The organism is Thioalkalivibrio thiocyanoxidans ARh2 (assembly GCF_000385215.1).
GTDB classification, from domain to species: Bacteria; Pseudomonadota; Gammaproteobacteria; order Ectothiorhodospirales; family Ectothiorhodospiraceae; genus Thioalkalivibrio; species Thioalkalivibrio thiocyanoxidans.
In genome coordinates, this window is the sequence record NZ_ARQK01000044.1 from 1 (window position 1) to 57,114 (window position 57,114).

Genomic DNA, 57,114 nt, shown 5'->3' on the forward strand with positions numbered 1-57,114 from the left:
GCGTTGCGCCGCTTGCGGGTAGAACCACTACCCGCTGCACGACGCGCCTTGTCTCGGAAAACCTGGGGTACCAACGCGAGTGTGTACATGAATCAGTGTTTCCCTAGGTGCGACCTCTCAATAGGTTGTCCACGGGACCGTCCGAATACTCGGGTGGTTCTGCATGCCCGCTTGCCCACCCGTCCAGCCCGGCGAGTATTCTGAGCTTCAGCCGTGCCGAGCGTGGATAAACGGGAGGATCTCCTGTCGCCGCTGAGCAGGGCGCGAACCCATGGGGGCGGTCAGGACCGGATACGACCGAAAAAGGCCCCGCGCCGGGCGGGGCCTTGTGAAGGTTGGGCCCTGGGGGACTGCCTAGTAGAGAAAGTCCGGCAGGTGATTGCGCAGGGCGGCCGGGTCCTGAACCTTGGACACGTTCTTGGCGATCTGGGCGGTGACGATCTGCGTGACCTGTGGGTCCAGCAGTTCGCGCAGTGCACCCAAAAACTGCGGCGCGGCCAGGATCACCAGCCGCTGGTAGGTGCCGGCGTGATAGGCCGACTTGAGATGATCGGCCACCTGGCGGGCAAAGCGGTTGCGTTCATTGACGCTCGGATCGGTAGTCTCCTGCATGGCGTGGCGGCCATCACCCCCAGCGCTGCTCCAGCTGCGGCCGGGCCGGTCGCTAACCAGCTCTCGAGGATGTACGCGGGATTCGGTGTGCGTCAGGGTCTCGGTCTCGTGCAGACCCTGGCAGGCGCGACCTTCACAACTGAGGATGCGCGCGCGGGCGGCATCGGCGACAACGATCCATACGGTATCCATACAGTGCCTCCTGTTGGACGGACGTGGATGCCCCGAAGGGCGAAACGGAACACAGCATCCGCAAGCGGGTCGGGCTCTGCACTCGCACCCGCGCGGGAATTCGGCAGCCTTCAACGTTTAGTGTAGATCGTTGTGGCCGAGTTTCCTGACCCCCTGCAGCGTCAACCTCACCCGCTCGATGCGCGTCACAGGATCGCAGGCAGCGCAGACACGAGTACGCGATGCCGTCGTGCCTGGGGGCGGTCTTGCAGGACGCCGGGAGGCCCTTGTCCGGAAGCATGGCGAGGGCCTTTCCGGGCGGGTCTGCCGGTGTGGGAGCGGGATCCATTGATCACTGCCTCCGTGGTTGTGATGGCAAGGGCTCCGGGCCCTCGCGTGGTGACCGATTCAGGCAGCCGCCTGGCAAGGGGCTACTTGGGGTCGTCCTTGCGTTTCAGCAGGTCGGCGAGCTCGGCGAAGGGGTTGTGGGTTGCCGACGTGCCCGCGCTTTGACCACTGCCGGGGGTCGCGTCGGTGTAGCGCTGGTGCTCGTTGTCGTGGCAGTACAGGCACAGCAGCTCCCAGTTGCTGCCATCGGACGGGTTGTTGTCGTGGTCGTGGTCGCGGTGGTGCACGGTCAGTTCGTGCAGGTTGGCTCGTGTGAACTCGCGCCCGCAGCGCCCACAAACCCAGGGATACATCTTCAGTGCCTGCTCGCGGTAGCCGCGTTCGCGTTCTGCGCGCGAGCGCTGCGTCTGCGCAACCAGTTGATCCAGCCGGTCACTCGAATGGTTCATGCTGCCCTCCACGCTACCCGGCGTTCTCCTGCGCGGTGACCCGCGTATCGATGATGCGATCACCGCCCTCTTTCTTGGCACGATACATCCGAAGGTCGGCTTCGTGCACCAGGGCCTCGGCGCCCGTGGCCAGTGTCTCTTCGGGGTAGCTGGCGATCCCGGTGCTGGCGGTCAGGGGGTCGCCGTCCGGGGTGTAGCACGCCGGTTCGCGCAACACCCGTTCCATGGCCTCGCGGGCGCCCGCGCGATCGGTTTCGGGCATCAGGACCAGGAACTCCTCGCCGCCCCAGCGAATCACGCTGTCGATACCGCGCAGGCGTTCGGTCAGGGCGGTGGCAACCGCACGCAGGGCCCGGTCGCCTTGCTCGTGTCCGAAGCGGTCGTTCAGTGCCTTGAAGTTGTCGAGGTCGACAAAGGCCACCGCGAGCGGGCGACTCTGACGCTGTGACCGTGCCATCTCGCGCTCCAGAAGCGACTCGCCGCTGCGGCGGGTGTAGCAGCCGGTCAGGGCATCGCGCGAGGATTCGCGCACGAGGGCGGCCAGGAACTGCAGCTGGCTCATGCTGGCCAGTGCAGCGACCGAGGCGATCAGCAGCAACAGCCAGAAGGCACCGGCGTGCGTGGTCCATTCCATGCCGTCCAGTTGCAGGGCGGCCGCTACCGCCTGTCCGGCCAGTACGGGGGCCGCGTACGCGACTGCCTCGGTGACGGTCAGCGGAAAGATCGCCAGCCCCGCGATCATCACGAAGGGCAGGAAGGCGTAGCCGGCCGCGATCGCGGCCTCGAGCCCGGCCATGTCGCGGAACGCCAGGAGCGGATGGGAGTAGAGGAAGAAGACGGTCGGGATCGCGAACAGCAGGGCCAGTGCGACCCAAGCACGGGGCATGCTCTCCGATGGCCGGAAGCGCAGGGCCATGGCCAGAAAGGCCGCACTGGTCAACAGCCGTGCCAGGGCAAGCTCGCCCCAGACCGGCCAGGGCAGAAACACGAGGTCCACCAGGATCCAGAGGGGGGTGAGGAGTGCAAACAGAAACGCAACCAGGCGCACTCGCGAGATGATCAGACGCGCTCGCTGATGCTCCAGCAAGGCGTGATGACGCCAGGGCAACAGCAACAGGTCACGGTTCGGGCTGCCCAGCTGCTGCTTCAGCCCCTCGATCAGGGTGGGCCGCCCACCGCTCATGCTGGTGGGTTGCCTAGTTGCGGGCCGGGATGGCCAACATGGAAGCCTTGGGCGTAGTGGATGCCGATCGACTGCACCGCCTCGAGGATCTCCTGGTCCTCGACGAACTCGGCGATGGTGCGCACGTCCAGGTCACGGGCCAGCGCAGCGATGGAGCGAACGAACGCCTGGTCGCGCAGGTCGTGGACCATGTTGCGTACGAAGTCGCCCTCGATTTTCACGAAGTCGATCGGGAACCGCTTGAGATAGTGGAATGACGAGAAGCCGGAGCCGAAGTCGTCGACGGCAAACTGGAAGCCCTGATGCTTGAGATCCAGGACGAATTTCTCCAGTACGGCCATGTTCTTCACCGTGTCGCGCTCGGTGATCTCGAATACGACCTTGGCCGGGTCGATGTCATGATCCTGCGCCAGCTGGCGGACCTTGCCGATGAACTCGCCGATGATCAGGGCGCGCGGTGACAGATTGATGAACAGGAGCCCGGTGTAGCCTGAACGCTGTACCTCGGCAAAGGCCTGTTCGATCAGCACGTAGTCGAGCTGATGCATCACGCCCATGGTCTCGGCCACCTCGACGAACTGTCCGGCCGGAATCAGTTCGTCGCCGACGCGGATGCGCATCAGCAGTTCGTGGATCCGCGCCTCGCCCGTGCGGACGTCCATGATGGGCTGGAAGAACGGTATGATGCGCCGGTCTTCCAGTGCCTCCATGATCATGATGCCGGTCTCGCCCGCTTCGCGGAATACCTCGGCCACTTCCTCGTCGCTGGGCACGCAGACCGCGTTTTTCCCCTCGCGCTTGGCCTTGTACATCATGTTGTCGGCCACCAGGAACAGATCACGCGTGTCCTTGCCGTGGCGCGGATAGGCCGCGATGCCGATGCAGGTGGTGGCCTTGACGCGCGAGCCATCCGGGGCCGGGAGCGACAGTCGATCGGTGGCCTCGGCCATGTGGGCGGCCAGCTGCCAGGCGGACTGCTGGTCGGTTTCGGGCAGGATCAGCGCGAACTCGTCCCCGCCGTAGCGGGCCAGGATGTCCTCGTTGCGGATCGCATCCTGGATGGTGTTCGCATAGGCCTGCAGGAAGCGGTCACCGAAGGCATGGCCATAGCGGTCGTTGATGGTCTTGAAGTTGTCGAGGTCCACGACCATGACCGCGAAGGGGTAGGCATGCCCCTCGGCGCGCTTGATCTCGTAGTTGAGTAGCTCCCAGAACACCCGCTGGTTGTACAGGTTCGTCAGCGGGTCGCGGGTGGCGTAGTACTCCAGGTCCTGGGTGTACTTGTAGATTGCTTTCACAGAGCCCACCAGGTTCAGCAGGGTCGACAGGATGCTCTCGATCACCACGTGCCGCACCGGATCGCGCACCAGCTCGGACTGCACCCCGATCCCGACTACACCGCCGATGCGCGGGGCCTCCAGGACCAGGGACTTGGTCGCCATCTCGATAGTGTGCGGGGATAGCTCCGGCAACGCGCGGCTGGTGTCCGCGACGTTGTGACGGATGGTCAGGTTGGCGTCCATCGCGAACTGCTCCGCGCCGCGGATGCGGTGGGCGGCCAGGTGCTCCACCGTGCGCCGGGTGGTCTCGGTCGGCTCGGCGCGCCAGAAGATCTCCAGTTCGTAGACCTCGTCGTTGGCCTTGAACAGGGTAAACAGCGTGTAGGCGTCGATGATCGTGTTGATCTCGGTGAGCAGCACGCCGATGTATTCGCGCCAGTCGCGCACCACGTCCGAGGTGATGATGAATTTGTCCAGGAGCTTCAGCTCGAACTCGAGGATGTCCTTGTCCACTGCGACCGAACGCAGCTTGCGCACCAGGTCATCCACTTGATCGACCACCTGGTTGAGTTCCACGAAGCCGGTGTCGATGGCCTGCGTCTCGACGTGATTGAGATCCTTGATTGCGTTGACCTGGGTCACCTGGTCCTGGAACCGGCGCACCGAGCGGGTGATTGGGGCCGTGGCCCAGGCGGCAATCAGGGAGCCCAGAAGCAGCGTGCCCAGCCCGGTCCCGAGGAAGGTCCAGACCTGCTGGTTGCGCGCCTCGCTGATGGCCGTGCCCAGGTCCTGACGCACTTCCATCACCCCGAGCACGTCGCCGCTGGACGCGTTGTCGTGACAGCTCAGGCACTCGTTGCGGGCGCGCAGGGGGAAGGTGTAGCGCAGCTCGCCGTTATCCTGGCGACTGTCGATGGCACCGGTCTTGAAGGCCTGCTCGATACGTTCGTGCCAGTTGGCCTGGTCCACGTCGCCGTACAGGGCCGAGACCTTCTCGCCGCGATAGAGATCCAGCTGCAACGGCGTATCCGCCAGCGATTCCTCGATCCCCGCCGAAAACGCCTCCAGCTGCTCGCGGGTCCAGCCCTCGCGCATGATCTGGAACATGGAGGCGAAGGTCTGGTGGGCGATGCCGCTGGCGGTCTGCTCCGCCTGGCGCGTCATCGTGCGCTCGTAGATCAGGGTGGAGGTGATGTGGACGGCCAGAAAGACGAGCAGGGCCACCCCCATGATGGCCGCGATGATGAACAGCCGCAGTCGCAAAGCCCGGCGAGGGGATGCGGGACGTTCCGCGGACATAGGCCAGCGCCTTTCTGGACGATAGAAAAGGGCCTCGAGTGTGAGACATCTAATACCTGTGTACCTTGATCTGGATCACACTCCCGGGCAGGCACGTCGTATCGCGTCGGGGCTCCGGGTGGCTATTGTGCGGCCAGCAAGGATCAGCGCGGCTAATCGAGTTCTTGCAGGTTCTTCACCATGGTGTCCGGTTCGCGTTCGTGGCCCGATGGCAGGCTGGCCTCGGGGTCCAGCATCCATGCGGCGAGGTCGCCGAAGGTGTCGGCGGACCGCGTATAGCGTGTGAGCATGTGATAGCCCTCGGGGTAGAGCACCATGCGGTGGCCCGTGTCGCCGGTTGCGGCCAGGCGTTCGGCCAGTATCGCCATCGGGCCGGGGGGCACGAGATCGTCCTTCGCGCCATACAGCAGCAGGCTTGGTGCGGGGAGGGCATCCCCGGCGCTCAATGCCCGGCCCATCAGAGTGGTCAGGCCGTCCAGGACGTCGATGCGGGCATCACGCAGGACCAGCGGGTCCTCGCGCATCTGATCCAGGACTGCGGGATCGTCGGTGGGGTGGATATCAAACTCCGCGGCCATCTCGCCCGACAGGCGCATCCCCGGGACCAGACGTGCACCCAGCCAGAGGCCGAAGCGCTGATACCAGGGCATTTGCTCGCGGCTCCAGACGGCGGGGCTGATCAGGATCGTCCCGCGCAGGGGTGGACGGTCGTGCCCGGTCGCAGCCAGCAGGGCCACGCCACCGCCCATGCTCTTGCCAACCAGATAGGGCGGCTGGTCCGGATAGCGATCTGCCAGCAGACGCAGCCCGTCGCGGGCATCCTCGGCCAGGGTCCCGTAGCCCGCCCAGCGACCGGCATCGCGGTTGGCGCCAAAGCCGCGCTGGTCATAGGCGTAGACGGCGATCTCGCGCTCGCCGAGGGCCTCGCCGAGCGCCGCCATGCTGCCGCCGTGGTCATTGAACCCGTGCAGGACGAGTGCCACCCGACGGGGGTTCTCCGGGCCCCAGCGGTGGAGTGGCAGGCGGGTCCCGTCGGCGGTCTCGAGGACCTTGGCGGGCGGGCGTTCGTCCGGGGGATCGTCCGCGGCCGGGTATGGCGGGCTGCCGGCACAGGAGGCCAGCCAAAGGGCTGCGAGCACCACCCCCCAAACGCGCATCACAGCGACCTCACCTGGGGGGAGTCTCGTCACCTTCCCGTGCCTCGCCATCCCGGGGCGGGAGCAGGAACTGCGTCGGGTGTCGACGCAGGTGCTGGCCGTATGCCTTCAGCACGCGGTCGAAGGCCCCGATCCGCACGCCGCGGGCACGCAGGGCGACGTACAGGGCCAGGCCGAAGCTGACCCACAGGTTCACCGCGCCGATCAGCAGCACGAACACCAGGAACAGCAGGAAGGTGAACACGCCGATGGGCTCGCTGGCGGTCACGTAGCCGAGGTTGGCGGAGGCGAAGGCCACGTGCTGGATGTCCAGCGGAAGGTTCAGCAGGTAGCCGACAAAGCCGGTCATGCCCAGCAGCATGCCGAACAGGAAGTTGCCCAGCACCGCGCCGTAGTTGTACCCGACCCAGTCCGCGAGGCGGTGGCGCGTCGGGGTCGGCAGCAGGCGCTGCAAGAGCGGGTGCTCGCGCAGGCGCCCGGGCAGGTCGAGATAGGCGCAGCGGTTGTCGAAGAAACCGGCTATCAGGCCGGAGACGAACAGCCAGACCCCGGCGATGGCTGCAAAGAACAGCGCCAGGCCCATGATCGGGCGCAGGCCGTCCAGCAGGTAATCCGTCTCGGTGCCCGACAGGATCGGAGTGCCGAAACCCCAGGCGGCGAGGACCCCGACCAGCAGTGCGGTGGGGAGTGCGACACCGACATTGCCCAGCACGGCGGCGAACTGGGAACGGCCCACCCGTACCAGAAGATCGGCGAGCTTCGAGGCGTCGGCCGTGCCGCGTTCGCTCTCCTCGATCGCGGCTGCCAGGCGCGCGGCGGTCATCGCCGGCTGCTTCGTCGCCACGGTAAAGTGCAGGATGTGGATCAGCACGAAACCCAGGCCATAGTTCAGGCTGACCCACAACGCGTTCCAGCCCTCGGACAGCCCCAGCGACTCCACCTGGATCTTGATCAGCGCCATGAAGGCGATGATCAGACCCGCCCCGGCCCCCGAACGCAGCATCTTCAGATATTCGCCGCGGTCGCGGGTGATGTAGTGCTCGCCGGTATCGGAGACGTGCTGCGTGATGCTGCGCGAGACCAGGCGGATGTTGTCCTGCCACAGGGCCCGCAGGCCATGGCGGCGGGCACTGGCCGTGACCAGCTCGCGAAACACGCCGACCGCGGTAGCGCGGGTGTGCGCCTCCTCGCGCGGTTCCAGCAGGTCCAGCAGCTTGTGGATGCGCGACAGCGTCTGGTCCAGGCGCTCCAGCAGGTGGGTCAGCGACAGGCTGCTGCCATGCGTGATCGCCCGCTGGCGCAGGCGCAGGATCTGCTCCGCGCACTGCTCCAGCAACACCCGCGCATGGGCGTCGTCCATGCGTTCGTGGGCGGGGTCCTGCAGCCAGGCACGGTAGTCGCGCACATAGGCGGAGATCTCGCGTTCCTGCGCGACGAACGCGGAGTTGCGCTCGGCAATCGACGGGTCCAGGCGCAGCAGTTCCGGCTCCAGTTCCTCGGCTGCAATCCAGATCGAGAGCATCTCCAGGGCATAGAGCGTCTCGCTGCGGGCGCGCTCCAGTACACCGGGGTGTTCGCCGGACAGGCAGCCCAGCGCCTCGAGCAGGCGGGACCAGGCATCATCCGGCAGGGCCGAGACCCAGATCGTGTCATCGGGGTCGTGGAATACGTGGTACAGCACGTCTCGGAGATCGGTGCGGTCCATCGGGTGCGGGTTGATGCGCTCGTACAGCAGTTCCGCCGCTTCGCGGAAGAATCCCTTGCGGGAGAACAGGCCCACACCGGTGTAGAGCGTCAGGTGGCGGGCGTCCTCCAGTCCGGCCTCGAGTCGCTCGCGCAGGCGTTCCCGCACCTCGGGGCGCTCGTGCAGGGCCAGGGTCAGGCTCTCGATCCGGGCAATGACCGGCGCGACGTTGCGCGGGTTGTCCGGGCGCAGCCAGTCCACGATACGGCGCAGGGTCCCGGCGAGATCGAACTGGCTGTCATCCTGCAGGGTGTCGAGCAGCTGTGCGGCATCGTCCGGGTTCTGCATAACGCTCCCTGCGTAATCGGATTGCGCCCATTATACGGACAGTGGATGCCGGTTCAGCTGCCACGGGCTCTACCGCATCCGTGGTCAGGCCGGGCACTGGCACAGCTGCAGGGCCCGGCGATACCACCGCGGCCTGGCCGCGAATCGCCGCATCGGGCTCAGGCTTGCGCGGATACTGGTGCGGATCAGGCGGGTGCTCCCGGGTGCCGGCGCAGCCACGCGGCGAACTGTTCGGCCGGCTGGGGGCGGGCGGCGAGATAGCCCTGGTACGTGTCACAGCCCATCCGGCGCAGGAGATCCAGGTGCCCCTCGGTTTCGACCCCTTCGGCCAGTACTTCAAGGCCCAGGCCGTGGCCCATCGTAATGATTGCGGCGGTCAGTTCGCGACTGTCCTGGCGGGCTAGCAGGTCACGGATAAAGCGGGCGTCGATCTTGAGCTTGTCGAGGGGAAACTGCTGGAGATAGGCCAGCGACGAATAGCCGGTGCCGAAGTCGTCAATCGACAGCCGCAGCCCCAGGGCCCGCAGAGTCTCCAGTGTGTTGCCGGAGGCCTGACCTTGCTGGAAGAACGTGGTTTCGGTGAGCTCCAGTTCCAGATGCTGTGCCGGCAGGCCTGTTTCTGCGAGTATGCCGCGGACGACTTCGGGAACGTCCTGCAGCAGGAATTGCTGGGCCGAGAGGTTGATGGCCAGCGCGTCCAGGTCGACCCCCTCGTCCCGCCAGGCCTTCATCTGGCGGCAGCCATCGCGCAGTACCTGCTCGCCGATGCCCGCGATCAGGCCGCTGTCCTCGGCCACATCGATGAACGCGGAGGGCGGGATCAGGCCCTGTTCGGGGTCCCGCCAGCGCAGCAGGGCCTCCGCACCGACGACCCGGCCGTCCGCGATGCGGATAAACGGCTGATAGTGCAGTTCGAACTCCTGCTCCGAGAGCGCGCGGCGCAATCGGTTTTCCAGGGACAATCGCTCGACTGCCCGGAGGGTAAGATCCTCGGTGTAGAAGTGGTAGTGGTTGCGTCCTCGGTCCTTAGCTTCGAACATCGCGCTGTCGGCATTGCGCATCATCTCTTCCATCGTGCTGCCGTCGTTCGGGAACACGCTGATGCCGATACTGGCGCCGATGAAGACTTCATGCCCGCTGGGCAGGGAGAAGGGGGCGGCCAGATGACTGATGATGTCATGCGCCACGGTGCCGGCGTCCTCGGGGTGCTCGATTCGGCCCAGCAGCAGTGCGAACTCGTCGCCCCCCAGGCGGGCAAAGGTGTCCTCGCCCCGTAGCCGCAGGGCAAGGCGTTTCGGGATCGCCGCCAGTAGCTCGTCGCCAACCGAGTGGCCGAGACTGTCGTTGATCGCCTTGAACCGGTCCAGGTCGATGATCAGCACCGCGATCCTTTCACCGTGGCGCTTGCTGTGCTCGATGGCCTTGTCCAGCTTGAATTCGAACAGGGTGCGGTTGGGGAGATCCGTCAGGGTATCGTAGTGAGCCAGGTATTCCAGACGTTCCTGGCTCTGCTTGATGTCGGTGATGTCCGTGAATATGCCGATATAGTGAGTGGTTTCGCCGTTGGCGTCCTGCACCGCATTGACCGTGAGCCACTCGGGGTACTCCTCGCCGTTCTTGCGGCGGTTCCAGATTTCGCCCTGCCAGTATCCGGAGGTGTTCAGGGCCTTCCACATGGCCCTGTAGAACGAAGGTGGGTGGCGGCTGCTCTGGATCAGGGAGGCCGGTTTCTGACCCAGGGCTTCCGCCCTGGTGTAGCCGGTGATCTCCGTAAACGCCCTGTTGACCGAGACGATGCAGGTGTCCGGATCGGTGACGATGATCCCGTCCTGGGTGTGGTCGAACACCATGGCGGCCTGGAGGAGAGCGGCCTCGTTGCGCTTTCTTGCGCTGATGTCCTGAAACGCCCCCTCGACTTTCCGCACGGTGCCCGTTTCGTCGAACACGGGTTCTCCGATGCTGCGCACCCAGACGCGGTGGCCTTGCGCATCGATGATCTGCAGTTCCTCGTCGAAAGGGATGCCGTCTTCGACACAGGCGGAGAAGACCGCACGGATGCGATCCCGGTATTCCGGTGCGTAGTGGTCGATGCCCTGGTCCACCGGTATGGATCTCGCCTGTGGCAGGCCATGGATGCGCGCCACCTGGTCGGACCAGTGCACCAGGCCTGCGTCCAGGTCCACCTCCCAGCCGCCGACGTTGCCGACGCGCTCGGCGATCTCGAGCAGCCGCTGGCTCGTGGCCAGACGCAGCTCGAATTGTTTGCGGTCGTGGATGTCCTGGAACGCACCACGCAAACGGACGACCTCTCCGTCGACCATCTCGGGCTGGCAGGTGGCCCGGGTCCAGATCTCGGTGCCATCCGTACGGGTCAGGCGCAGCTCCAGGTCATAGGGCGTGCCGTTCTCAATCGCCTCGTCGATCGCATGGCGGAGCAGGGGGCGATCATCGGGATGGAAGAGCCCGATGGCCTCTTCCAGTGGCGGTTCGATTCCGGGTGGCAGGCCGAGAATGCGTTGGGTTTCTCGCGTACAGGCCAACTCCTGAGTCCCCGGATCCAGCTCCCAGCCGCCGACGCTGGCCAGGCTGCTCGTGGCCTGCAGCAGCGCTTCGCTTTCGCCCAGGGCCTGCTCCGCTTGCCGATGCTGGGTGGCCAGGATCGCCAGTTCGTGCTGCGCGCGCTCGGCGGCCTCGGTGCGATTGCGTGACTGGTTCAGCTGATACAGGGCCGCAGACAGGGCCAATGCCAGGGCACCGCCAAACGCCAGTACAAGCGACTGAAGCTGCAGGTCCTCGACGCCCCTTTGTTGCAGGGCATGAGACAGCGCCTGCCACAGCAGCAGGGCGATGGTGAGGACCGCAATGCCCGCCGGAATCGGCAGCCAGGCAAACGGGTCCATCTGCAGTTCGATGGCCCTGCGCCAGGCCAGCGCCAGCAGCCCGACACCGAGGATCAATAGCCCGAGGGAGACCTGAATCGCCATCTGCGTGAGGGCACCCCACCCATAGGCGGCGGGAAGCCCGATCAGGTAGCCGGACAGCGCCACCAGGCCCAGCCCCAGGACGAGGGCGGCGAGAGCGGCCTTCGCCACGGGCACCCAGGTCTGTTCGCGCAGCCAACCGTTGAGGGCCAGGCCGGTGCCTGCCAGCAAGAAGCCAAGTGCGGTATTCGGTGGCATGCGCCAAGGCTGCGGCGCCTGCATGGCGAGGCCATGCTGAATGAACAGTTCATCGATGCCGGGGTCGACCGCCAGGAGGCGCTGCGACAGGCTGAACAGCCCCATCAGGGCTGTGATGGCCCCCAGTGCGGCGGCAGCGCGCAGCCGATGCACCAGCACCAGAAGCAGCGAGCCGCCAGCCAGCAGCAAGGCCAGTGCGGTCTTGTACCGTACTGGTACCCAGTCCGGATGGGCCTGGACCAGCGCGGTCCATCCTGTGTGCCAGCCAGCAAGGACCATGGCGCCCATCGCCACCAGCAACGCGCCGGTGGCCAGAATCAGGAGGCCAAGGGTATTCAGGGACGTTTTCATGGAGATTCTATCCAGAGTCTCCGATTGCCGCTGGTGCGGTGGTCAGTCGCAAGGTAGCAGAGAACAGGTACTTACGGGGATCAAGGGTCAGCCTGTGTCAGTTGTTGCTCCGTCGTTCAGGATTTTTTGCTCAGCAGGTCGGCGAAGCCGTGGTTGACGTCGCGATGACCGGCCTCGTCTTCGCGTACGGCGCGGATTACATCCATCAGGCGTGCGTCCTTCGGCAGGTCCCAGTACTGGATGGCGCGGTCGGGCGCGGGGATGTTCTCGATCGCGCCGGTTTCCACTTCCTCCAGGTATTCCGTGTAACTGACGATCGCCTCTTCCTCGAAGTAGCCGATGATGCGGTGCGCGGTACGCGGGGAGACGACATAGATCAGGAAATACAGGGTGTAGAAGAAACCCTGGGCGAGGATGATCAGAACCCGTTCAAACCAGCTCGGCGACGCGATCTCGATGAACGTGAGCAGGTGCATCCGCTCGTTCTCGGCCTCGTCCATCAGGGTGCTGATCCAGCCGTGGTCGTCCTCCATGCGCCGCAGCGAACGCAGGTGCCGTAACGTGGCGCCGACCATGCCGGGGACACCGGCGACCGTCTCCAGTACCACTGCGCGATGGCCGTAGCGGCGAGCAAAGAAAGTATCCGCGAAAAAGCGCATCAGGGCGGTAAATGCTCGCGCAACACGGTCGGAGACATCGCGTGGTTTGTGGTGGTGCGTCAGGTCCGTTTCCTGGTCGATGCTCATGCAGGCTCCAGGGGTTGGGCGTGAAAAGCGTGAACGCCTTCCCCCTGAGACTAGGGGCCGCCAGGCGGAATGTCGCGGGGGTATTTCACAGACTGGGGCCGGTGCCATGTGTCCGGACCGGTCGCCTGACATTGAGCTTCTTGGGCGGGGCGTTCACAATACGCCCCTTTATTCCCGTGTGCGCGAACAAGCCGGCGGTTTTCTGGCGGCTCAAATTCGTGTGTGCGGAGTCCCGCGCGGGCCCGGGCCGCACGGGGGTTAACGGGGTGTTTCCCTACGCAAATCGATGATCAAGCTGCGCACCTACGTCTACATGGATTCCCTCCAGCCCCAGCTGGCGGAATACATGGCCACCGTCTCCCAGGGCTTCCTGCCCGTGCCGGGGGATGCGTGCCTGTGGGTGGAGGTCTCGCCGGGCATGGCCGTGCACCGGCTGACCGATGTCGCGCTGAAGGCCACCCGGGTGCACCTCGCACAGCAGGTGGTGGAGCGCGAGTTCGGTTCCATGGTGATCCACCATCGCGACCAGAGCGATGTTCAGGAGGCCGGGCGCGTCCTGCTGCAGCGCCTGGGTGCGGATCAGTCCGAGCGCCAGGCCTGCCGCATCCCGTGGCAGGAAACCATCCGCGGCATGACCCCGGATCACACGGTACTGATCAACCGCCAGAACCGGCGCGGCAACATGATCCTGCCGGATCAGAGCATGTTCATCCTCGAGGCGGAGCCGGCCGGCTACATCATCTACGCGGCGAATCAGGCCCTGAAGGCCTCCCATGTCTCGCTGATCGACGTGCGCGCGGTGGGTGCGTTCGGTCGCCTGACGCTGGCGGGCTCCGAGGCGGACGTCGACGAGGCGGCGCGGGCGGCGATCCACGCGCTGCACAACCCCGCCGGGACGTAGCATGCATCGCGCGCAACTGCTGGAACTGCTGGCCGGTCATCAGACGCGGTTCATCGAGGAGGCGGGATTCGTGCGCCGTGCGCTGGACTTTGTCGGGGCGCATCCGGACTGCTTTCACTGCGACCTGCTGCCGGCGCATGTAACCGGATCGGCCTGGGTGGTGAGCCCTGACCGCGAGCGGGTACTGCTGTTGCTGCATGGCAAGCACCACCGCTGGTTTCAGCCGGGTGGCCATGCCGATGGCCAGGCCGACATCCTGCAGGTCGCCCTGCGCGAGATCCACGAAGAGACCGGCATTCCCTCGGAGCATATTCACCTGGTGGCCGAGGACATCTTCGACCTCGATATCCATACCATCGCGGCGAGCCCGCACTTCCCCATGCACGAGCACATCGACGTGCGCTTCCTGCTGGAGATCGACGACCGCCTGCCGGTGCCGGGCAGCCACGAATCGCACGATATCCTCTGGGTGCCGCTGCAGCACGTCTCGCGCTACAACAACAGCCGGTCGTTGTGGCGCATGGTGGAAAAGACCCGCCAACTCCGTACCTGGGTGCACACCCACCCGCGTCGTCGGTACTAGCCGGAGGGGTATGGGCGCTCGCCCGCCCGGCCGAGGGTCCCTGCCGCCCCGACCCCGAGCCTCCTTGCCACCCGCTACTGGTGGTTCTCCACTGCGCGCAACAGCCATTCCGACAGATCCGGCAGGCCCATGTCCGGCATCCAGCCTCCGGCCTCGGCCCAGGTCCACAGGCCAATCAGCAGGAACATGCCGGAAGCGATGTAGCGCATCGGGGCGGCCGGGATACGCTCGGCAAAGCGCTTGCCGAGGATCAGGGCGGGGGTAGTGATCAGCAGGATGCCCACCGTGGCCCCCAGCACAACCGGCAGCAGGGCCCCGGAGGCCCCGGCCAGCGTGATGACCGCCAGCTGGGTCTTGTCGAGCATCTCGAACACGAAGAAGGCAACGGCGGCCGCGAGGAAGGCGCTGCGCGCGCGGGTGTCTTTCTCGAACTCGTCGTCCTCGGGGATCAGCACCCACACGGCCATGACCAGGAAGGCCGTCCCGACCACCCACAGGTGCCAGTCGGTCGCGATCACCGCGAACAGCCAGATGCCGGCCACCGCAGACAGCAGCTGATTCAGGAACAGACCGGCGGCCATGCCCCAGAAGACGGCCCAGGTACTGCGGCAGCGCATGCCGAACAGGGCGGCCAGAAACATCGAACGATCACCGATCTCGGCGATGGCAACCGCCACAATGGAGAGCAGAAAGAGTTCCATGGATGCAATCCGGGGCGAGCGGCATGACACAACCGTGTGACACCGCCATCGCCGCCCGCCCACGGGCCAGGCTCGCCAGCAGGCGAACCGGATGTCGGTGCCACAGGTCTCGTCAGGCCGTCCGACGAAGGCGCGCCGAGGCGCCTTCGGGTGGGCTGCACACGCCATGGCCATGCGGCCAAGTCTGTTGACGTGTGCCTCCGGCACGGGTGGCCGGAGCGACTACTCCCCTGAGGGTGCGCGCAATATAGCCAGGCGGCGGCGGAAATGTCCAGGGATCATGTGACGGGGCGCCAGTCCTCGTGGCCGCAGCTCATGCAGTGATAGCGCCCCTCGAAGTGGCCCGGGTGCCCGGGCTGTTCGCGCAGGGTGTCCGGTTGATAGGCGAAGGCCCGCAGGGTACAGCGCGGGCATTTGACCGCTTCGGTGTCGGGTTCGCGCGGGGGCTTGCGGGCCGGCGCCGAGGGCGCAGGGGCAGCCGCCTCCGTTGACAGGTGGTCCAGCGTCTCCTCGATCCGGGCGATCAGGTGGCGGGCTGCCTCCTGCTGATCATCGCGAACGAGGGCGGCCAGCTGCTCCAGCTGCTGGCGGATGGTGGCACGGGCGGGCGTCGGTTCGGTCATGGCGTTATCCGGGATCTCCCTTGAGGACGGTTGGGGCCTGGCGTGGGCCGAAAGACTCAGGCCTCGGCCGGCACGCGGTCATCCATGGTGGCAATGCAGGCCCGGTCGCGGCCCTGGTTCTTGGCGCGGTACAGGGCCTGATCCGCGCGGGCGAGAAGCTGGTCCGGCGTTTCCGTCGCTTCGGCGCAGGCGAGGCCGGCGGACCCGGTCTGGTTGTCGGGTATGCGGTGGCGCAGGCGTTCGACCACGGTGACGGCCTGATCCAGATCGGTGTGGGGAAGCACCACGACGAATTCCTCGCCACCGTAACGCGCCAGCGTATCGCTGGGGCGTAACTCCTGGCGCCAGGCGGCGACCACGTCGCGCAACAATCGGTCACCCTGCGAATGGCCATAAGTATCGTTGTACTGCTTGAAGTGATCCAGGTCGAGGAAGGCGATGCTCAAAGGGGTCTCGAGACGGCGCATACGGGCCAGTTCGTCTGCCAGAATGGCCTCCAGGTGGCGTCGATTCGCCGCACCGGTCAGTGGGTCGGTTCGCGAGAGCGCTTGCAGTGCGCGTGCCTGGCGCTGGGTTTCCCGGATCAGGCCGCCCATCCGATGGAGCACCAGCAGAAAGATCAGAATCGAGGCGCCAGCGGCGATCCGCACGGTGTCGTGATCCACTCCGGCCGTGAACAGGATGATGGCCGGCACCAGGACGGCGGCGGAGCCCAGGGTGTAGAGCCGGCGCCGCGAGAGCTCTGGGCTGCGTGAGCGTTCATCCCGATCGATCGATGTCGAGGGGTGCCAGGCGGCGGCTGCAAATAGGGAATAGGCCACAAGCCAGCCGGCGTCAGTGACGCCCCCGGCCTGATACCAGCCGGTGGAGTTGCCATGCGCGTAGAACAGGTCCGCGGCGAGATAGGCCAGTACGCCGAGCAGCAGGAACAGCTGGCCGTCGATGCGCGTGCTGTGGCGGAACACCAGCCGCAGGACGAGCGGCAGCAGCATCAGGTCAAAGACCGGGTAGCCTGCCGAGACCAGCAGCTGCATGGAGCTCAGTTCGGGGTCATACAGGTAGGGCTGAATCAGGAGTGCCCAGGCGAGCACCGCGGCGGAGATGCCGACGATCAGTGCGTCACCCAGGGCCCCATCGTCCTTGCGTGCCGGACCGCCGAGGCGCCACAGGGCAATCATGAACAGCGGGTATACCGCGAGGTAGAAGAAGTCCGGTGCCGCCGGGAATGGATCGAGGCCGCGTAGATCCAGCACGTACCAGATCAGGTGGCCCGTACCGGCCAGCCCCAGCGCGACCGCAATCAGGGCCCAGGCCGATCGGCACTGCGGTGGGGTGCGGCGTAGCAGGGCCATGGCGATGAGGGCCGCTGCCCCGAAGGTTGCCAGCACATACAGGGCCGCCGCCGCGCGTCCGTAGGGCATCAGCACGTAGGCGATGGCCACGGCAGTACCGCCCCCCAGCCAGGCGAGCCAGGGGCGATGGCCGAAAGAGGGCCTGCCGTTGAGGGCATGCAGGGTGGTCGGATGGTTCATTGGCGGGTCTCCCTGAGCCAATGGTGGCAGAACGCCGCGTATTTCGCCCGTTTTTGGTGCGGGGTGACAACGCCCGATGATTCGGCATAAAGTAGAATGAACGTTCGTTCTGGTTTTGCTCATGTCGACGGTTGCGAACAAGAAGCTGCGCGGTGAGGGGTTGCGCCAGCGTGTGCTGGAAACGGCCCTGGGGCTGTTCAGTACGCGTGGCTACTTCAACACGTCGATCCACGACATCCGTCGAGAGGCGGATGTCTCGATCGGTTCCATCTACCACCACTTCGGCAACAAGGAGGCGCTGGCCAAGGCGCTCTACGACGATCTGCTGGAGCGCATGGATGCCGGGCTGCGCGAGGTCATGGAGCGCGAGCAGGATTGCCGGGCGCGCTGCGACGGCATTATCGCCTTCCTGTTTCAGGCGGCGACGGAGGAGCCTCGCACCATGCGCTTCGTGCTCGAGTCGCGCCATCGCGAGTTCCTGCCGGACGAGCCGCCGGTGTGCTCTTCGCAGCCCTTCATGCGCATGCGCGAGTGCATCGAGCAGGGCATCGCCTCGGGCGAGGTCCGCCCCATCGAGATTCCGGTCGCCGCCACCGCAGCGTTTGGCGGGGCGATTCGACTGGTCCACCTGCATCTGGACGGTGTCCTCGAACAGCCCCTGTTGCGCTACCTGACGTCGATGCAGGACACGGCCTGGCGGGCGGTTGCGACCGACTCGTCGAACCCCACAAGCAACACCATCAAGGAGACTGAAGAATGAAAATGCTGGCCGTCCTTTCCCTGATCCTCGCGCTGTCCGTCGCGTCGCTTTCCGCGCATGCGGAACCGACCGATGCCCGGGCACTGGAGGGCGTCGACCAGGGCCGGGTCGTGTTCGACCTGAACAACAACGACCCCGAACTGCTCGCGCTGTATCTGATGGTGATCCGCGAGACCTTCGAGGACCTGACCGAGCAGGGCGTGGAGCCCGACATGATCCTCGCCTTCCGGGGGCAGGCGGTGACCATGCTCAGCGAGGACCGCGAGCGCTTCGAGCTGACCGAGTTCGACCACCTGGACGCGATCGAGGCGCACATTGCCGCGTTGAAGGAGAAGGGGGTGCGGATGGAGTCCTGCTCCGTGGCCACCCGCCTGTTCGGGGTCGATCACGGCGAACTGCTGCCGGGCATCGAGCCGGTGCGCAACACCTTCGTGTCGCTGACCGGCTACCAGGCCCAGGGCTACGCGGTGATCCCGATCTACTGAGTCGCGTAATGCGGCCACACCGGGTCCGAAAACAAGACAACCGGGCCCCAACCCCAAAGGAGACATAGCTGATGCGAAACCGAATCATGATCCTGGTGCTGGCCCTGCTGCTCCCCCTCGGGTTGATCTCGAAGGCGAATGCAGAGGGTCTGGACAACCGCGAGGCCACCCAGGGCATCGAGACCATGCGCGCGGTCTACGACATGCGCAAGTCCGACCCCGACGTGATGCTCGCCTACCTCCGTGGCATCGCCACCAATCACGAGAATCTGGTGAAGGAAGGCGTGGAACCGGACCTGCGCATGGTGTTCATCGCCGAGGCGGTCAAGTTCATCACCACCGACCCGGAGCCCGAGATCGCGATGGACCATGGCGACACGCTGGAGGAGATCGCGAAGGCTGTCGAACGCCTGGACGAGCTGGGCGTGCGCATGGAGGTTTGTGCCGCGGCGACGCGTGCCTATGGCGTGGACAACGACAAGGTCCTCGATGCGATCAAGCCGGTGCGCAGCGGTTTCATCGCCGTGATGGGCTACCAGAACCAGGGCTACGCGCTGGTCCCGGTCTACTGAACACCTCCGAGACCCCGCACACGGGCCCGGTTTGCCGTCACAGGGAGGTGGCGGCCTTTGGGGCAGGGTCACCGGAGTCGCCTCCCGGCGCCGCCGCGGGCGCCCCTTACAGCCCGATCAGCTCCGCGGTTACCCCGTTTGCCGTCACCGTATCCAGCAACTGCCGACTGTTGACCCGTTCCGGGTCGTATTCCACCACCAGCAGGTGAGGCCGGTTGTCGTGGCTGGAAGCGGCCATGACGCCGTCCAGACCCCGTAACTCGTCCTGAATGCGCAGGCGGATTGCGCGTTCGATGTCCTCGTCAATGTGGATGGTGACATCCGCCATGTGCTGACTCATCAAGACCTCCTCCCGGTCATGCCGCTCTGGCTTATGCCTCGACTATAGACCCGCCATTGGCGATGGACCGTACGATTGGCTCCATAACGGGTTTCGAGCGTGCCCGAGCTCCGCCTCTGCAGGGCTTTGGGTCGCCGCTCACGGCCCGTTCCTTCCGGGAATACGGCCGGAAAACGGTATGGGTCGACGTGGAAGTGGGTGCAAAGCCTGTCTATGTTCTGGGAATGACCTCTTCCATCGGCAGGTGAACGATATGCGGGCACACTGGCTGGTCCTGACGCTGTTCGCGGTGGGTGGTGTCGCCCAGGGCGAAACCATCACTGCGGACGCGCTGGTCGACGATGCGCGCGCGGCGACCACGGAGGTTGACCGCGAAGGGCTGGAGGACATGATCGCGAACGAACCGGATCACGTGCTGATCGATGTCCGTTCGCACCAGGAGATCGAGCTGGGTGGTGGCCAGATCCGCTCGCACCTCACGCTGAATATCCCGCGCGGGGAGCTGGAGTTTCGAATCCCGGGCGAGGTCTCCGACCTGGACACGCCCATCGTCGTCTACAGCGACGAGAACCGCCGTTCGGCCCTCGCGGCCCAGACGCTGCAGCGCATGGGCTATACCAACGTGCACAACTACGCGGGCGGCTTCCCCGAATGGAAGGAGGCCGGTGGCCCCCTGTATGTGCTCGACAAGGCGCTGGATTCCTTCCTCTACGACATGCCGCAGGAGGTGACTGATGGCGTGTTGTCCGCGATCGGTGCCACTCAGCCATCGACTTACGAGAACTCGGGCCACAACAACAACCTGTCGTTCATCATCACTGACGATGGCGTGGTGGTGATGAACGCCGGCGACAACTACCTGCTGGCCCAGTCCCTGCACGAGGAGATCAAGAAGCGCACCGAGCAGCCGGTGAAGTACGTAGTGCTGGAAAACGCCCAGGGGCATGCGATGCTCGGCATGACCTACTGGCAGGAGCAGGGCGCCACCGTGATCGCGCACGAGGACGCCGCGCGCGAGATCGAGCAGAACGGCCAGCGCAGCCTGGAGAGCGCACCGAACCGTACCCGCGACAAGGCGTTCCTGACCGAGCTCGGCACGCCGGACAAGATCTTCGAGGATCGCGTCGACCTCGACATGGGTGGCGAGACCATTGAGGTGCTCTACCTCGGCCCCGCGCACGCCCCGGGGGATATCGCCCTGTGGGCCCCGGACCGCAAGACGCTGATCACCGGCGATCTCGCCTTCCACGAGCGCATGCTGCCGATCTTCGAGTACACCGACACCGCCGGCTGGATCGAGACCTGGGACAAGCTGGAGGCGATTGAGGCCGACTACATCATTCCGGGGCACGGTGGTCCGGTGACCGACTTCGAGCAACTGCGCAAGTACACCCTCGATTACCTCGTTTTCCTGCGCGCGGAGGTGCAGGAGATCCTCGATACCGGCGGCACGCTGAACGACGCCTACAACATCGACCAGTCGGCCTACCGCCACCTGGACACCTACGACGAGCTCAACCGGCAGAACGCCGGTCGCGTCTTCCGCGCCATGGAGTTCGAGGACTTCTGACCCGCTCGAATCCACTGGGGCAATCGCCTCTGGTGGGGACAATTTCGGCAAGCCGCGGATCGCCGCACTCTGAGGCTTGACTCGCGTGTCCTTCCGGCGTGACTCTGAATATAGATGTATGGGGAATCAATGTTTTTCGGGCCGGCGATCAGTCGATCCAACGGAGGTCGGGCAATGAAAAGGACGCAGACAGAAGCAGCAGCTTCGGCCATCGGCCGCAGCCATCCGGGCACACGCCTTGCGCTTTGGTGCTTGATCGGCCTGTTGTGGTGGGTGGCTTCCGCGGCCCAGGCCTCGACAGGACCGGACTTCAGCGAACTGTTCGGTGACAGCGACTTTATCGAGATCATCGAGCGCGACGAGGGGCTGGAGACGCGGCCGACCGGGTACGTCTCGCAGGATGTCGAGCCGGATCATGTGTTCCGGATCGACCTCAACGAGGGCCAGGTGCCGATCGGGCAGGGCGTGGTCTACGACGGCTTTCTGACCGACGGCAAGTTGCCGGGCCCGACCCTGCGCGTGACCGAGGGCGACATCGTGCGCATGGAGATCACCAACAGCGGGGCGGTGATGCACGGGGCATCCATCCATGCCGCCTATACCCAGACCTCGAAGCACGTCGGCTCGATCATGCCCGGCCAGACCAAGTCGGTCACCTTCCGCGCGACCACGCCAGGGGTCTTCATGTATCACTGTGCGCCGGGCGGCCATGCCATCCCGATGCATGTGATGTTCGGCCAGTACGGGATGATCGTCGTCGAGCCGCGCGACGAGCCCTACAAGCTGGAAGAGGACCTGGGCCAGGAACCCGATCTGAAGCTCTACATGCTGCAGCACGAGCTGTACGCCAGCGGCAAGGAGGCGGTGGAGGGCGATGTCAGCTACACCGCCTTCAATGGCGAGCTGTTCCGCTACGTGGAAAACCCGATCCCGGTGCGTCCCGGTGATTACGTGCGCATGTACTTCCTGAACGTGGGGCCCAACCTGCTTTCGACCTTCCATATCGTCGGCATCGTCTGGGACTACGTGTACTGGCAGGGCCACCCCGAGGCCATCTGGCCGGGCGGACAGACGGTTACCGCGGGTCCCTCGGACTCCTGGGTGATCGAGTTCCGGATACCGCCTGAGGAAGGCGTCTACACCATGCTGGATCATGGCGTGGGGGCCACCAGCCGTGGCGCTATCGGGTTGCTGGATGCCCGCGCGGATGCCGATACGCCTTCCGAGATCCTGGCCGAGGGCCCGTCCTACGAATCGGAGGAACTTGAAGAACGGATCGGTGAAGCGCAGCGGATCATTTCGCCGTTCGGCATCCCCGATGCGGATGCCAGTCCGGTACCCGCGCGGGCGGATCGGCCCGTTCGGTTCAGCTCCGACATCGAGGAAGTCGTGATCGAGATGAAGGGCAATGCCTTCTACCCGAAGGTCGTCGAGGTGGCACCGGGCACAAAGATCACCTGGGTCAACGAGGATGTCTTCACCTACGGACAAGGCGAGCCCTCGGGGGCGCACAACGCCGTAGCCATGAGCGGTCCGGAGTCGTTCGCGACCTCAATGCTGGCGCACGCCGAGAGCGACAGCGTCACCCTGACCGAGCCGGGCACCTACGACTACATCTGCGCCCCGCACCCCTACATGCAGGGCCGCATCATCGTGCGCGACAGCGACTGACTCCGGCCCGAGCGGGGCAGCGCCTAAAACAGGCGGCGGTGATCGTCGCGCCAGAACGACAGCGACAGCACCTTGCCCGGCTGGCTCAGGCTTCAGGGAGACACTGGTTTGTGTACTCGCTCGTGTGGGTGACCCATGTTTTCCGAGACAAGGCTTGTCGTGCTGTCGGTAGTGGTGCTACCGGCCAGCGGCGCAACGCAGGATCGGGGAACATGGGGCACCAACCCCTTGCGGACTCGGCCGAGCGCTGCCTGGACTTTCAGTGGCAGCAAACCAGGGCGCCAGACAGGGCGATGGTGGGTCGGACTGCGTTGCGGTGCCTCTGGCCAGAGCCCATGCCGGGGCACCCGGCAGGAACTTGTTAATTCCCCTCATGGTCGCAAGGGATCCAATGGTGATTCGAAACCGCGTATAGGGAGAAGCGCATGAAGAAAACACTGATGGCCCTTGCGGTCGCAGCCGCCTTCCCGGCTCTGGCGCTGGCCGAACCGCGTCTCGTGGACACGGATCGTAATGTCTTTATTCCCGCCGAAGAGGATGCCCGCGCCGTCCTGCGGGTTGCCGCGGTCTATAACGACGAAGACTTCCGCATCCACTACGAGTACGAGACCGATACCCCCAGCTGGTATCACCAGGTCTGGCGCTACGAGGATGGCGAGTGGGTGCGCTACGGCTCCGGCGGCCCGGGGCCGGACGAGCACGGCCTGTACGAGGACCGGATCTCCATGATGCTGGACGACGGCAAGGTGGAAGGCTTCGACCGCATGGGCGGGTGGATGACCGCGCACGACGGTATGCGCAGCTTGACCTCCGAGGTGGACGCGGATGCCGTTCGCGAGCATCCCAAGCTGGGCGGCGAACTCGGGCGCAGCGACGTACGCAAGTACCTCCCGCAGACCCGCGTCACGGACGACCCGGAAGAGACCTCTTGGGATCAGATTCTTGATGATGACGCCGTGGATCAGCTGCAGTCCGATGGCGTTTTCCTCGACCTGTGGCAGTGGCGCTCGCACCGCAGCCATCCGATGGGTTATGCGGACAACAATTACGTGCTGCATTACCGCCTGTCGTCCGAGGGCACCAGCATGTTCACGACCAACTGGGACGATGACGCGGATCAACCCGCCTGGATGTTCGATCCGGAGAAGGTCGGTGCCCCCGCCCTGGAGTGGGGGGCCCTGATCGCCCGCGAGTACGGGCAGGACGACGCCTATTACATCCACGAGGGCAACGCGGTCGCCTTTGATCCGGACCACGACTGGCAGGAAGGCGACGTGATCCCGCAGCGGTTCCTGCAAGAGCCGAGCGGCGCCCGCGGCGCGATCCGTGCCGAGGGTGGCTACGAAGACGGCGCCTGGCGGATTGCGCTGACCCGTTCGCTCGAGGCCCCCAACGCCCGGGACAGCAAGACCCTGGAACACGGAGAGTCCTACAACGTCGCCTTCGCGGTTCACAGTGCCGCGGGCGCGCGCTGGCACCTGGTCTCGCTGCCGATGACCCTGGGGCTGGAAGACGAGGAGGCCGACATCGTGGCCCGGCGCGTCGATGGGGATCTGGACGACGCCGATCTGGAATGGACCGAGGTCGAGGTGTTCTACCCCGGTCAGATCACCTATCAGTTCCTGCACAGCGACGACCACCCTGGCCGCGAGCTGGTGCTTGAGGGCGAGCAGGGTGTGCGTGACCAGCACGATCTCGACACCCTGCCGGGCTTCATTGTCGACATGGAGCAGCAGCTTCTGCGCGACGCGGACTGAGTCGGCGCTGACCGGCACCCGGCGCGCTCAGAACAGGGGCGCGCCCGACGCCCTTGCGCCACCAGGCGTGGAGGGTAAGGCACAAAGTCTGACGTCGCGTTTCCTGTCCTCCGTCGTCCCGGACACCGCGCAGCGGTGATCCAGGATCTCTGCAGCAGGGATGGAGCATGGTCGCCGGATAATGCCGGTGCGGGAGATCCCCGCTCTGCGCTTTGCTGCGGCCGGGGTGACGGCGCGGGTTGGACGGTGCCCGGTCGGTTGATCGGGCTTGGGTGGCTGCGGGTGCGTGTCAGGCCGTTTCTGGGTTGCTGGTGGGGGCGGTTTCGCGGCGGATCAGGTGGTCCACGTAGAGGAAGCCGAACGGGACCACTCCGAGGAACAGGACCAGCAACCATTTCCAGACCGGCCAGCCGCTCAGATGGCTGGCGATCAGCGAGCTCGCGCCATAGATGATGAACAGGATGCCGTGCACCCAGCCGGCATAGGTGACGGCCAGGGGCATGTCCGCATACGTGCGCAGCGGCATCGCGATAAACAGCAGGGTGATGAGCGACAGACCCTCGAGCACGCTGATGAGGCGGAAGAATTTCATGAAATGCGGACCGGTGGCGCGGGAAACGTGGCGCAGGGTAGCACAGACGACCCGCGGCGCTTGCCAGCGGGCTGGCGCAAGCGGTACCCGCCCAGGCAAAAGGGACGCGTATGAGCAACAAGCTGCACTGGGAACAGGTCTACCAGACTCGTGATACCGAGGCTGTGGGCTGGTACGAATCGGAGGCCCGCACATCCCGGGCGTTGATTCGGGATGTGGCACCGAATGCCAATGCCGAGATTGCCGATATTGGGGGTGGTGCCTCGGTCCTGGTGGATGAGCTCCTGGCGGAGGGCTATCGCCACCTGACGGTCTTCGATCTGTCCGGGGTGGCTCTCGAGAAGGCGCGCGAGCGGATCGGAGAGCGCGCCGAGGCCGTTACCTGGCAGGAGGCGGATGTGCTGGACTATGCGTTCCCGAAGGACGCGCTGGATGTCTGGCACGATCGCGCAGTGTTTCACTTCCTGACGGGCGCGGATCAGCGAGCGGCCTACGTGCGGCAGATGCAGCATGCCCTGCGCCCGGGCGGGCATGTGGTGATCGGTACCTTTGCACTGGATGGTCCGAAACAGTGTACCGGCCTGCCGGTCCAGCGACACTCGCCGGAGACCCTGCAGGAAGCGTTCGGCCCGGCGTTTGCGCTAGTGATGTCCCGGCGGGAGGTTCATGTGACCCCGGGCGGGACCGAGCAGCCGTATAACTGGTGCGTGTTCCGCCGGGAGCTCTGACCCGGGCCGCGACGAGCCGGTCAGCCGCCTTTGGCCTTGGTGGCATGCGCCTTGGCTCGCGCACGAATTTCCTCGAAGAACAGTGCCTCCCAGCGCGTATTGCGCTCGTCCGGGGACAGGGTCCCATCGGCCTGTTCGTTCTTCAGGCGGGTATCGGCCGCCGACTCGGCCTCGTCCAGGATCTTGTTGAACACCTCCTGGGCCGCGGCGGCCTTGGGGTCGATCCCGTTGCGCTCGAGCACCTCGGCCAGCAGCGAACCGCCTTTTTTCCACTTCGACCAGAGCCTCACGCATCCTCCTCGGGCAGGGCGCAAGAAATTTGTGGCAGCCCCGCTACTGCATGATTGTGCCCACAGCCTTGCGCGAAGTTGAAGAGGCAGGACACGGGTATGGTATTCCGGCCTGATGAAAAGCCTGCCGGGGCGCAAACCTCCGGCAGGCATGTATGGATCATTGGTCTGGATCCTGCCCCGGTGCCAGTATCTCGATCACCAGGAATCGCAGTCGGCTGCGGAGCAGCGTGATTTCGGCCAGCGCGTTCTTGCGCATCCCCAGCAGACGCGCGCCCAGAGGGGACAGGATTGATATCTTGCCGCGCTCCGGCTGGGCATGCTCCGGCTCGCAAAGCTCGACCCGATAGGTTTCCTCGGTTTGCAGGTCCAGCAGGCGGACGCAGCAGCCTGTCTGGATGACTTTTCCGCATCGGGGGGCGGTGTCTGTATGGGGTGTCTCGCTCTCGATCTTTTCGAGTAGCGAGGCCAGGTCGACTGGTGTGCCAATCGCGCCCCAGTAGTCCTGGCGGACCCAGCGATTGACCTGGGAATCGTAGGCTTGACGAAGGTAAGACGAATTCTTGCGCGCCACGGTCGCATCTCCTGTTCAGGTGTTAGAAGAAGGCATGGGCCGGGCGCGGAACATTCGGCGCCCGGCCTAAGTGAGGGTTCCCGTCATCGTGTACTCCATCGTTTGTTAAGTGTCTGTTAGAATTAAAGAAATAAGGATGCTACCCAGGCGCCCCAAAAAAGGCAAATCCATGTGAATCGTGGCATTTTTAGTGTGCCTAATCCCGATCTTTCCGACCCCGTAACTGCAAAGGAGCCTTCATGGCCAACGAGACGAACGACCCGCAACTGGAAATCAGCGCCAGCTCGGCGCGCGAACTGGTCGACATCGGCCTGGCCGTGTTGCTGGATATCCGCCAGCCCTTCGAGCTGGAGCTGGAGGGCGAGGTGGAAGGCGCGGTGTCGGTGCCGCTGTTCCGGCTGAAGCAGCTGCTGGGGCGGGAGATCTCGGAGGAGGAGCAGGAACTGCTGGACGCCGACGAGCCGGATGATCGCGACTTTCAGCACTTCCTCTCGCTGATCAATCGCTACCACGTGACGCAGGATCAGATCCTGCTGTGCCTGTGCAACAGCGGTCGCCGCAGCCTGCGCGCCGCCGAGCTGCTGCGGGAGCTGGGGTATGCGCGCTGCCTGTCCGTTCGGGAGGGCTTTCGCGGCTGGAAGGAATAGGCGCCTGTCGGGTGTGGGCGATTCGTTGACTGGCAGCCGTTTCCCGGCCTCGTCGGGAACCCGTGGGCGCTTGTGGCTGTCGCTGGTGCAGCATGTAACGGGAGACAGGTATGCAGTCCACGAGTGAGCGTTCGGCGAGTCACTGGATCACGAAGCTGCGCAGGCCGCCTGCGGCCATCGCGCTGAGCGTGTCGCTGGCGTTGTTCGCCGTACCGGCCGTTGGCGCTGCCGAGACCGAGGTCGAGGCTGAATTCGTGGAAGGTAATGAAGGCCCCTGGGCCGAGGGCGAGGCGCCCCCGCTGCCTGAACTGGAGCAGTTCTTCCGCGATCCGCAGCATGCCGCCGGGCGCATCTCGCCGGATGGCGACTACGTGGCACTGGTGAGCGCCCACGAGGGCGCGATGAACCTGCACCTGATGGAGCGGGGCGAGCCCCTGGAGTCGGCACGCCCGCTGACCGCGGAGCCGCGTTCCATCATGGGCTTTTTCTGGTCTCGTGACGGGCGCCACCTGATCTTCGTCCGCGATCGCGACGGCGACGAGAATCTGGAGCTGCGCGTAATCGCGCTGGAGGATGCGGTCGGGGAGGAGGGCATCCCCGAGTCGCGCCGGCTCGCCGGGGGCGATGGCGTGCAGGCGCGGGTGCAGCATGTCCCGCGCTCGACCCCGGAGTACATCTTCGTCGGGCTGAACGAACGCGACCCGCGGCTGCACGACGTCTATCGGGTATCGCTGGAGACCGGCGAGAAGACCCGCGTGGCGAAGAACACCGCCGAGATTGAGGGATGGGGCTTCCACGAAGGCGAGCTGCGCAAGGCGGTGCGCACCACGGACGACGCGGGCACCGAGATCCTGCGCGTGAAGTCGCAGGACGAATTCGAGTCCATCTACACCTGTGCATTCGGCGAGACCTGCTCGATCGCCAACTTCCACCCCGACGGCGAGCGGCTCTACCTGCGCACCAACGCGGGGGACGACCGCGACCTGATCGAGCTGGTCCTGTTCGACCCGGCCACCGGCGATGAAGAGCTGGTGCATCGCGATCCGGAAGGCGAAGTCGACCTCGGCGGCGCGAAGTTCTCGGATCAGGACCATCGCCTGCTGGCCACGGTCTACACCGGGGATCGCCAGCGCATCTACGCCCATGACGAGGACTTCGAGTCACATCTGGACTGGCTGCGCGACGAGCTGGGCGAGGGCGAGCTGGAGATTACCTCGCGCACCCGCGACGAGTCCCTGTGGACGGTCGGGGTCATCCGGGACACCGACCCGGGCAGCGTGTATCTCGCGAACGTCGAGGCGCGCGAGATCGAACGGCTGTACGAGGGGCGCCCGGACCTGCCGCGCGAGCACCTCGCGCCGATGGAGCCGATCCGCTACACCGCGCGCGACGGCCAGGAGATCCCCGGCTACCTCACCCTGCCGCACGGCGCCGAGCCGGAGGGCCTGCCGCTGGTGGTGATGCCGCACGGCGGCCCGTGGATTCGCGATACCTGGGGCTACAGCGGCACGGTGCAGTTCCTCGCCAACCGCGGCTATGCGGTGTTTCAGCCCAACTTCCGTGGTTCCTCCGGCTTCGGCAAGGAGTTCCTCAACGCCGGCAACCAGGAGTGGGGCACGGGCGTGATGCAGCACGACGTCACCGACGGCGTGAAATACCTGATCGACCAGGGCATCGCCGATCCCGACCGGGTCGCGATCTTCGGCGCCTCCTACGGGGGCTACTCGGCCCTGGCCGGCCTCACCTGGACACCGGAGCTGTACGCCGCCGGCATCTCCATGGTGGGGCCGTCCAACCTGATTACGCTGATGGAATCCATCCCGCCGTACTGGGAGGCCGGCATCCGCCGCATGCACGGCCGCGTCGGTGACCCGGAAGACCCGGACGACCGCGAGCGCCTCAAGGCGCAGTCGCCGCTGTTCCACGTCGGGAACATCCAGGCCCCGCTGATGGTCGGGCAGGGCGCGAATGACCCGCGCGTGAAGCAGCAGGAGTCCGATCAGATCGTCGCCGCGCTGCGCGAGGCCGGGCACCCGGTCGAGTACCTGCTGGCCCCGGACGAGGGCCACGGCCTGGTCGACCAGACCAACCGCCTGGCCTTCTTCGCCGGAATGGAAACCTTCCTGGCCGAACACCTGGGCGGCCGCCACCAGGCCGACTACCGCGAGGCGGTGCAGGAGCGCCTGGAACTGCTGCGCCAGGACGTCGACGAGGTGGAGGCCCCGTAAGGGTCGAGCGAGGCTGCGGGCGCGCTCGTTTGTCTGCCGCCCGCAGTCGGTCGGCGGGCTAGGGCGGCCAGATCCACAGGATCAGCGGCACGGCGGTCACGATCACCAGCAGCGACAGCGGCAGCCCCATGCGCCAGTAGTCGCGGAACTCGTAGCCGCCCGGTGCCATCACCAGCGTGTTCGACTGGTGCCCGATGGGCGTCAGGAAGGCGCAGGAGGCGCCGATGGCCACCGCCATCAGGAACGGGTCCGGCGCGGCCTCCATCGACCGCGCCAGCGCCAGCCCGACCGGCGCGGCCAGCACCGCTGCTGCGGCGTTGTTGATCACGTTCGACAGCAGCATCACCACGCCCATCAGCAGCGCCAGCATCACGGCAGGGGAGGCGGCCTCGCCCAGCGCGAACAGGCCATCGGCGATCAACTGCGAGCCGCCGGTCGTCTCCAGCGCCTGGCCCACCGGCAGCAGCGCGGCCAGCAGCACGATCACTGGCCACTCGATCCCGCGATACACCTCGCTCGGTCCGATCAGCCCGACCAGCACCATCGCTACCGCGGCCCCGACCAGCGCCGGGGCCGCCGGCACCCAACCCAGCGCTACCGCGCCCAGCGCCAGGGCAAACAGGCTGCTGGCGAGGATCACCTTGCGCGGCCGCGTGATGCGCAGCCCGCGCGAGGCCAGGGGCAGGCAGCCGAGCTCGCTCAGTGCGCCCGGCAGTTCCTCCTCACCGCCCTGCACCAGCAGGATGTCCCCGGCCCGAAACCGCACCTTGTCCAGGCGCTCGCGCAGGCGCACACCCTGGCGCGCAACGGCCAGCACATTCACCGCGTAGCGCTGGCGCAGTTCCAGGGCGCTGGCCGTGGTGCCGACCAGGCGCGAGGCGGGTGTCACGATCGCCTCCTCCAGCGCCAGTTCGCCCAGGGCACTCTCGCGCTTCTCGCCGTTGTCTTCCTGTGCGGCCTGCTCCTGCTCTTCCGCCTCCTCGACCCGCGCCTCCAGCTCCATCTTCGTGACGTCCAGCAGCGTCTTCAGGCTGTCGGGGTCCGCCTCGACCAGCAGGATGTCGTCCGCGCGCAGCACCTCGTAGATGGCGGGCATCGGTTCGCGGCGTTCCCCGCGCACCAGGCCGACCACGACCACCTCGGCCTCGCCGCGCAGTTCGCGCATCAACTCGTAGACGGTGTGGCCGACATAGCGGTTGCCCTCCGGCACCCGTACCTCGGTCAGGTAGGCGCTGATCTCGAACAGCTCGCCGCTGGCAGCCGGGCGCTCGCGCTTTGGCGTCAGCCGCCAGCCGATCAGCGCGATGAAGATCACGCCGACCACCGTCACCCCCAGCCCCACCGGCAGGAAGTCGAACATCGCAAACGCGGTGCCCGTCGCCTCGGCGCGGTACTCGGCAATGATGATGTTCGGCGGCGTGCCGATCATGGTCAGCATCCCGCCCAGGAGCGAGCCGAACGCCAGCGGCATCAGCAGGAACGAGGGCGAGCGCCCGCTCTGCCGCGCCATCCAGATGGCCACGGGCATCAGCAGCGCCAGCGCGCCGACGTTGTTCATGAACCCCGAGGCCAGCGCCACGACCCCCGTCAGTGCCGCAACCTGCACCCAGGGCTGGTCGCCCACACGGGTGAGCTGGCGCGCCACCGTGTCCACGACCCCGGCGTTCAGCAACCCCCGGCTCAGCACCAGCACCGCGGCGACCGTGATCACCGCCGGGTGACCGAACCCGGAGAACATCTCGCGAAACGGGACCAGCCCGAGAAAGGCCGCCGCCAGCAGCGCCCCGATCGCCACGATGTCGTAGCGCCAGCGGTTCCATACGAACAACACAAGGGTCACCGCCAGTAACCCGAAGATCATCCACTGCTCGGCTGTCACTCACGGCTCCCTCGGTCGTCCCTTTCGTCCAATGTAGGGCCTTCGCGGCGCGACTGCATCGCCCCGTTGTGCGGATACGTGGCGGCATTGCCGTCGTGGGGAAAGACGTGGGAGGGGGCGTGTGATGTCCGCAGGCATGCGGCAGGGCGCCGGTGCGGGGAGGTCGGACCCAAAAACAACGAGGCCCAAAACAACAGGGCCCTCCGAAGAGGGCCCTGACGTGATCCTGCGCGGGGGATCAGTTGGAGAAGAAGCGCACGCTCGGGTCGGCCATGTAGGCGCCGACTTCTTCCGGATCGGCGGGGGTGATGCCGTCCAGCAGGTCTGCCTCGGTGTAGTCGGTGTTGGGCAGGAAGATCGCGCAGGTTTCCACCTTGGCGCCGTTGTTGATCAGGTTCATCAGCAGCTGCTGGGCGTTACGTCCGGCGGGCTCCAGGGTCGGACCATCGAAGTCGTCGGTGGCCATGGTGGCGGCCGGACCACACAGCAGCACGCGGATCTCCTGACCCTGACGCATGGTCTGGTTTGCCAGCACCATGGACATGAACTGGGTGTGCTCGTCGGCCGAGGTCAGGCTCACGAACAGCTTGTTGGGTTCGGCAGCCTGGGCCGCGCCACTGGCGCCGGCAATGGCGAGAACGGCGGAAGCAGCGAGGGTCTTGAGGGTTCGCATAGGATCTCCTTTGGACTGGGTATAAGCGAATCACAAGATCAGCACACACTAATGTGTTGGGCAAGGGCTACTCGCAAGGCCGGGGATATATAAAGCACGCACATTCGAAAGTGGGTGTCCCTCCACAGCTCCTCCACAGCTCGTTCTCCGCGCGCAAGAAGGCAGGTGCCCCTGCAAGATTTCGCCACGGCGGGACGAGTAATCACCGTCATCGCGAGGCGCGCAGCGCCGTGGCGATCTCTGTGGATGTCCCCGGCAATGATCGAGGCGGACGTCTGGGATTGCATTCGGAGAAGGCCGCGGCCCCTGCGGGACCTCGCCATGACGCGGCAGGGAAGAAGGGTGTGTTCTTGTTGTCCTTGTTCAGGTATGTCCTGGTGCGTCTCCCCGGCGGGGGCTGTCGAGTTCGAGCAGTTCCAGGCGGTGGTTGCCGGCCGGGTTGGGGGCCGAGGGGCCCTGAACGAGAAGGACGAGGCCGTCATTGATGTCGTTCTCGGCGAGCCACTCCCGGGCGAAGTCGTTCCAGTCGCTGCGGTCTTCGGTGACCTCCACTGGCTGTACGCCGTAGGAGAACTGCAGGCCCTGGGCGGTTGCGGGGTTCGGGGTGAAAGCGACCGTCCAGCAGGGCAGGCGCAGGCAGGCGATGCGCCGGGCGGTGGCACCGCTGAGCGTGGGCGCGAGGGTCACGTGGGGCAGGCGCCTTTGCGCGGTGTGGAATACGCTGCGCACGATCAGGTCGACGGCGCGGTCGCGCCCGGCCTCGTCATGGTCGTTCGGACCATCAGGAATCATGCCCGTGTCGCGTTCCGGTTCGATGGAGCGGGCAATGGCCGCGAGCATCGCCACGGCCTCCACCGGATAGCGCCCCATTGCGGATTCACCGGAGAGCATCACGCAGTCGGTGCCGCCGAGGATGGCATTCGCCACGTCGGTCGCCTCGGCGCGGGTCGGGCGGCGCGAGGTGACCATGGACTCCAGCATCTGGGTCGCGGTGATCACCGGGCGGTGGTACTGGTTGGCGCGGCGGGTGATGCGGCGCTGGGCGAGGGCGATGCTCGCGATCGGGATCTCCACCCCCAGATCCCCGCGCGCCACCATGATGCCGTCCGCCGCCTCCAGGATGCTGTCGAGCTGCTCCAGCGCCGCGGCCCGCTCGATCTTGGCGACGATGAAGGGGGCATAGCCCAGCGCCTCCGCCGCCTTGCGCACGGCCAGGATGTCGTCGCCATCGACGACGAAGCTCTGGCTGACGGCATCCACGCCGTGTTCCGCCGCGAAGCGCAGCCACTCGTGGTCGTCCAGGGTAAAGGCGCGGATACCCAGATCGATGCCCGGCAGGTTCAGCCCCTTGCGCGAGCGCAGCTCACCGCCGGTATGCACGCGGCAGGCCACATCGCGGCCCTCGATCGACACCACCTCCAGCTCGATGTAGCCATCGTTCAGGAACAGCGCATCGCCCGGCTGCACCGCCTCCGGCAGCCCGGAGAACGACACGCTAACGCGCGAGGCGTCACCGGTGCAGTCCTCCGTGGTCAGTGTGATGGCCTGGCCGGGCTCCAGTTCGATCCGCTCCTCACCCAGCTCGCCGATGCGCATCTTCGGTCCCGGCAGGTCTCCCAGGATCGCAATGCGGCTGCCGGTCTCGCGGGCGGCTTCGCGGATATGGCCGATCACCTCGGCGTGGTAGTCGGCATCGCCGTGCGAGAAGTTCAGCCGTGCCACGTTGAGGCCGGCCCGCACCATCTGTCGCAGCGTCTCCGGGGAATCGGACGCCGGCCCGATCGTGGCCACGATCTTCGTCTTGTGCGCGGGAAACGGCATGGGCGGGCCCTTATGCGTTCACTCCCTCCGAGGGTAAACCGTCCGTGTCAGCCTGTCGCCGCGGGCCCGGCGGCCTGCTATCGAGATGTATGCCCGCAGCCGGAAAAGAAAGGTGTCCTCTTCCTCCGTTACTGCGCCGCCCGTTGGGTCGCGGTGATCAGGGACGTTGCCAGTCCAGGGTGGCCCGTACCTCGCGATCGTCTTCCGGCAGGCGGATCTTGAGGTCAATGTCGTATGGGGCGCTTCCGGTCAGGTCGAAGTAATTGCCGTATGTCTCGGCATCGGCAATCACCATAAGCTCGAGATCCTTGCGAACCTCGGCCATCTCCTCGCTGCTGATCGTGGCTTCCACGTCCGCGTCGGTGATGCGGTCGCCCGTCTTTTCGTCAAACAGGGCAATCATCACGTGGTAGCCGTCATCGGGAACGCCGTCGTGCATCTCGGCCTCCGGGTGATCGGGCGGATGGTGATCACGCACGACCGCGGCCGGCACCACACCCAGGTAGATGGTTAGCCCGTCGACGGTTTCTGCGGCGCGCGCGTCGCTGGCCAGCGCTCCCATGCCGAGCACCATGAGGCCTGCCACCAAGCTGACCATCCAGGCGGAAAGAGAAGAAGTCTTGCGCATCGCGTGCTCTCCTGTAGCCGAAACGGTTCGCTTACCTGGAGTCTAGTTCAGATAGAGCGATGGACCAGCCTCGATTGCCGTGCCGCCTGGGCGATCGTCCTCCCATTTCAGGCAGGGCGGCATCATCGTGTACCGTTTCGGTGTCCGAACAGCCCGAGCCAACACCAACGGGAGGCTCCCATGTCACGGCAGCGCATCCTGGCCCTACCCGAGTTCAACGTGGCCGTGTTCGCGTTCCTGCTGAACTACCCATGGGAGTTTCTGCAGGTGCCCTTCTTCGACGACATGCCTACCATGCCGCACTGGGAGGCCGTGGTGTTCTGCACCCGGGCAACGCTTGGCGATGTACTGATCGCGCTCGCGGCCTTCTGGGGCGTGGCGGCGCTCACCCGGAACCGGAGCTGGATTCTCCAGCCCACCCTGCGCACCGTGCTGCTGTTCGTGGCGATCGGGGTCGTGATCACCATCGGCCTGGAGTGGCACGCAACGGCAATCGACGACCGCTGGCAATACGCCGACACCATGCCCACCTTGCCGATCCTGGGCACGGGCCTGCTGCCGCTCATTCAGTGGATGATCCTGCCGCTCCTGCTGATCTGGTTCGTCCGCCGCCAGGTGAGGGGGCAGCTGGCGTTGAACGACGCGTAGCTACCGCGTCCAGAAGGTCGGTGTCGCCTTCTTCGTGGCTGGCAGTAGGTGTGCTTTTCTTCGTGATGTCGCCTTTTTGCACTGTCGCGCCCTAAAGGAGCCAAAACGACGCTACGGCGCGTCTTCGGCTGAAACGATTGAATCCATCTGAGCGCGGGCCGTACGTACGAGGATCCTGAAGTCGGACTCCCGAATGATCCTGATTCGCTGACCTTCAGCAACCAATTGCTCCGCTCTGCGATGCTTTGAACTCTTTTCGTGACCCGCGAGTTTGGTGACATCTTGGTCACCTACAATCAAGATCGTGGTTTTCTTCGTCACGCTGCTCGTGACCCGACAGCCAACACTAGCCGCAAGGTCTGCCGCTTGGCTGCGCGGGAGTTCGAGTGCCCCTGTGAAGACGACGACTTCACCATATAAATCGCCTTCAGGGTTGCCGTCTCTTTTTATGCGTGCGCCAGAGAGCGCGCTCGCGGGATCAATGGGTTGGTTGACCCTACGGAGCCAGTGATCTAAGTCTTGCCGTGATTCTTTCAGAGCGGCAAGCAAGACAAAGCCAGCTGCCTTTGCGTCTTCGAGCGCATCATGATGCCGAAATTCGTATCCGATCCTGTTACAAACGTTGGCAAGGCCGTAGCCTTTCCACGCCAGGTCTTTCCAGGTGCGGCGGACTACTCTGGCCGAGTCCAGCCAAGTGGTGCAAATGGGATTCAGGTTATACTTTGCGTAGGCCCGGTCGATAGCGATCCGATCAAAATGGGTGTGACAAACGCTGATTGTATTTTCGAGAGTAAAGCGTATTCGGTCGGCAATCTGGGGTAGTATTGGACGGCCTCTTACCAGATGCGGTTTGATGCCGTGTATGCTGACGTTGACCTCGTCGAAATGCTCTTCAGGGTCGACAAGCGTGCACCACTCTTCGGTGAGTTTTCCATCGACAAACTTCGCGACGCCGATTTGGCAAATCGATCCCATGTCAGCATTGGCAGTCTCGACGTCGATGGCAACAAACTGCATCGGCTCGTCTCCAATGGGTTTACGCTTCCGCGTACTTTTTATTGTCGGCGGTGAAGACAACGGCCATTCCGGTGGCGGTGCACGTCAGTGTAATATCCTCGGCAGTGTCGATGTTCAGGTCTTCGCCCCTCAGGCCCTGCCACATGGCGAGGTAGAAGAGTGTTCCGAACTTGTGTTTCTTCTTTATAGCTTTTTCGACACCGCCTTTCCAAGGGAGAACCACGAGCTTCCCATCCGCGGCTCGCGCGGCCAGCTCTGGATCTTCAAGCCGTTTCTCTCGACCCCGTTCCCAGCATGCGATGAGCCCATTATCTTCGGAATTCCAACGTTCATCCCAATTTGCGCCGTCGCGAATCGGCTCGCTAATCGATCGGTATATCTTCATGCGGTGCCCCTCGAGAGTCATGAGTAAGGGTCTAACAGCAAAAGGCAACGGTCGGACCCCGTGGCCGATACCCCCTTCTTGCGGCTCGTTGGCTGAAGACTCCTACAAGCCCTCCGGGTTACCGTCGCGGATCTCGCCCGTCCCTGCCATCTCGCCGTGGCGTAGCCAGGTAATGCTGTTGCCTTCGATCGAGAGGCGCCAGCAGTCCGAACTCCTATTGAACGTCATGCACAGCGCATCGTCCTCGACCTTCCAACTGGACTCGGTCTCGTCCGCGTTACGCATTCCCCCATCTTCAGCGAAGTAGTCCACCGTTCGCCCCGCGCCGTGGATCTTGGAATCAACGGTATTTCAGGAGACGGCGGCTTCTACCTCCGAACTCGTCGCAGGTTCGAGATCCGCAGCCGCGGTGTGACTGCGAGGGCAAGGAGTTCAGGATGATGACACGCATGGTGGCCTCCCTGATCAACACGTTCAGGGGCTCGCAAGCCCTCAGCCTCGTATAACATCGGGCACACGCCCGAAACAATCATGCTGCATGCCGAACACAGTGCCGACAAGCGTGAGTTCCCCTGCAATCGTGTTTTTCACCTTCCAGTATCCCCGTGGACGACCCGGGCGTTGGCTGAGAGGCGCGCCGGGGTTGCGTCCGGGCGGGGCCTCGCCCTAACGGGCCAGAAAATGATGCTATCGAGATCCGAGCCCTTTTCCCGCTGGTTTTCGCGTTTCGTTCAGGCGGAACCCGGATTTCTCGCAATGGTCCATCGGTATAAGTATCGGGGCAGGGTATCCGGCAGGCCGACAAACACCGGCTGTCAGCGCATCAAGCCGGAAGGACGGTGGACGTGATACGGAACAGGATCTGCGCATGCCCCATGGTTCTGGTGGCCGTGGCGTTTCTCGTGTTCGGCCTGAGCGGCAACGCGGCCGCCGGGGAACGGGACGCCGAGATCGCGCAACTGGTGGAGGGCCTGGACGAGGACGAGCTCATCGTCTTTGAGCCGGACGACGCCCAGTACACCGTGACGGTCTTTACCGACGTCAACTGCCCCTATTGCCGCGAGTTCCACCAGCAAATCGACGACTACCTCTTATGGGACATTCGCATTCGGTATGCGGCGTTCCCCGTCATCGGCAACGCCTTCGAGCAGATGGAGGCGGTGTGGTGCAGCGACGACCGGCAGAATGCCATCACTCGGGCCAAGCTGGGCGAGACCATAAAGGCGGAAGACTGCCCGAACCCCGTGGCCGATCATCTGGCCATCGCCCGGGAGCAGCGGTTCCGGGGCACTCCCACCATCATCACCCCCCAGGGCCGGATCAGGTACGGCCTTGTCTCCGCCGCCGAACTCGTGGATATGCTGGAAGCCGAGGCGGCCCGGTAAGCAGCGTTTCAAGAAGGTGGGTGTCCTCATCTTGACCCCTCGTCGCTCTCCTCCAGCCCCAGTCGTTGGTGCCATTCGGCGATGCTCTCTTCCGGGAAACCGGAGAAACATCGGCTGGTGTCGTCTGCCTCCACCTCCACCCAGTTGGCCTTGCTGTCGAGCAGGATATGGACGTGCTCGGGTGGGGTCGGCAGTTCGCTGTCGATGGCGGACGCAAAGGGGTGGACGAGGGCGGGCCAGCGGGGATCATAGACCCATAGGGCACTGGCGCAGTGGCGGCAGAAATGGCGCTCGCCGAGGCTCGGCTCGCCATCGATCACTGCATGGTAGATACCCGTGTGATCGGCGCCCTCGACCTCCAGCGTCTCGGCTCGACCGCTCAGGTTGATGGCATAGCCGCCGCCCCCGGCGGTCTTGCGGCAGATCGAGCAGTAGCAGCGCTGGTAGGGATATGGATGCGGCGATTCCACGCGAAAACGCACCGCGCCGCAGTGACAGGAACCTTCGAGCAGCATGGCCTCTCCTCCCGAATCGGGTGGCTACCCTAAGTCTAGTGCACTGGGGAAGGGCGGCAGGCCTTCGCTTTCGCCACTGGAGGGTACGAGGCAGAGGGCGCTGCGTCGCGTATGGCGAACATAGCAACAAGCAAGGTCTGACCGCGTACCCTCGCCTGGTCATGAAGGACGCTTGGCCCCCCCCACATCAAGCCAGTGGCCAAGAAGGTGGGTGTCCTCTTCTTCCCCGCATGGAATGTCTCTCCGCGGGCGGTTGATATCTGCCTGGTGGATCCTCCGACAGGGCGCGGTGGGGTTCCGCGTTACAACCCTGATCGAATCGGGGTTGGTTGTGGGTCGGACCACATCTACCGAAGGTCTAAGGCGGTTTTTGGGCCGTTCGGGCCAGCCGGCTGTCAGGAGACGCCGTTCGGGGAGGGATCTCATGTCCACTGATTCGTACATCCATTCACTGCATCCGCTTCCCTGGTGGCGTTCAGGTCTGGTGACCGCGTCGGCGGTCGTGCTCATGGCCTGCGGTCCCGGGGAGGGGCAGTCGGAAGTGCCGGGGGTGACGGGCTCTTCGCTGGAACATCCGGAGGGCACCGGCGAACTGGTGGTGGTAACCCGCAATGCCCCCACCGCCTGGTTCTACGATCGCCACACCGAGAGCGCAGGCCCGGAACATGACCTGGTGGAAGCCTTCGCAGCCGCGCGTGGCTGGGAGGTCGAATGGAAGGTGGTGGACTCGGTGGGCGAGGTGCTGAAGACCCTGGCCTCCGGCGAGGTCCATATGGCGGCGGCCGGTCTCACGCATCTGGAATCGCGTGATGCGGATTTCCTCCGCGGGCCGCAGCATACCGAGGTGACCGAGCAGGTCGTGTGTCACCGCGATCGCGGCTCGCTGCCGGAGTCGATCGCCGACCTGGACGGGCTGGAGCTGGCGGTCAGTGCCGGCAGCGCCTACGTCGAAACCCTGCAGGCGCTGGACGAGCCGGTGGCCCATCGCGCCGAGCCGGAGGGCACCGAGCGGCTGCTGGCGGCCGTGGAAGAGGGCAAACTCGACTGTACGGTGGCCGACTCGCATATCGTCGACCTCAACCAGCGGATCTTCCCGCACCTGGAAGTGGCCTTCGACGTGAGTGATGAACGCGCGATCGGCTGGTATCTGCACCCCGATTTCGAGGAACTTGCGGCGCAGGCGGGTGCGTGGATGGACACCGACGAGGGGACGCAGGTGCGTGCCCGGGTGGACGAGCAGTACTATGCCTACGTCCCGGAATTCGACTTCGTGGACCTGCGTGCACTGACCCGGCGCATCGACCAGCGGCTGCCGGATTTCCGCCCGGTGTTCGAGGAGGCCGCTGACGACTACGAACTGCCCGCCGACCTGCTGGCCGCGTTGGCCTACCAGGAGTCGCACTGGGATCCGCAGGCGCGCAGTCCCACCGGGGTGCGCGGGATGATGATGCTGACCCAGCGCACCGCGCAGGAGCTGGGGATCGAGGATCGCCTGGATCCGGAGCAGAGCATTCGCGGCGGCGCGCGGTACCTGCAACAGATGCACGAGCGCCTGGACGAGGACATCCCGGAACCGGACCGTACCTATCTCGCGCTGGCCAGCTACAACATCGGCCGCGGGCATCTGCTGGATGCGCGGCGCCTGGCGAGAGAACTGGATCGCGATCCAGACCGCTGGGCGGACATGCGCGAGGTGTTGCCCCTGCTGACCGAGGAACGCTATTACCGCGATCTGCAGTTCGGCTACGCGCGCGGTTACCAGCCGGTGTACTACGTGCAGCGCATCCGCAACTACCGAGCCGTGATCCGGCCCGCCTTCGTGGGGGACGAGGTCGCCGTGGACGGACCGGCGCCGTCTATCTTCTCGCGGCTGCTGTCGGACTAAGCAGGCCGCCGGTCAATTCTTCCAGCGCCTGCGCCAGGCGGGCAGCAGGCGCGCCTAGCGAAGGGCAACAAGGTGGGTGTCCTCTTCTTCCCCTTCTTCCTGCACTTCTTCGACGGGGATACTCGTGGTCTTACATCAGTACAAATACTGCTGAAAGTCCACGAACACTTCTCGGATGTTGCTCACCGGCCCCAGCTCGTGCACCGCGTCACCGAGGCTGTGGTACTTCAATTCAATCAGCTGGGGGAGCTTCGCCGTATCCAGTTCGCTTACGCCCTGAGCGACATAGTGATCGAGCACGAATCTCAGAAATTCCTGCTGTCTGTAGTCGTGTCCCTGGAAGATGCGCTCCTTGTGGGCATCGACTCGTTCCGCCCGGGTGACCGGCGCCATGTTGAAGGCGATGTAGGCCAGGACGTCGTATAGATCGCTGTTTTCGGCCTCGATCAGCTTGCCGACCTCGGCCAACTGTTGCGTGCCATAGCCCTTTTCCTCCAGCCCCTCCAGCAGGCTCTTCCGGGTATCCGGGCGGCTCCACAGGCGGCGAAGCTCATCTTCGTCCTGGAAGAGCTCTGGTAGATCGCCGAACAGGCGCTGGATGAATTCAGCGGCAGAGATGGGCTTGCCGTCCGGGCCCCAGAAGCTGGTCGCCGTCATGTGCTGGATGGCGCGTTCCTTGCCGTCGCCCAGGCGGATCTTCACCTTGCGGCGTTTCTCGCAGATGCAGGGCCATTCGCCGCAGACCTCGCAAGGTTCCGGCGGCTCCTTCTCGCAAACACAAGGCCGCTCGCCGCAAACAGGGCAGGGCTGCGGAGGCTCCGTGGTGCAACTACAAGGGCTGTTGCCGCATCGCTCGCAGGGTTCGGGCGGCAAGGGCTCGCCATCCCACTCCGGATCGTTAAAGTGCTCGTAGGCCTTCACGAAGTCGTAGATCGTGAAGTAGTCCTTGCCCTCAAACAGGCGCGTACCGCGACCGATGATCTGCTTGAACTCGATCATGCTGTTCACCGGCCGCATCAGCACGATGTTGCGCACGTTGCGGGCATCCACGCCGGTGGAGAGCTTCTGCGAGGTGGTGAGGATGGTCGGGATGGTCTTTTCGTTGTCCTGGAACTGCTTCAGGAAGCGCTCGCCCTCCTTGCCGTCGTTGGCGGTGACGCGCTCGCAGTAGTGCGGGTCCTTGCTGGTCTTGAGCTGGTTGATCAGGTCGCGCACTGCCAGCGCGTGTTCCTGGGTGGCGCAGAACACCAGCGTCTTCTCGCGCGGGTCGATCTGCTTCATGAACAGCTTCACGCGGTAGCGCTCGCGCTCCTGGATCTCGATGACCCGGTTGAAGTCGTCCTCGGTGTAGCGCCGCCCTTGCTCCACCTCGCCCTCGATGATCTCGTCATCCGCCGTGTAGACGTATTCATCCAGCGTGGTGGCGATCTGCCGCACCTTGAACGGGGTCAGGAAGCCATCGTTGATGCCATCCTTCAGCGAGTAGATGTAGACCGGCTCGCCGAAGTAGGCGTAGGTGTCGGCGTTCACCGTGCGCTTCGGCGTGGCGGTCAGGCCAAGCTGCACGGCGGGCTGGAAATACTCGAGGATGCCGCGCCAGTTGCTCTCGTCGTTGGCGCCGCCCCGGTGGCACTCGTCGATGATGATGAAATCGAAGAAATCCGGCGGGTAGTCGCCAAAATTCGGTGCGGGGTGGCCCGCGGCATCGCGCCCGGTCATAAAAGTTTGGAAGATGGTGAAGAACACATTGCCGTTCTTCGGCACCCGACCTTTCTTGCGGATCACCTCCGGATCGATCCGCACCAGCGCATCCTCGGGAAAGGCGGAAAAGTCGTTGAAGGCCTGATTGGCCAGGATGTTGCGATCCGCCAGAAACAGGATGCGCGGCTGCCGCCCCGGCGTGCCGGCAGCACGCGCCGCCAGACTCCAGCGCGCATGGAACAGCTTCCAGGCAATCTGGAAGGCGATGGCCGTCTTGCCGGTCCCGGTCGCCAGGGTCAGCAGAATGCGATCCCGCCCCGCGGCAACCGCCTCCAGCGCCTGGTTGATGGCGTTGTGCTGGTAGTAGCGCGCCTGCCAGAAGCCGCCCTTGTCCTCGAACGGCACGGCCCCGAAGCGCTCCCGCCAGGTGTCCTGCGCGTCGCCGCCCGCGCCGAAGGTCTCCACCCACAGATCATCCGGCGACGGCCAGGCCTCCACAGGGCCCTCCACGCCGGTTGCCATGTCCACCCGGTAGATGGCGTCACCATTGGTGCAGTAGGCGAAGCGCGCCTGCAGGCGCTCGGCATAGCGCTTGGCCTGGGCGAGCCCCTCGGTCACCGGCAGGCTGCGCTTCTTGGCCTCGATCACCGCCAGCTTCTGGCCGCGGTAGGTCAGCACGTAGTCGGCAATGTCCTGCCTGGCTCGCTTGCCGCCACCCTGCAGCCGGCCGAGGGTGATCACCTCGCGCCGCACCCGGCTGGCCTCCACCACGCCCCAGCCGGCCTCCTTCAAGGCCGGGTCGATCAGTTCGGCGCGGGTGTCTGCCTCATTGAGGCCGGCCTCGTTCATCCCTGGCCTCCAGCCAGCATGTTCATGATCAGACGGATCATGGTCTCCTTGTTGGCAGGGTCGGACTCGGCCACCAGCAGCGTCAAGGCCGCGAGGCCGACATCGTTGATCACCGGCTCGCCGTACTCATCCAGCAGGCGACCGTTGCGGTGGAGGAAGTCCACGAACAAGAAGGCGGCGCTGCGCTTGTTGCCATCGGAAAACGGGTGGTTCTTCACCACGAAATAGAGCAGGTGCGCCGCCTTGGATTCGACGCTGGGATAGGCGGGCTCACCAAACACACTCTGATCGAGATTGCCCAGCAGCGAGGTCAGACCATCGCCCCGGTCGCGGGCGAACATATCGGTGGCTTCGCCCCGCGCCATGAGGTCCGATTTCAGCCCGTCCAGCGCGGCCCGCGCCTGTTCCCAGGAGGGCAGCGCGCCTCCGGTCTGGGCGCGAGGTTCGGTCAGCAGGCCTTCGTCATAGCGTTGCAGCAACAGAAAGGTCTGGGCGTAGCGGCTGACGATATCCACCAGACCACGACCGCTGCCCGCATCCAGCTCCGGGCTCTGCGCCGCCTTGCGCACCAGCGCCAGGGCCGCCTCCAGCTCTCGCGCGTTTTCCTCAAAGCGCTGGCGGTTCAGGGTCCAGCCCTGGGTCAGGTGTTCGCGCAGCACGCGGGTGGCCCACTGGCGGAAGCGGGTGGCACGGCTGGAGTTGACCCGGTAGCCCACCGAGATGATGACATCGAGATTGTAATACTCCACCTGGTAGGTTTTGCCGTCCGCAGCAGTTGTTGCATTTTTTGCAACAACTGAATCTCGCTGTAACTCCTCGTCACTAAAGACGTTCTTCAGGTGCCGCGAAATCACCGACTTGTCCCGGCCGAACAACTCCGCCAGCTGTTGCAGGCTCAGCCAGACAGTTTCCTGGTTAGCATCCAACCGCACCTCGACGGCCTTGTCGGCATCCTCGAAGATGACGATCGGACCCTTGGTTTCGGCAGTCACGCAACTTCCTCCGCCTTGCGGATGGCATCGGATCCTTGCTTCTCTGCGGTGAGCTCGCCGGAGAAGGCTTTTTTCAGGAGGGATTGTTTGAGTTCAGCCAAAACGACGAGTTTTCGTTGATAGATGTTCTGGAGTCGACGGATCTCCTCACTTAACTCATCAAGAATCGCGACGATGCGCTTTTGTTCAGGCAGGGATGGAAGAGAAACTTCCCATTCCCTAAGCACCCTCGTGTTAACAACCTGCTGCGCAGATCCAACCCGACGGTCCAAGAGGTATTGCTGAGCGCTCGGGGAGTTAACGCAATAGTATAGAAAAGTACTGTCCAGCCCTTCTCGAGGCCGTAGCAAAATAATGTTTGCACAGTTGGCCTCTCCCAAATCAGGGGGAAAGATAGCGCACCTCATTTCATCAGTAACTACTCGAGATATGAGAACATCTCCAGCCAAAACCTGTGATTTTTTCAGTGAATTATGGAATTCCGGGGTTACGAATTTCACGTCAGTTAGATCGAGCCCATGTTTCCCCACATTTTGGGTGCGCAGAAATAAAACCCCCTCGCCAGAATAGTAGGCAGAAGTCTTTCCGACATGCCCGACAGTTACCTTTTGGCATGCCTCTTGGAGTTTTTTTCGCGACCATCCCTGCTTCGTTGCATCCCCAGAATCTTGCTGGTCGAACGCCGCATTCAAATAACTATCAAAAAGCTCCCGGGCGTTCTCGAGATTCTTTTCGGTGTTGGCGACCGCAGTGGCGATGCCCGCGAAGGCTTCATCGAGGATGGCGACGATGCGCTTTTGTTCGGGGAGGTGTGGTACTGGAAACTCGATCGCCTTGATCTGTTTGGCGGAAAGATGCTTTACGGTCGTAAAGGTCGTTACGTCCTCTATTTCTTTAAGGAACTTGTTGATTCCATAGAACAGGAACCGCGGCAACAGACTAGATGAAAAATTATGAAGTCGGCAGACTCGCTGATTGAGTAGTGCTGGACCTCCCTTCCATTGGTGACAGGCGAATTCACCGTCCATTCCTATCAGGAGGTCACCGGCACGAACGACATACTTCGACTCATACGCTCCTGAGTATCTTGTCGCCGTGGTTACGCCATTCTTCAAGTCGCGGATGCGAATAAGGGGCATATCACCATCATCAGCGAACTTCTTGGAATCGAAGGCAAATCCGTTCTGAACATCGAGCAGCTCTCCCAGCGTTATCCTCTTCCACCCCTCCCTCATAACATCCCCCGAATCCCTTCCAGGATCTCCTCGCTCTCCCTGTCGAGCGTCTCGATCTCGTTGATGATCACCTCGGGATCGCGCAGTGGCTCGGCTTCGGCCTTGTTGGGGTTCTTCACCGACAGATCGACGCTGTCCGGGTCGATGGCCTTGACGTCCACCGTCCAGGAGTTGTCGGAGTCCTCGAACCCGGCTTGGCGCGCAACGAAGTCCTTGAGGTCGTTGTCGTTGAGGGGGTTGGTCTTGCCCAGGCTCCGGCCGGGGTCGAGCTGGTAGTACCAGATCTTCTGGGTCGGGGCGCCCTTTTCGAAGAAGAGCACCACGGTCTTGACGCCGGCGCCCAGGAAGGTGCCGCCCGGGCAGTCGAGGATGGTGTGCAGGTTGCAGCTCTCCAGCAGCTCCTTGCGCAGCGCACGCGAGGCGTTGTCGCTGTTGGACAGGAAGGTGTTCTTGATGACGACGGCCGCGCGGCCACCGGCCTTCAGGTACTTTATGAAGTGCTGCAGGAACAGGAACGCCGTCTCGCCGGTCTTGATGGGGAAGTTCTGCTGGATCTCCTTGCGCTCCTTGCCGCCGAAGGGCGGGTTGGCGAGGATCACGTCGAAGCGGTCCTTCTCCTGGATGTCGCTCAGGTTCTCCGTGAGGCTGTTGGTGTGGACGACGTTGGGGGCCTCGATGCCGTGCAGGATCAGATTCATGATCCCGATGACATAGGGAAGGCTCTTCTTCTCCTTGGCGTAGAAGGTGCCGGTCTGGAGGGTATGCAGGTCGCTGGTGGAGAGATGGCTGCCGTCGCCCTGGCCGTCCGGCCCGTAACGCAGGTAGTCGTGCGCCTCGCACAGAAAGCCCGCTGATCCGGCGGCGGCGTCGTAGATGCGCTCGCCGATGCGCGGCTTCACGATCTGGATCATCGCGCGGATCAACGGGCGCGGTGTGTAGTACTCCCCGCCGTTGCGCCCCGCATTGCCCATGTTGCGGATCTTCGCCTCGTACAGATGGGAGAGCTCGTGCTTCTCCTTCTGCGAGCGGAAGCTCAGGCCGTCGATCAGCTCCAGCGCATCGCGCAGGCTGTAGCCACTGGAGAACTTGTTGCGGATCTCGCTGAAGATCTCCCCGATCTTGTACTCGAGGGTGTCCGGCCCTGTCGCGCGCGTACGGAAGCCCTGCAGATAGGGAAACAGCTCGTCGTTGACGAAGGCGATCAGATCCGCGCCCGTCAGCGCCTCGTCATGGTCGAACGCGCCATCGGCCGTCTTCGGCGCAGCCCACTCCGACCAGCGATACGGCTCATCGATGATGTACCGGTAGGACTTGCCCACCAGCTCCGCCTCCTGCGCGCGCTCGTACTCCAGATCATCCAGATACTTGAGGAACAGCATCCACGACGTCTGCTCCGTATAGTCCAGCTCCGTCGCGCAGCCGGCCTCTTTCCAGAGCACATCATCGATATTGCGGAAGGTTTGCTCGAACATTCAGTCACCCGTTCTCCTTGGACGCCGCATTATCCCTTCGCGCGCAGGTCAGGAGAAAGGTGGGCGCCACTTCCCTGGCGTACTTCCTGCGGTGCTAAGCGACAGGTTGCCCGCCGTCGCCAGGCCCATCGAACCGCACCGGGCGCCCGGTGTCCAGCTTCACGCGCTTTCGTGCACACCAGAGGTCGTGCCGGCCCTGCATGGCCAGCCAGCTTTCCGGCGAACGGCCGAGCGCCTTAGAAAGCCGCAGCGCCATCTCGGCGCTGACCCCACGGCGCCCCTGCAGGACACGCCCCAAGGTGGAAGGCGACACATCGAGCTTGCTGGCCAGCTGGCGGGCACTCAGTTCAAACGGCTCCAGAAAGACCTCGCGAATGAACTCGCCCGGGTGCGGAGGGTTGTGCATGGTCATCTGTGGCAATCCTCATAGCCTACGGCAGTCGTCGAAATCCCGAAGGAAGATGGGTGTCCACTTAGCTTGCGCTCGTTAGCCAATTTATCTCGTATTGCCATCGGCATCAGTGACTGTAACCGATGCGGACATAGTCAGCTTGATTGGCCCTCCCGCTTCTTTTTTCGAATTCACATCAAAGGCTGGATACAGACTGGCTACAACGCGGTATGCCCCATCAAGTAGAGCATTCAAGCTGAGAGTCCCCATGCTTAACTTTCTAAACTTGATGGATTTCCCCTCATCGCCGAAGACAATAGATATTGGTCCGCCGCCTGTCTCGGCGGCGGTAACCTGAGAATGCATGTGATCAAATTGATTTCTTACTAGGCGAAGATCTTCAATTGAAGTGTGGAAATTGCTGGAGAATTTCCGTGCCTCCTGGCAGGAGTCTAGCCTTCTGATTGCCATACAAGCTCGATACGTTGCCGCTACGCAATCCTCTATCTGCTCTGACACATCAAGAATGTGAAATATCGCGCCACCGTCTCGTGACTGATCCGCGTTATCTTGGAGTTCGACCAGCTCTCTAGCTCTTGTGTAATGTCTTGAAGCACTGATAATTGTATGAAGAAGCCAAGCCCGAATCCTTCTGTCATCTGGCGATAGTGTCGGCTCAGGAGCGAAGACGCACATAAATGAATGCCGCTTCAAGCCCTCAATATTCCCGGAAAGATCCGGAATGTTCTCGGCGGTCGGAAAGTTTTCGGCTGATTTCATTGCGCCACCTGTCTATAGCCTTGTCTAACAGTGATCCGGTATCGGGCATAGATATTGATTGAACGTGCGGAGTAGCAAAGGGGCCAGACCTAGCCTTTTGTCCCTGTCGGGGGGGGGCGCCGAAGGGGGCAGGTCTTGCCTTTTCCCCTGTCGTGGTACGGAGGCAAAATGCAAGGTCTGACCCCCCATGGCTCCCCAGAAACAGCGCCGCTTTTGGGGGTCGCTTGGAGCCGATTGTTAGGTATTACGTTCTGCGACTTGAAAGCGGCCACCTTCTGTATGCATTTTTTCGAGATGGGCATGAACGAAGAGAATCTCATCAGCCACAGGCTCTATCAAGAACTCCTCATCTAGTAACCGGAACTCACCCGTATCTACGAAGAACGCGCGAAAGAAATGCCCAGGGACGCCATCCTCTTGGGGTTTGGGGCCAACATACTCAGGAAAAAAGTAACCGACTGCCCCCTGCGAAAAATATCTGTCTATCCGTTCATCGAAATGCTCAATCGCGTTCCGGAGGTCACGGTTGAAAAGCGGGCTATCTTCCGCCATTGCGAAATACTTGCTGAGCAGCTTGCCTCTGGGTTTGTGGTCTGGGCGCACCGGCCAAAAGTACCTCGACAATGCACCGGCGTGCACGATCATGTTCTGTAGCTCGTTCAGTATTAGCTTCGTCGGCAAGTGCTCGACATCCGCTATCGTCGGGTTGTCCGGCAGCTTCCCAAAGACGGCTTCGAGCCTAAGTATCGAGCGGACAGCAGACGTACTGTTGAAAAGCATGCTCTCGATGTAGAACGCTTCATACGGTGGTGATGTGGGCGAGTCTGCGTCCATTGGGGTCCTAACAGTGAGTAGGTGGCGCGGACGGTTATTGGTTGGACGTGCGCGCTATAAATCCCGGATGAGGCGGCGTCGCGAATGGGCGATTATTCAGCAGGTTATGGTGGATAGGCGACGATGGATCCTGGAGGCGTCGCGAATGGGCGATTATTCAGCAGGTTATGGTGGATAGGCGACGATGGATCCTGGATATGTTGCGGCGGAGACAGCTTGCGGGTGGGGGCCGGTAGAGTCTGCGCCGTCTTCCATGGTGGTCGGGTGGATTGTGTCACACGCTGTGTGGTTATGGCGAACGTGTCGATGTCGGGGCGATTCCCACTGCAGGCGAGGCGGTTCAGTCCAGGAAAGCGACGGATTTGACCAGGGCGTGCGCGCGCGTGCCGGGCTTCAGGCGGAGGCGTTTGGTAGATAGATGCGTGAGCTCCGCCATCAACGTCTGCCCATCGTCCTGCCGGCACACTGCAAGTACGCGCGCTGGCCCGTGGTGCCCAGGCGCCTCATCCAGCGACTCGATGGTGACGGGGATGATGTTGAGGATGGATACGTCCTGGGGCGGGGACAGGGCGATGGACACGTCCCGGGCGTCGATGCGCAGACGGGCCGGGCGGCCGGCGCTGTTGGTGGCGCTTGGTGTTGACGGTACGCGGTAGCGGGCCTCGGGAGGGCCGAAGGGGTGCAGTCCGTGTTCGTCGGCCGGTCCCAGTTCGCCTTGCAGGACGGAGACGGCGCCTTCGTCGCGGAACAGGGGGGAGTCGGCGCGGGCGAGGGCCTCGCGCAGGGGTTCCAGGCGTTCGAGCTGGCCGTCGTGCATGAAGGCGACGCGGGTGGCGAGGCGTTCGACCTCGTCCGGGGCGTGGGTGACGAGCAGGCTGGGGATGCCGGTCTCCTCCGACAGGCGAGCGAGGAAGGGCATGATCTCGCGCTTGGTCTGGGTGTCCAGGGCGTTCAGCGGTTCGTCGAGCAGGAGCAGGTCGGGGCTGGTGAGCAGGGCGCGGCCGAGGGCGACGCGCTGGCGCTGGCCGCCGGAGAGCTGGTCGGCGCGGCGCTCCAGCAGGTCGTCGATGCCGAGCAGGCGGGCGACCTCGTCCAGGTGCAGGCGGCGCAGGGGCTCCGGCGTGCGCTTGTAGCCGTAGAGCAGGTTGCCGCGTACGGACAGGTGCGGGAGCAGGGTGGATTCCTGGAACACGAGGCCGACGCGGCGCCGATGCAGCGGGATGAAGGTCTTGCCGGACTGCCAGGCGGTATCGCGAAAGTGCACCTCGCCGCCGGGCGGGTGTTCCAGCCCGGCGATGATGCGCAGCAGGGTGGTCTTGCCGCAGCCGGAGCGGCCGAACAGGGCGGTGACGCCTTCCAGCGGGAAGGCGGTGTCCACGTCCAGCGCGAAGCCGGGGCGTTCCAGCCGGGCCTTTATGCGCAGCGTGTCGGGGTCGGGCCGGGTCACAGGCGCACCGTGTCGAAGCGGCGGTTGATCGCGTAGACGATGAACAGCACGGCGAAGGCGAAGATGAGCAGCCCGAAGGACAGGCGGTGGGCGGAGTCGAAGTCCATCGCCTCGGCGTGGTCGTAAATCAGGATGGACAGCACCTGGGTCTCGCCGGGGATTGCGCCGCCCAGCATCAGGATCACGCCGAACTCGCCGAGGGTGTGGGCGAAGGCGAGCGTGGCGGCGACGATGAAGCCGCCGCGGGTCATCGGCAGGATCACGGTCACGAAGCGGTCGATGCGCCCGGCGCCCAGCGAGCCGGCGATCTCCACCGGGCGGCGGCCGAGGTTGGCGAAGGCCTGCTGCAGCGGCTGCACCGCGAACGGCAGGGAGTAGATCACCGAGCCGATCAGGATGCCCTGAAAGGTAAAGGCCAGGTGGTTCAGGCCCCAGCTCTCCAGCGTGCTGCCGACCGGCCCGGCCGGGCCGAGCAGGACCAGCAGGTAGAAGCCGAGTACGGTGGGCGGCAGCACCAGCGGCAGGGCGACGAGGGCCTGCACCGCGGTGCGCACGCCGGGGGAGCCGCGCCCGTTGGCCAGCCACCAGGCGATCGGCGTGGCGATCACCAGAAGGATCAGCGTGGTATAGAGCGCGAGCTTGAGGGTGACCTCGATCGCCATCCAGTCCGTGGGGCTCAGGTCGAACATCCGTTATTCGCCCTCGGGCATCTCGAAGCCGTAACGCTGCATGATCTCGCGGGCGCTGTCGCGGCCCATGAACCCGGCGAAGCGGTGCGCGGTGTCCTTGTCCGCGCCGCGGCGGGTGATCACGAAGCCCTGGGTCAGGGGTTCGTGCAGCGCGTCGTCGATCAGGTAGTGCGGGTGCTCGGCGAGATCGGGAAACTCCGCGAGCGACAGGGCAATGATGCCGATGTCCGCGCCGCCGGCCTGCACCATGCGCGCGGTCTGGGCGATGTTGTCGCCGTTGACGATCCTGGGCTGCAGCTCCTCCCAGACGCCGGCGGCCTTCAGCGCCTCCATCGCGCGCACGCCGTAGGGGGCGTGCGTGGGCGAGGCGATGGCCACGCGGCGGATGTCGTCGCGCGCCAGGTCTTCCAGTGTCAGCTCCGAGGCATCCATGCGGTTGCTCCAAAGCACGATGCGGCCGATCGCGTAGACGGACGGCTCGGTGACGGCGGCACCCTCTGCGTAGAGCCGCTTCGGGTAGGCGATGTCGGCGGAGAAGAAGAGGTCGTAGGGCGCGCCGTTGAGGATCTGCGTGGTCATGCGCCCGGAAGAGCCGTAGGTCACGCGCACGCGGTCGTCCGGATATTCCTCGCGGTAGGCCTCCACGATCTCGTCCAGGGCAAAGCGCAGGTCGGAGGCGGCGGCGATGGTCAGCGGGCTAGAGGCGTGCGCCAGGCCGGGCAGCAGCAGGGCGAGGGTCAGGAGCAGTAGGCGCAGGTGCATGGGTGGGGATAGTTCCCTGTGGGTACGGGTTGTGGTTGGCTCGGGTGGTTTCGTTCGGCGACTGCTTCGTCGCGGTGCTCCTCGCAGTGACGGTGAGGCTGGGGATGTGCGCTTCGTTATATTTCAGTTTGCATATCGCCAGGCAGAAGCCTACACCGGAACGGCCCCCGGCTGCCAACCGTTTGGCAGAGCCAGCCGCGCGTCAGGCGATGTGCACGATCCCGACCACGGCTCCGGTCATCAGCGTGGCCAGCGTGCCGGCGACGATGGCGCGGATGCCCAGGCTCACGATCTCGCTGCGCCGCTCCGGCACCAGCGCGCCGAGGCCGCCGATCAGGATGCCGAGGCTGCCCAGGTTGGCAAAGCCGCTGAGCGCATAGATCAGGATCAGCTCGCTGCGCGCGGACAGCGCGTCGTCGCCCAGCTCGGCCATCTGCAGGAAGGCGACCATCTCGTTGAGGATGGTCTTGACGCCCAGCAGCGAGCCGGCCGTGGTGGCCTCGGCCCAGGGGATGCCCATCAGCCAGGCCAGCGGGGCAAAGACCCAGCCCAGGATGCGCTCCAGGCTCAGCGCGGCCCCCGCGACCTCGGGCAGCGCACCCAGCATCACGTTGACCAGCGCGACCAGGGCGATCACCACGATCAGCAGCGCGATGATCTGCAGTAGCAGTTCCAGCCCGCGCAGGGTGCCGCGGGTGATCGCGTCCATCGAGCTGGTCGCACCCTCGGTCTCGGGGAGCAGCTCGCCGGCGGTGGAGGGCGCGGTCGGCGGGATCATCACGGTGGCGATCAGCAGCGCGGCCGGCAGGCTGATCAGCGAGGCGACGATCAGGTGGCCCAGCGCGTCGTCCAGCACCGTGCCGATGATGGTGGAGTACAGCACCAGCATCGTGCCGGCCAGCGTCGCCATGCCCACGCTCATCAGCGCGAACAGCTCGCTGCGCGTCATCTGGCGCAGGTACGGGCGGATCACCAGCGGCGATTCGACCATGGAGAGGAACACATTCGACGCCGTACCCACGCCCAGGGCACCGCCAATGCCGAACGCCCGCTGCAGCACCAGCGAGGCCCCGCGGATCAGCACCGGCAGCACGCGCCAGTAGAACAGCAGCGCCGACAGGGCCGAGAGCACTAGTATCAGCGGCAGCGCCTGGAACGCGAGGATGAAGTTGTTGGCCGGGTCGTCGACCGCGAACGGCGGGTCGTCCCCGCCGATATAGCCGAACACGAACGAGGTGCCGGCCTGCGTGGCATCGGTCAGCGCGATCACGACCTGGTTCAGCCACAGGAACGCATGCTGCGCGCCGGGGACGCTCAACAGCAGAACGGCGATCCCGAACTGCAGTGCCAGCCCGGCCAGCACCTCGCGCCAGGGGAAGCGTGTCTTGTGTTCGCTCAGCAGCCAGGCGATGGCCACGAATACGAGCAGTCCCAGCCCGGCTTGCAGTGCGAGCATGCAGCCCCCTTTGATTCTGTGACGGCGTTCAAAAACCGCACAGGATACCGGCTTTTACACGGATGCCAATGGGGGCGGGCGCAGGGGCGTGCACATTGGTAGGGTAGGCCCATTAAACGAAGTGCAAGGAGCAGGGGTGGCGGAGTCCGGCGAGCTAGAGCCAGGGATGGTGGTGCTGCACGGCAACCATCTGGAGTCGCTGCGTGCCCTGGTGGTCGAGTGGATGCAGCGCGCACCGCTCGGCCCGCTGGAGAACGAGACCCTGCTCGTGCAGAGCAACGGCATGGCGCAGTGGCTGCGCTATGCGCTGGCCGCGCACCCGGATGCCGACCCGCCCGGCTGCGGCATCGCCGCCGCGCTGGATATGCAGTTGCCGTCGCGCTTTGTCTGGTCGGCCTATCGCGCGGTGCTCGGGCTCGAGGCCGTGCCGCTGGAATCCCCGTATGCCAAGCGCCCGCTGATCTGGCGTCTGATGCGTCTGCTGCCGGAGTGTCTGACGCGCCCCGAGTTCGCCCCGCTGGCGCGCTTTCTCGCCGATGACGACCCGCGCGACGGCGGCGATCTGCGCAAGCGCCACCAGCTCGCCGAGCGCCTGGCCGACCTGTTCGACCAGTACCAGGTCTACCGCGCCGACTGGCTGACCTCCTGGGCCGCCGGGCGCGATGTCTTGCGCGACGCCCGTGGCCGCGAGACGCCGCTGGGGGAGGACGACCGCTGGCAGGCCGCGCTGTGGCGCCTGCTGCGCGAGGACATCGGCGAGGGCGCGGCCGACACCAGCCGGGCCACGGTCCACGCCCGCTACCGCGAGGCCGTGCAGAGCCTGAGCGAGCGCCCGGCGGGGCTGCCGCGGCGGCTGATCGTGTTCGGCATCTCCTCCATGCCCGGGCAGATCCTGGAGGCGCTGGAGGGGCTGGCCGGCGTGTGCCAGATCCTCGTCTGCGTGCACAACCCCTGCGAGCACTACTGGGCCGACATTGTCGCCGACAAGGATTTGCTGCGCGCGACGCGCCAGCGCCAGGCGCGCAAGGCCGGGATGCCCAGCGTGCTGGACGACGCCGAGCTGCACCAGCACGCGCACCCGCTGCTGGCCGCCTGGGGCAAGCAGGGTCGCGACTACATCGGCCTGCTGGACGAACACGACGACCCCACCGCCTACGACGCCGTGCTGCAGACCCTCGCCTGGAAGCGGGTCGACTACTTCGAGCCGCACGGCGGCGACTGCCTGCTGCACCAGTTGCAGGAGGACATCCGCGAGCTGCGCCCGCTGGGCGAGACCCGCGAGGCCTGGCCGGCGGTGGCGCCGGACGACGACTCCATCCAGTTCCACGTCGCCCATGGCCCGCTGCGCGAGGTGGAGATCCTGCACGACCGGCTGCTCGCGCACTTCGACGCCGACCCGAACCTGCGCCCGCGCGACGTGATCGTGATGGTCCCGGACATCGACGCCTACGCCCCGCATATCGAGGCCGTGTTCGGCCAGCTCCCGCCGGACGACCCGCGCTACATCTCCTACACCCTGTCCGACCAGGGGCCGCGCGGGCGCGACCCGGTGCTGATCGCGCTGGAGCGCCTGCTGTCGCTGCCGGAGAGCCGGATGGGCGTGGCCGAGGTGCTGGACCTGCTGGACGTGCCCGCGCTGCGGCGGCGGTTCGGGATCGCGGAGGAAGACCTGACCACGCTGCACCGCTGGGCCGAGGGCTCGGGCGTGCGCTGGGGGCTGGATGCCGAGCAGCGCGCGGGGCTCGGCCTGCCGGAGGGGCTGGAGCAGAACACCTGGCGCTTCGGCCTGCGGCGGATGCTGCTGGGCTATGCGTCCGGGGGTGCCGGGGCCTGGCAGGGGTTGGAGCCGTTCGACGAGATCGGCGGGCTGGATGCCGTGCTGCTGGGCCCGATGGATGACCTGATCACCGCGCTGGCGGAGGCCTGGGGCTGGCTGCGCCACGCCCATACCCCCGGCGAATGGAACACCCGGCTGCGCGAGCTGCTGGATACCTTCTTCGCTGGCGAGACCGATGCCGAGCTGTTCACGCTGGGGCGCCTGCGCGAGGCGCTGGACCAGTGGCAGGCCGACTGCGCAGAGGCGGAGCTGGACGATCCCCTGCCGCTGGGTGTTGTGCGCGAGCAATGGCTGGCCAGCCAGGAGGACAGCGGGCTGGGGCAGCGTTTCCTGGCCGGTTCGGTCAACTTCGGCACGCTGATGCCGATGCGCGCGATCCCGTTTCGCATCGTCTGCCTGCTGGGCATGAATGACGGCGACTATCCGCGCAGCCCGACGCCGGTGGACTTCGACCTGATGCGCCGCGACTACCGCCCGGGCGATCGCTCGCGGCGCGAGGACGACCGCTACCTGTTCCTGGAGGCATTGCTGTCCGCGCGGCGGCAGCTGCATGTCAGCTGGGTCGGCCACAGCGCGCGCGACAACGAGTCGCAGCCGCCCTCGGTGCTGGTCGCGCAGCTGCGCGATCACCTGGTTGCTGGCTGGCGGCTCCAGGGTGCAGAGGAGGGCGACGGGCAGGCCCGGAAGGAGCCACTACTGGACCACCTGACTACCGTGCACACCCTGCAGCCGTTCTCGCCGGCCAATTTCCCGCCCGACCCGGCACACGCCCGGCACTTCACCTACGCGCGCGAGTGGGAGGCGGTCCACCACGCCGACGAGACGCCGGCGCCGGACGCGCTCGACCTGCCGCCGCCGGACGAAGCCGACGATGAACGCGTGCTGGGCCCGGATACGCTGATGCGCTTCCTGCGCGATCCGGCGGAGGCGTTCTTCCGCCACCGGCTGGGCGTGGTGTTCGATCGCGAGGAGGCCCCGAGCGAGGACCTGGAGCCGTTCACCCTGGCCGGGCTGGAACAGTGGCAGGTGCGCGAGGCCCTGGTCGCGGCCGCGCTGGACCATGGCGAGGACCCCGACGCCTGGGGCCCGGTGCTGGAGGCCGAGGCCGCGCGGCTGCAGCGCGCCGGTGCGCTGCCGCTCGGCGCGGCTGGCGAGCTGGAACGCGAGGCGATGATCGCCGAGGCCGCACGTCTGCTGGAGCGCATCGGCCTGCGCCTGGCCGTCTGGCCGGAACGGCTGCCGCCATCGCCCGCCGTGCGTCTGGGGCAGGGTGGCTGGATGCTGGAGGGTGCCGCCCCGCCCCTGCGCGGCGGGGCCGGGCAGGCCGTGCTGCTGGACTACACCGTGAGCCGGCTGAGACAGAAAAAGGACTGGCGCGTGGACAAGGTGGCCAAGCCCTGGCTTGAACACCTCCTGGCGAACCAGGGCGAGGGCGGCCCGGTCGCCACCGAGGTGATCGGGCTGGATACCGGGATGCGCCTGCCGGGCGTGGGGCCGGAGCAGGCCCGCGAGCATCTCGGGGCCCTGGTCGAGGGCTGGGTGGCCGGGCTGGAACGCCCGCTGCCGGTGGCCTGCGCCACCGCCTTCGCCTGGCTGCAGGCCGAGGCGAAGGACGACCCCGACCCGCTGGCGCGGGCCCGCAAGGTGCTGGTCGGGGACGACTTCAGCCCCGGTGAATGGGCGCGCAGCCCGGCCCTGGCGCGTGCCTGGCCGGACCCGGAGGCGCTGCTGCAGGATCCGGCGTTCGGGCACTGGCGCGACCGGCTGTACCGGCCGCTGTTCGAGGCGCTGGCCGCCGGGGAGGAGATGGAATGAGTGCAGGCGCGCAGCCGCTGGAGCTGATGGAACTGCCGCTGCACGGCAGCCGCCTGATCGAGGCCAGTGCCGGCACCGGCAAGACCTACACCATCGCCGCGCTGTATCTGCGGCTGGTGCTGGGCCACGGCGAGCTGCCGGAGGGCACCGGCGAGCTGACCCCGCCGCAGATCCTGGTGATGACCTTTACCGAGGCGGCCACCCGCGAGCTGCGCGAGCGCATCCGCGCGGTGCTGGCGCGCGGGGCGCGCGTCCTGCGCGGGGAGCCGGCCCCAGCCCACGAGGCGTTGTGGCCGGCGCTGCTGGCCGCCTACCCGGACCCGGCCGCGCGCGCCGGGGCCGCGCGGCGGCTGGAGCTGGCCGCCGAGTGGATGGACGAGGCGGCGGTCTCGACCATCCACTCGTGGTGCTATCGCATGCTGCGCGAGCATGCGTTCGACAGCGGCAGCCTGTTCAACCAGCGCCTGGAGGCGGACCAGAGCGAGCTGCAGGCCGAGGCGGCACGCGACTACTGGCGCCGCTTTGTCTACCCGCAGCCGGCGGATCACCTGAAGCTGCTGCGCCAGGCCTTTGGCGAGGGGCCCGACGAGCTGCAGGCCCGGGTGCGGCCGCTTCTGGGGCACCTGACGGACACGGCGGGGCTGGAGCCTTACCGCA

Annotated in this window: 50 protein-coding genes and 1 riboswitch (1 of these 51 only partly in view); of the genes, 16 read left to right on the plus strand and 34 right to left on the minus strand. The window is 65.2% G+C overall.

Features of this window, described 5'->3' with window-relative positions:
- Positions 1-354 precede the first annotated feature (354 nt).
- The 8 genes from G372_RS0104885 to G372_RS0104920 form a co-directional block, all read right to left on the minus strand.
- The gene (locus G372_RS0104885; protein WP_018865219.1) at positions 355-804 is read right to left on the minus strand and encodes a host attachment protein; all 450 of its coding nucleotides are present in this window, start codon (positions 802-804) and stop codon (positions 355-357) included.
- 410 nt (positions 805-1,214) lie between these two features.
- Positions 1,215-1,580, minus strand: coding sequence for a YajD family HNH nuclease (locus G372_RS0104890; protein WP_019624525.1), 366 nt, complete (start codon positions 1,578-1,580; stop codon positions 1,215-1,217).
- Between the two features lie 13 nt (positions 1,581-1,593).
- Entirely contained in the window at positions 1,594-2,763 is a 1,170-nt protein-coding gene (locus tag G372_RS0104895) for a GGDEF domain-containing protein (RefSeq protein ID WP_019624524.1), read from the minus strand.
- Positions 2,760-5,342, minus strand: coding sequence for a putative bifunctional diguanylate cyclase/phosphodiesterase (locus G372_RS0104900; protein WP_026340416.1), 2,583 nt, complete (start codon positions 5,340-5,342; stop codon positions 2,760-2,762). The genes G372_RS0104895 and G372_RS0104900 overlap by 4 nt, the downstream gene beginning before the upstream one ends.
- Before the next feature lie 152 nt (positions 5,343-5,494).
- A complete protein-coding gene (locus tag G372_RS0104905; protein WP_026340415.1) occupies positions 5,495-6,502 on the minus strand; it encodes an alpha/beta fold hydrolase in 1,008 nt (335 codons plus the stop codon).
- A 7-nt stretch (positions 6,503-6,509) separates the two neighbouring features.
- Positions 6,510-8,531: a site-specific recombinase gene (locus G372_RS0104910; protein ID WP_019624521.1), complete on the minus strand. Its 2,022-nt coding sequence runs from the start codon at positions 8,529-8,531 to the stop codon at positions 6,510-6,512.
- Positions 8,532-8,716: 185 nt separating this feature from the next.
- On the minus strand, positions 8,717-12,061 hold the full coding sequence (locus tag G372_RS0104915) for a sensor domain-containing protein (RefSeq protein WP_019624520.1): 3,345 nt from the start codon (positions 12,059-12,061) through the stop codon (positions 8,717-8,719).
- A gap of 116 nt (positions 12,062-12,177) precedes the next feature.
- On the minus strand, positions 12,178-12,807 hold the full coding sequence (locus tag G372_RS0104920) for an alternative oxidase (protein WP_019624519.1): 630 nt from the start codon (positions 12,805-12,807) through the stop codon (positions 12,178-12,180).
- 286 nt (positions 12,808-13,093) lie between these two features.
- On the opposite strand from G372_RS0104920, the gene G372_RS0104925 reads away from it, so the two are divergent.
- Positions 13,094-13,708: a BMC domain-containing protein gene (locus tag G372_RS0104925; protein ID WP_018865226.1), complete on the plus strand. Its 615-nt coding sequence runs from the start codon at positions 13,094-13,096 to the stop codon at positions 13,706-13,708.
- Position 13,709: 1 nt separating this feature from the next.
- The gene (locus tag G372_RS0104930) at positions 13,710-14,291 is read left to right on the plus strand and encodes an NUDIX hydrolase (protein WP_018865227.1); all 582 of its coding nucleotides are present in this window, start codon (positions 13,710-13,712) and stop codon (positions 14,289-14,291) included.
- Between the two features lie 74 nt (positions 14,292-14,365).
- Here the strand turns inward: G372_RS0104930 and G372_RS0104935 are convergent, their stop codons facing one another.
- The 3 genes from G372_RS0104935 to G372_RS0104945 all read right to left on the minus strand — a co-directional run bounded on the left by G372_RS0104935 (position 14,366) and on the right by G372_RS0104945 (position 17,147).
- Positions 14,366-14,992 (minus strand): TMEM165/GDT1 family protein, encoded by a 627-nt coding sequence (locus G372_RS0104935; RefSeq protein WP_018865228.1) that lies wholly within the window; start codon positions 14,990-14,992, stop codon positions 14,366-14,368.
- Positions 14,993-15,103: 111 nt separating this feature from the next.
- Positions 15,104-15,228, minus strand: a riboswitch (yybP-ykoY riboswitch).
- A gap of 42 nt (positions 15,229-15,270) precedes the next feature.
- On the minus strand, positions 15,271-15,615 hold the full coding sequence (locus tag G372_RS0104940) for a hypothetical protein (RefSeq protein ID WP_019624518.1): 345 nt from the start codon (positions 15,613-15,615) through the stop codon (positions 15,271-15,273).
- A gap of 56 nt (positions 15,616-15,671) precedes the next feature.
- Positions 15,672-17,147: a GGDEF domain-containing protein gene (locus G372_RS0104945; protein WP_019624517.1), complete on the minus strand. Its 1,476-nt coding sequence runs from the start codon at positions 17,145-17,147 to the stop codon at positions 15,672-15,674.
- A gap of 121 nt (positions 17,148-17,268) precedes the next feature.
- Between G372_RS0104945 and G372_RS0104950 the strand changes: the two genes are divergently transcribed.
- The 3 genes from G372_RS0104950 to G372_RS0104960 all read left to right on the plus strand — a co-directional run bounded on the left by G372_RS0104950 (position 17,269) and on the right by G372_RS0104960 (position 18,964).
- A complete protein-coding gene (locus tag G372_RS0104950; protein WP_019624516.1) occupies positions 17,269-17,907 on the plus strand; it encodes a TetR/AcrR family transcriptional regulator in 639 nt (212 codons plus the stop codon).
- Complete coding sequence (locus tag G372_RS0104955; protein ID WP_019624515.1) at positions 17,904-18,392, plus strand: DsrE family protein; 489 nt, start codon at positions 17,904-17,906, stop codon at positions 18,390-18,392. The genes G372_RS0104950 and G372_RS0104955 overlap by 4 nt, the downstream gene beginning before the upstream one ends.
- A 71-nt stretch (positions 18,393-18,463) precedes the next feature.
- Complete coding sequence (locus G372_RS0104960; protein WP_020008835.1) at positions 18,464-18,964, plus strand: DsrE family protein; 501 nt, start codon at positions 18,464-18,466, stop codon at positions 18,962-18,964.
- A 106-nt stretch (positions 18,965-19,070) separates the two neighbouring features.
- Here the strand turns inward: G372_RS0104960 and G372_RS0104965 are convergent, their stop codons facing one another.
- Positions 19,071-19,304 carry a hypothetical protein gene (locus tag G372_RS0104965; RefSeq protein ID WP_018865234.1) on the minus strand — a complete coding sequence of 78 codons (234 nt, stop codon included), beginning with the start codon at positions 19,302-19,304 and terminating at the stop codon, positions 19,071-19,073.
- A gap of 253 nt (positions 19,305-19,557) precedes the next feature.
- On the opposite strand from G372_RS0104965, the gene G372_RS0104970 reads away from it, so the two are divergent.
- The 3 genes from G372_RS0104970 to G372_RS0104980 all read left to right on the plus strand — a co-directional run bounded on the left by G372_RS0104970 (position 19,558) and on the right by G372_RS0104980 (position 24,302).
- A complete protein-coding gene (locus tag G372_RS0104970) occupies positions 19,558-20,874 on the plus strand; it encodes an MBL fold metallo-hydrolase (protein ID WP_019624513.1) in 1,317 nt (438 codons plus the stop codon).
- Between the two features lie 174 nt (positions 20,875-21,048).
- Positions 21,049-22,545 (plus strand): plastocyanin/azurin family copper-binding protein, encoded by a 1,497-nt coding sequence (locus G372_RS0104975; protein WP_038070596.1) that lies wholly within the window; start codon positions 21,049-21,051, stop codon positions 22,543-22,545.
- Positions 22,546-22,970: 425 nt separating this feature from the next.
- The gene (locus G372_RS0104980; RefSeq protein WP_019624511.1) at positions 22,971-24,302 is read left to right on the plus strand and encodes an ethylbenzene dehydrogenase-related protein; all 1,332 of its coding nucleotides are present in this window, start codon (positions 22,971-22,973) and stop codon (positions 24,300-24,302) included.
- Positions 24,303-24,591: 289 nt separating this feature from the next.
- Here the strand turns inward: G372_RS0104980 and G372_RS0104985 are convergent, their stop codons facing one another.
- Positions 24,592-24,894: a DUF3817 domain-containing protein gene (locus tag G372_RS0104985; RefSeq protein WP_018865238.1), complete on the minus strand. Its 303-nt coding sequence runs from the start codon at positions 24,892-24,894 to the stop codon at positions 24,592-24,594.
- 110 nt (positions 24,895-25,004) lie between these two features.
- Here G372_RS0104985 and G372_RS0104990 point away from each other — a divergent pair, with 110 nt between their 5' ends.
- Positions 25,005-25,622, plus strand: a complete 618-nt coding sequence (locus G372_RS0104990) for a class I SAM-dependent methyltransferase (protein ID WP_019624510.1) — start codon at positions 25,005-25,007, stop codon at positions 25,620-25,622.
- Positions 25,623-25,642: 20 nt separating this feature from the next.
- Here G372_RS0104990 and G372_RS0104995 read toward each other — a convergent pair whose 3' ends face one another.
- Positions 25,643-25,912, minus strand: a complete 270-nt coding sequence (locus G372_RS0104995) for a hypothetical protein (protein ID WP_019624509.1) — start codon at positions 25,910-25,912, stop codon at positions 25,643-25,645.
- Between the two features lie 160 nt (positions 25,913-26,072).
- Positions 26,073-26,486 carry a GreA/GreB family elongation factor gene (locus tag G372_RS0105000; RefSeq protein ID WP_018865241.1) on the minus strand — a complete coding sequence of 138 codons (414 nt, stop codon included), beginning with the start codon at positions 26,484-26,486 and terminating at the stop codon, positions 26,073-26,075.
- 239 nt (positions 26,487-26,725) lie between these two features.
- On the opposite strand from G372_RS0105000, the gene G372_RS0105005 reads away from it, so the two are divergent.
- Positions 26,726-27,133 (plus strand): rhodanese-like domain-containing protein, encoded by a 408-nt coding sequence (locus G372_RS0105005; protein ID WP_018865242.1) that lies wholly within the window; start codon positions 26,726-26,728, stop codon positions 27,131-27,133.
- A 110-nt stretch (positions 27,134-27,243) separates the two neighbouring features.
- On the plus strand, positions 27,244-29,361 hold the full coding sequence (locus G372_RS0105010) for a S9 family peptidase (RefSeq protein ID WP_019624508.1): 2,118 nt from the start codon (positions 27,244-27,246) through the stop codon (positions 29,359-29,361).
- 58 nt (positions 29,362-29,419) lie between these two features.
- Here the strand turns inward: G372_RS0105010 and G372_RS0105015 are convergent, their stop codons facing one another.
- From G372_RS0105015 to G372_RS0105030, 4 genes are all read right to left on the minus strand, one after another.
- Positions 29,420-31,222 (minus strand): SLC13 family permease, encoded by a 1,803-nt coding sequence (locus G372_RS0105015; RefSeq protein WP_019624507.1) that lies wholly within the window; start codon positions 31,220-31,222, stop codon positions 29,420-29,422.
- 256 nt (positions 31,223-31,478) lie between these two features.
- Positions 31,479-31,913 (minus strand): DsrE family protein, encoded by a 435-nt coding sequence (locus G372_RS0105020; RefSeq protein WP_019624506.1) that lies wholly within the window; start codon positions 31,911-31,913, stop codon positions 31,479-31,481.
- A 363-nt stretch (positions 31,914-32,276) separates the two neighbouring features.
- The gene (pyk, locus tag G372_RS0105025; protein WP_019624505.1) at positions 32,277-33,734 is read right to left on the minus strand and encodes a pyruvate kinase; all 1,458 of its coding nucleotides are present in this window, start codon (positions 33,732-33,734) and stop codon (positions 32,277-32,279) included.
- 157 nt (positions 33,735-33,891) lie between these two features.
- Positions 33,892-34,362: a hypothetical protein gene (locus G372_RS0105030; RefSeq protein ID WP_019624504.1), complete on the minus strand. Its 471-nt coding sequence runs from the start codon at positions 34,360-34,362 to the stop codon at positions 33,892-33,894.
- 180 nt (positions 34,363-34,542) lie between these two features.
- Here G372_RS0105030 and G372_RS0105035 point away from each other — a divergent pair, with 180 nt between their 5' ends.
- The gene (locus G372_RS0105035) at positions 34,543-35,010 is read left to right on the plus strand and encodes a hypothetical protein (RefSeq protein ID WP_019624503.1); all 468 of its coding nucleotides are present in this window, start codon (positions 34,543-34,545) and stop codon (positions 35,008-35,010) included.
- A 111-nt stretch (positions 35,011-35,121) separates the two neighbouring features.
- Here the strand turns inward: G372_RS0105035 and G372_RS0105040 are convergent, their stop codons facing one another.
- The 3 genes from G372_RS0105040 to G372_RS0105050 form a co-directional block, all read right to left on the minus strand.
- Positions 35,122-36,027, minus strand: a complete 906-nt coding sequence (locus G372_RS0105040) for an exonuclease domain-containing protein (protein WP_018865249.1) — start codon at positions 36,025-36,027, stop codon at positions 35,122-35,124.
- A gap of 19 nt (positions 36,028-36,046) precedes the next feature.
- Positions 36,047-36,412: a hypothetical protein gene (locus G372_RS0105045; protein ID WP_019624502.1), complete on the minus strand. Its 366-nt coding sequence runs from the start codon at positions 36,410-36,412 to the stop codon at positions 36,047-36,049.
- Between the two features lie 102 nt (positions 36,413-36,514).
- Positions 36,515-36,697, minus strand: a complete 183-nt coding sequence (locus G372_RS0105050) for a hypothetical protein (protein WP_019624501.1) — start codon at positions 36,695-36,697, stop codon at positions 36,515-36,517.
- Between the two features lie 590 nt (positions 36,698-37,287).
- Between G372_RS0105050 and G372_RS0105055 the strand changes: the two genes are divergently transcribed.
- The gene (locus G372_RS0105055) at positions 37,288-37,797 is read left to right on the plus strand and encodes a DsbC family protein (RefSeq protein ID WP_019624500.1); all 510 of its coding nucleotides are present in this window, start codon (positions 37,288-37,290) and stop codon (positions 37,795-37,797) included.
- 26 nt (positions 37,798-37,823) lie between these two features.
- On the opposite strand, the gene G372_RS0105060 is transcribed toward G372_RS0105055, so the two are convergent.
- Positions 37,824-38,312 (minus strand): GFA family protein, encoded by a 489-nt coding sequence (locus tag G372_RS0105060; RefSeq protein ID WP_019624499.1) that lies wholly within the window; start codon positions 38,310-38,312, stop codon positions 37,824-37,826.
- 424 nt (positions 38,313-38,736) lie between these two features.
- On the opposite strand from G372_RS0105060, the gene mltF reads away from it, so the two are divergent.
- A complete protein-coding gene (mltF, locus tag G372_RS0105065; RefSeq protein WP_019624498.1) occupies positions 38,737-40,197 on the plus strand; it encodes a membrane-bound lytic murein transglycosylase MltF in 1,461 nt (486 codons plus the stop codon).
- 135 nt (positions 40,198-40,332) lie between these two features.
- Here the strand turns inward: mltF and hsdR are convergent, their stop codons facing one another.
- The 11 genes from hsdR to G372_RS0105115 form a co-directional block, all read right to left on the minus strand.
- The gene (gene hsdR / locus G372_RS0105070; protein ID WP_019624497.1) at positions 40,333-42,747 is read right to left on the minus strand and encodes an EcoAI/FtnUII family type I restriction enzme subunit R; all 2,415 of its coding nucleotides are present in this window, start codon (positions 42,745-42,747) and stop codon (positions 40,333-40,335) included.
- A complete protein-coding gene (locus G372_RS0105075; protein ID WP_019624496.1) occupies positions 42,744-43,739 on the minus strand; it encodes a virulence RhuM family protein/type II toxin-antitoxin system death-on-curing family toxin in 996 nt (331 codons plus the stop codon). Before G372_RS0105075 ends, hsdR begins: the two co-directional genes overlap by 4 nt.
- Positions 43,736-44,974, minus strand: coding sequence for a restriction endonuclease subunit S (locus G372_RS0105080; protein ID WP_019624495.1), 1,239 nt, complete (start codon positions 44,972-44,974; stop codon positions 43,736-43,738). The genes G372_RS0105075 and G372_RS0105080 overlap by 4 nt, the downstream gene beginning before the upstream one ends.
- On the minus strand, positions 44,971-46,446 hold the full coding sequence (locus G372_RS0105085) for a type I restriction-modification system subunit M (protein WP_019624494.1): 1,476 nt from the start codon (positions 46,444-46,446) through the stop codon (positions 44,971-44,973). The genes G372_RS0105080 and G372_RS0105085 overlap by 4 nt, the downstream gene beginning before the upstream one ends.
- A gap of 94 nt (positions 46,447-46,540) precedes the next feature.
- On the minus strand, positions 46,541-46,858 hold the full coding sequence (locus tag G372_RS0105090; protein ID WP_019624493.1) for a HigA family addiction module antitoxin: 318 nt from the start codon (positions 46,856-46,858) through the stop codon (positions 46,541-46,543).
- Positions 46,859-46,942: 84 nt separating this feature from the next.
- A complete protein-coding gene (locus G372_RS14175; RefSeq protein ID WP_155998831.1) occupies positions 46,943-47,617 on the minus strand; it encodes a hypothetical protein in 675 nt (224 codons plus the stop codon).
- 237 nt (positions 47,618-47,854) lie between these two features.
- Complete coding sequence (locus G372_RS0105095) at positions 47,855-48,451, minus strand: hypothetical protein (RefSeq protein ID WP_019624492.1); 597 nt, start codon at positions 48,449-48,451, stop codon at positions 47,855-47,857.
- Between the two features lie 340 nt (positions 48,452-48,791).
- A complete protein-coding gene (gene modC, locus G372_RS0105100; RefSeq protein ID WP_019624491.1) occupies positions 48,792-49,898 on the minus strand; it encodes a molybdenum ABC transporter ATP-binding protein in 1,107 nt (368 codons plus the stop codon).
- Positions 49,895-50,587, minus strand: coding sequence for a molybdate ABC transporter permease subunit (gene modB, locus G372_RS0105105; protein ID WP_018174002.1), 693 nt, complete (start codon positions 50,585-50,587; stop codon positions 49,895-49,897). The genes modC and modB overlap by 4 nt, the downstream gene beginning before the upstream one ends.
- A gap of 3 nt (positions 50,588-50,590) precedes the next feature.
- Positions 50,591-51,349: a molybdate ABC transporter substrate-binding protein gene (modA, locus tag G372_RS0105110; RefSeq protein ID WP_019624490.1), complete on the minus strand. Its 759-nt coding sequence runs from the start codon at positions 51,347-51,349 to the stop codon at positions 50,591-50,593.
- Between the two features lie 202 nt (positions 51,350-51,551).
- Positions 51,552-52,805 (minus strand): NupC/NupG family nucleoside CNT transporter, encoded by a 1,254-nt coding sequence (locus G372_RS0105115; RefSeq protein WP_019624489.1) that lies wholly within the window; start codon positions 52,803-52,805, stop codon positions 51,552-51,554.
- Between the two features lie 136 nt (positions 52,806-52,941).
- Here G372_RS0105115 and recC point away from each other — a divergent pair, with 136 nt between their 5' ends.
- Both recC and recB read left to right on the plus strand, forming a co-directional pair.
- Complete coding sequence (recC, locus tag G372_RS0105120; RefSeq protein WP_026340411.1) at positions 52,942-56,457, plus strand: exodeoxyribonuclease V subunit gamma; 3,516 nt, start codon at positions 52,942-52,944, stop codon at positions 56,455-56,457.
- Positions 56,454-57,114 carry the start of an exodeoxyribonuclease V subunit beta gene (gene recB / locus G372_RS0105125; RefSeq protein WP_019624487.1) on the plus strand. Its footprint extends 3,062 nt past the window's final position, so 661 of the gene's 3,723 nt are visible here — the first part of the coding sequence; the start codon lies at positions 56,454-56,456; the stop codon falls past the right edge of the window. Before recC ends, recB begins: the two co-directional genes overlap by 4 nt.

Excerpts from the sequence above, each read along its gene's own strand:
- G372_RS0105080 (WP_019624495.1), bottom strand. The coding sequence starts at position 44,974 with ATGAGGGAGGGGTGGAAGAGGATAACGCTGGGAGAGCTGCTCGATGTT.
- G372_RS0105030 (WP_019624504.1), bottom strand. The coding sequence starts at position 34,362 with ATGCGCAAGACTTCTTCTCTTTCCGCCTGGATGGTCAGCTTGGTGGCA.
- G372_RS0105090 (WP_019624493.1), bottom strand. The coding sequence starts at position 46,858 with ATGACCATGCACAACCCTCCGCACCCGGGCGAGTTCATTCGCGAGGTC.
- G372_RS0105085 (WP_019624494.1), bottom strand. The coding sequence starts at position 46,446 with ATGTTCGAGCAAACCTTCCGCAATATCGATGATGTGCTCTGGAAAGAG.
- modA (WP_019624490.1), bottom strand. The coding sequence starts at position 51,349 with ATGCACCTGCGCCTACTGCTCCTGACCCTCGCCCTGCTGCTGCCCGGC.
- G372_RS0105045 (WP_019624502.1), bottom strand. The coding sequence starts at position 36,412 with ATGAAGATATACCGATCGATTAGCGAGCCGATTCGCGACGGCGCAAAT.
- G372_RS0104895 (WP_019624524.1), bottom strand. The coding sequence starts at position 2,763 with ATGAGCGGTGGGCGGCCCACCCTGATCGAGGGGCTGAAGCAGCAGCTG.
- G372_RS14175 (WP_155998831.1), bottom strand. The coding sequence starts at position 47,617 with ATGAAATCAGCCGAAAACTTTCCGACCGCCGAGAACATTCCGGATCTT.
- G372_RS0104945 (WP_019624517.1), bottom strand. The coding sequence starts at position 17,147 with ATGAACCATCCGACCACCCTGCATGCCCTCAACGGCAGGCCCTCTTTC.
- G372_RS0104950 (WP_019624516.1), top strand. The coding sequence starts at position 17,269 with ATGTCGACGGTTGCGAACAAGAAGCTGCGCGGTGAGGGGTTGCGCCAG.
- G372_RS0105020 (WP_019624506.1), bottom strand. The coding sequence starts at position 31,913 with ATGCGAACCCTCAAGACCCTCGCTGCTTCCGCCGTTCTCGCCATTGCC.
- mltF (WP_019624498.1), top strand. The coding sequence starts at position 38,737 with ATGTCCACTGATTCGTACATCCATTCACTGCATCCGCTTCCCTGGTGG.
- G372_RS0104940 (WP_019624518.1), bottom strand. The coding sequence starts at position 15,615 with ATGACCGAACCGACGCCCGCCCGTGCCACCATCCGCCAGCAGCTGGAG.
- pyk (WP_019624505.1), bottom strand. The coding sequence starts at position 33,734 with ATGCCGTTTCCCGCGCACAAGACGAAGATCGTGGCCACGATCGGGCCG.
- G372_RS0105095 (WP_019624492.1), bottom strand. The coding sequence starts at position 48,451 with ATGGACGCAGACTCGCCCACATCACCACCGTATGAAGCGTTCTACATC.
- G372_RS0104985 (WP_018865238.1), bottom strand. The coding sequence starts at position 24,894 with ATGAAATTCTTCCGCCTCATCAGCGTGCTCGAGGGTCTGTCGCTCATC.
- G372_RS0104890 (WP_019624525.1), bottom strand. The coding sequence starts at position 1,580 with ATGAACCATTCGAGTGACCGGCTGGATCAACTGGTTGCGCAGACGCAG.
- G372_RS0104975 (WP_038070596.1), top strand. The coding sequence starts at position 21,049 with ATGAAAAGGACGCAGACAGAAGCAGCAGCTTCGGCCATCGGCCGCAGC.
- G372_RS0104970 (WP_019624513.1), top strand. The coding sequence starts at position 19,558 with ATGCGGGCACACTGGCTGGTCCTGACGCTGTTCGCGGTGGGTGGTGTC.
- G372_RS0105005 (WP_018865242.1), top strand. The coding sequence starts at position 26,726 with ATGGCCAACGAGACGAACGACCCGCAACTGGAAATCAGCGCCAGCTCG.
- G372_RS0105055 (WP_019624500.1), top strand. The coding sequence starts at position 37,288 with ATGGTTCTGGTGGCCGTGGCGTTTCTCGTGTTCGGCCTGAGCGGCAAC.
- G372_RS0104915 (WP_019624520.1), bottom strand. The coding sequence starts at position 12,061 with ATGAAAACGTCCCTGAATACCCTTGGCCTCCTGATTCTGGCCACCGGC.
- G372_RS0104885 (WP_018865219.1), bottom strand. The coding sequence starts at position 804 with ATGGATACCGTATGGATCGTTGTCGCCGATGCCGCCCGCGCGCGCATC.
- G372_RS0104900 (WP_026340416.1), bottom strand. The coding sequence starts at position 5,342 with ATGTCCGCGGAACGTCCCGCATCCCCTCGCCGGGCTTTGCGACTGCGG.
- G372_RS0105115 (WP_019624489.1), bottom strand. The coding sequence starts at position 52,805 with ATGCTCGCACTGCAAGCCGGGCTGGGACTGCTCGTATTCGTGGCCATC.
- G372_RS0105035 (WP_019624503.1), top strand. The coding sequence starts at position 34,543 with ATGTCACGGCAGCGCATCCTGGCCCTACCCGAGTTCAACGTGGCCGTG.
- G372_RS0105040 (WP_018865249.1), bottom strand. The coding sequence starts at position 36,027 with ATGCAGTTTGTTGCCATCGACGTCGAGACTGCCAATGCTGACATGGGA.
- G372_RS0105015 (WP_019624507.1), bottom strand. The coding sequence starts at position 31,222 with ATGATCTTCGGGTTACTGGCGGTGACCCTTGTGTTGTTCGTATGGAAC.
- G372_RS0104955 (WP_019624515.1), top strand. The coding sequence starts at position 17,904 with ATGAAAATGCTGGCCGTCCTTTCCCTGATCCTCGCGCTGTCCGTCGCG.
- G372_RS0104960 (WP_020008835.1), top strand. The coding sequence starts at position 18,464 with ATGCGAAACCGAATCATGATCCTGGTGCTGGCCCTGCTGCTCCCCCTC.
- G372_RS0104965 (WP_018865234.1), bottom strand. The coding sequence starts at position 19,304 with ATGAGTCAGCACATGGCGGATGTCACCATCCACATTGACGAGGACATC.
- G372_RS0104935 (WP_018865228.1), bottom strand. The coding sequence starts at position 14,992 with ATGGAACTCTTTCTGCTCTCCATTGTGGCGGTTGCCATCGCCGAGATC.
- G372_RS0105060 (WP_019624499.1), bottom strand. The coding sequence starts at position 38,312 with ATGCTGCTCGAAGGTTCCTGTCACTGCGGCGCGGTGCGTTTTCGCGTG.
- G372_RS0104980 (WP_019624511.1), top strand. The coding sequence starts at position 22,971 with ATGAAGAAAACACTGATGGCCCTTGCGGTCGCAGCCGCCTTCCCGGCT.
- G372_RS0104910 (WP_019624521.1), bottom strand. The coding sequence starts at position 8,531 with ATGCAGAACCCGGACGATGCCGCACAGCTGCTCGACACCCTGCAGGAT.
- hsdR (WP_019624497.1), bottom strand. The coding sequence starts at position 42,747 with ATGAACGAGGCCGGCCTCAATGAGGCAGACACCCGCGCCGAACTGATC.
- G372_RS0105010 (WP_019624508.1), top strand. The coding sequence starts at position 27,244 with ATGCAGTCCACGAGTGAGCGTTCGGCGAGTCACTGGATCACGAAGCTG.
- G372_RS0104925 (WP_018865226.1), top strand. The coding sequence starts at position 13,094 with ATGATCAAGCTGCGCACCTACGTCTACATGGATTCCCTCCAGCCCCAG.
- G372_RS0104920 (WP_019624519.1), bottom strand. The coding sequence starts at position 12,807 with ATGAGCATCGACCAGGAAACGGACCTGACGCACCACCACAAACCACGC.
- G372_RS0104930 (WP_018865227.1), top strand. The coding sequence starts at position 13,710 with ATGCATCGCGCGCAACTGCTGGAACTGCTGGCCGGTCATCAGACGCGG.
- modB (WP_018174002.1), bottom strand. The coding sequence starts at position 50,587 with ATGTTCGACCTGAGCCCCACGGACTGGATGGCGATCGAGGTCACCCTC.
- G372_RS0105050 (WP_019624501.1), bottom strand. The coding sequence starts at position 36,697 with ATGCGTAACGCGGACGAGACCGAGTCCAGTTGGAAGGTCGAGGACGAT.
- G372_RS0104990 (WP_019624510.1), top strand. The coding sequence starts at position 25,005 with ATGAGCAACAAGCTGCACTGGGAACAGGTCTACCAGACTCGTGATACC.